The sequence below is a fragment of the Streptomyces sp. NPDC051243 genome (assembly GCF_044455405.1).
Classification (GTDB): Bacteria; Actinomycetota; Actinomycetes; order Streptomycetales; family Streptomycetaceae; genus Streptomyces.
Map to the genome: position 1 here is coordinate 1 of NZ_JBITES010000016.1, position 57,671 is coordinate 57,671.

Annotated in this window: 44 protein-coding genes and 1 pseudogene (1 of these 45 running past the window's edge); 28 read left to right on the forward strand and 17 right to left on the reverse strand. The window is 71.6% G+C overall.

The window, feature by feature from the left end; genetic code table 11:
* The 3 genes and pseudogenes from ACIBAG_RS34285 to ACIBAG_RS34295 form a co-directional block, all read left to right on the forward strand.
* Positions 1-3,735: pseudogene (locus tag ACIBAG_RS34285) on the forward strand (putative T7SS-secreted protein); the annotation flags it as partial.
* Between the two features lie 394 nt (positions 3,736-4,129).
* Entirely contained in the window at positions 4,130-4,600 is a 471-nt protein-coding gene (locus tag ACIBAG_RS34290) for a barstar family protein (protein WP_399110596.1), read from the forward strand.
* A gap of 563 nt (positions 4,601-5,163) precedes the next feature.
* Positions 5,164-5,361, forward strand: coding sequence for a DUF397 domain-containing protein (locus tag ACIBAG_RS34295; protein ID WP_399110598.1), 198 nt, complete (start codon positions 5,164-5,166; stop codon positions 5,359-5,361).
* A gap of 85 nt (positions 5,362-5,446) precedes the next feature.
* Here the strand turns inward: ACIBAG_RS34295 and ACIBAG_RS34300 are convergent, their stop codons facing one another.
* From ACIBAG_RS34300 to ACIBAG_RS34320, 5 genes are all read right to left on the reverse strand, one after another.
* Positions 5,447-8,581 carry an efflux RND transporter permease subunit gene (locus ACIBAG_RS34300; RefSeq protein WP_399110600.1) on the reverse strand — a complete coding sequence of 1,045 codons (3,135 nt, stop codon included), beginning with the start codon at positions 8,579-8,581 and terminating at the stop codon, positions 5,447-5,449.
* A 189-nt stretch (positions 8,582-8,770) separates the two neighbouring features.
* The gene (locus ACIBAG_RS34305) at positions 8,771-9,454 is read right to left on the reverse strand and encodes a response regulator (protein ID WP_399110602.1); all 684 of its coding nucleotides are present in this window, start codon (positions 9,452-9,454) and stop codon (positions 8,771-8,773) included.
* Between the two features lie 571 nt (positions 9,455-10,025).
* Entirely contained in the window at positions 10,026-11,198 is a 1,173-nt protein-coding gene (locus ACIBAG_RS34310) for a sensor histidine kinase (RefSeq protein ID WP_399110603.1), read from the reverse strand.
* A gap of 228 nt (positions 11,199-11,426) precedes the next feature.
* Entirely contained in the window at positions 11,427-11,705 is a 279-nt protein-coding gene (locus ACIBAG_RS34315; RefSeq protein WP_399110920.1) for a hypothetical protein, read from the reverse strand.
* Positions 11,706-11,755: 50 nt separating this feature from the next.
* Positions 11,756-12,532, reverse strand: coding sequence for a PspA/IM30 family protein (locus ACIBAG_RS34320; RefSeq protein WP_399110922.1), 777 nt, complete (start codon positions 12,530-12,532; stop codon positions 11,756-11,758).
* A gap of 307 nt (positions 12,533-12,839) precedes the next feature.
* Between ACIBAG_RS34320 and ACIBAG_RS34325 the strand changes: the two genes are divergently transcribed.
* The 3 genes from ACIBAG_RS34325 to ACIBAG_RS34335 all read left to right on the forward strand — a co-directional run bounded on the left by ACIBAG_RS34325 (position 12,840) and on the right by ACIBAG_RS34335 (position 15,429).
* Positions 12,840-13,478: a DUF3043 domain-containing protein gene (locus ACIBAG_RS34325; protein ID WP_399110923.1), complete on the forward strand. Its 639-nt coding sequence runs from the start codon at positions 12,840-12,842 to the stop codon at positions 13,476-13,478.
* An 83-nt stretch (positions 13,479-13,561) separates the two neighbouring features.
* Positions 13,562-14,263 (forward strand): class I SAM-dependent methyltransferase, encoded by a 702-nt coding sequence (locus ACIBAG_RS34330; RefSeq protein WP_399110605.1) that lies wholly within the window; start codon positions 13,562-13,564, stop codon positions 14,261-14,263.
* A gap of 68 nt (positions 14,264-14,331) precedes the next feature.
* On the forward strand, positions 14,332-15,429 hold the full coding sequence (locus ACIBAG_RS34335; RefSeq protein ID WP_399110606.1) for a S1C family serine protease: 1,098 nt from the start codon (positions 14,332-14,334) through the stop codon (positions 15,427-15,429).
* A 46-nt stretch (positions 15,430-15,475) separates the two neighbouring features.
* On the opposite strand, the gene ACIBAG_RS34340 is transcribed toward ACIBAG_RS34335, so the two are convergent.
* A complete protein-coding gene (locus tag ACIBAG_RS34340) occupies positions 15,476-15,685 on the reverse strand; it encodes a hypothetical protein (RefSeq protein ID WP_399110608.1) in 210 nt (69 codons plus the stop codon).
* Between the two features lie 113 nt (positions 15,686-15,798).
* Here ACIBAG_RS34340 and ACIBAG_RS34345 point away from each other — a divergent pair, with 113 nt between their 5' ends.
* Positions 15,799-17,001 (forward strand): bifunctional adenosylcobinamide kinase/adenosylcobinamide-phosphate guanylyltransferase, encoded by a 1,203-nt coding sequence (locus ACIBAG_RS34345; RefSeq protein WP_399110610.1) that lies wholly within the window; start codon positions 15,799-15,801, stop codon positions 16,999-17,001.
* Between the two features lie 42 nt (positions 17,002-17,043).
* Here ACIBAG_RS34345 and ACIBAG_RS34350 read toward each other — a convergent pair whose 3' ends face one another.
* Complete coding sequence (locus ACIBAG_RS34350; RefSeq protein ID WP_399110611.1) at positions 17,044-17,862, reverse strand: class I SAM-dependent methyltransferase; 819 nt, start codon at positions 17,860-17,862, stop codon at positions 17,044-17,046.
* A 215-nt stretch (positions 17,863-18,077) separates the two neighbouring features.
* Here ACIBAG_RS34350 and cobT point away from each other — a divergent pair, with 215 nt between their 5' ends.
* Together cobT and ACIBAG_RS34360 are read left to right on the forward strand one after the other, a co-directional pair.
* The gene (cobT, locus tag ACIBAG_RS34355) at positions 18,078-19,199 is read left to right on the forward strand and encodes a nicotinate-nucleotide--dimethylbenzimidazole phosphoribosyltransferase (protein WP_399110613.1); all 1,122 of its coding nucleotides are present in this window, start codon (positions 18,078-18,080) and stop codon (positions 19,197-19,199) included.
* Positions 19,200-19,263: 64 nt separating this feature from the next.
* The gene (locus ACIBAG_RS34360; RefSeq protein WP_399110614.1) at positions 19,264-20,016 is read left to right on the forward strand and encodes a hypothetical protein; all 753 of its coding nucleotides are present in this window, start codon (positions 19,264-19,266) and stop codon (positions 20,014-20,016) included.
* Here the strand turns inward: ACIBAG_RS34360 and ACIBAG_RS34365 are convergent.
* Positions 19,920-20,684, reverse strand: coding sequence for a hypothetical protein (locus tag ACIBAG_RS34365; protein ID WP_399110616.1), 765 nt, complete (start codon positions 20,682-20,684; stop codon positions 19,920-19,922). The genes ACIBAG_RS34360 and ACIBAG_RS34365 overlap by 97 nt on opposite strands.
* A 73-nt stretch (positions 20,685-20,757) precedes the next feature.
* Between ACIBAG_RS34365 and ACIBAG_RS34370 the strand changes: the two genes are divergently transcribed.
* Positions 20,758-21,537 carry an adenosylcobinamide-GDP ribazoletransferase gene (locus ACIBAG_RS34370; protein ID WP_399110925.1) on the forward strand — a complete coding sequence of 260 codons (780 nt, stop codon included), beginning with the start codon at positions 20,758-20,760 and terminating at the stop codon, positions 21,535-21,537.
* A 4-nt stretch (positions 21,538-21,541) separates the two neighbouring features.
* On the opposite strand, the gene ACIBAG_RS34375 is transcribed toward ACIBAG_RS34370, so the two are convergent.
* The 4 genes from ACIBAG_RS34375 to ACIBAG_RS34390 all read right to left on the reverse strand — a co-directional run bounded on the left by ACIBAG_RS34375 (position 21,542) and on the right by ACIBAG_RS34390 (position 27,395).
* Positions 21,542-22,216 (reverse strand): spherulation-specific family 4 protein, encoded by a 675-nt coding sequence (locus ACIBAG_RS34375; RefSeq protein WP_399110618.1) that lies wholly within the window; start codon positions 22,214-22,216, stop codon positions 21,542-21,544.
* Entirely contained in the window at positions 22,213-23,724 is a 1,512-nt protein-coding gene (locus ACIBAG_RS34380; RefSeq protein ID WP_399110619.1) for a hypothetical protein, read from the reverse strand. Before ACIBAG_RS34380 ends, ACIBAG_RS34375 begins: the two co-directional genes overlap by 4 nt.
* Complete coding sequence (pelF, locus tag ACIBAG_RS34385; protein ID WP_399110621.1) at positions 23,721-25,244, reverse strand: GT4 family glycosyltransferase PelF; 1,524 nt, start codon at positions 25,242-25,244, stop codon at positions 23,721-23,723. The genes ACIBAG_RS34380 and pelF overlap by 4 nt, the downstream gene beginning before the upstream one ends.
* A gap of 102 nt (positions 25,245-25,346) precedes the next feature.
* Positions 25,347-27,395 carry a hypothetical protein gene (locus tag ACIBAG_RS34390; protein ID WP_399110623.1) on the reverse strand — a complete coding sequence of 683 codons (2,049 nt, stop codon included), beginning with the start codon at positions 27,393-27,395 and terminating at the stop codon, positions 25,347-25,349.
* Positions 27,396-27,763: 368 nt separating this feature from the next.
* Here ACIBAG_RS34390 and ACIBAG_RS34395 point away from each other — a divergent pair, with 368 nt between their 5' ends.
* The 10 genes from ACIBAG_RS34395 (at position 27,764) to ACIBAG_RS34440 (ending at position 44,747) form a co-directional block, all read left to right on the forward strand.
* On the forward strand, positions 27,764-29,299 hold the full coding sequence (locus ACIBAG_RS34395; RefSeq protein WP_399110624.1) for a leucyl aminopeptidase: 1,536 nt from the start codon (positions 27,764-27,766) through the stop codon (positions 29,297-29,299).
* A gap of 243 nt (positions 29,300-29,542) precedes the next feature.
* Positions 29,543-30,931: a dihydrolipoyl dehydrogenase gene (gene lpdA / locus ACIBAG_RS34400; RefSeq protein ID WP_399110626.1), complete on the forward strand. Its 1,389-nt coding sequence runs from the start codon at positions 29,543-29,545 to the stop codon at positions 30,929-30,931.
* A gap of 59 nt (positions 30,932-30,990) precedes the next feature.
* On the forward strand, positions 30,991-32,823 hold the full coding sequence (gene sucB / locus ACIBAG_RS34405; protein ID WP_399110627.1) for a 2-oxoglutarate dehydrogenase, E2 component, dihydrolipoamide succinyltransferase: 1,833 nt from the start codon (positions 30,991-30,993) through the stop codon (positions 32,821-32,823).
* Positions 32,824-33,116: 293 nt separating this feature from the next.
* Entirely contained in the window at positions 33,117-33,749 is a 633-nt protein-coding gene (locus tag ACIBAG_RS34410; protein WP_399110629.1) for a GntR family transcriptional regulator, read from the forward strand.
* Positions 33,750-33,941: 192 nt separating this feature from the next.
* Positions 33,942-39,032 (forward strand): HAD-IC family P-type ATPase, encoded by a 5,091-nt coding sequence (locus ACIBAG_RS34415; RefSeq protein ID WP_399110631.1) that lies wholly within the window; start codon positions 33,942-33,944, stop codon positions 39,030-39,032.
* 57 nt (positions 39,033-39,089) lie between these two features.
* Positions 39,090-39,221 (forward strand): hypothetical protein, encoded by a 132-nt coding sequence (locus ACIBAG_RS34420; protein ID WP_399110632.1) that lies wholly within the window; start codon positions 39,090-39,092, stop codon positions 39,219-39,221.
* Between the two features lie 126 nt (positions 39,222-39,347).
* Complete coding sequence (locus ACIBAG_RS34425) at positions 39,348-39,839, forward strand: hypothetical protein (RefSeq protein ID WP_399110634.1); 492 nt, start codon at positions 39,348-39,350, stop codon at positions 39,837-39,839.
* 548 nt (positions 39,840-40,387) lie between these two features.
* Positions 40,388-43,093: a pyruvate dehydrogenase (acetyl-transferring), homodimeric type gene (gene aceE / locus ACIBAG_RS34430; RefSeq protein ID WP_399110635.1), complete on the forward strand. Its 2,706-nt coding sequence runs from the start codon at positions 40,388-40,390 to the stop codon at positions 43,091-43,093.
* Between the two features lie 75 nt (positions 43,094-43,168).
* Positions 43,169-44,143 (forward strand): helix-turn-helix transcriptional regulator, encoded by a 975-nt coding sequence (locus tag ACIBAG_RS34435; protein WP_399110637.1) that lies wholly within the window; start codon positions 43,169-43,171, stop codon positions 44,141-44,143.
* Positions 44,144-44,225: 82 nt separating this feature from the next.
* Positions 44,226-44,747 carry a DUF4240 domain-containing protein gene (locus tag ACIBAG_RS34440; RefSeq protein ID WP_399110927.1) on the forward strand — a complete coding sequence of 174 codons (522 nt, stop codon included), beginning with the start codon at positions 44,226-44,228 and terminating at the stop codon, positions 44,745-44,747.
* Between the two features lie 25 nt (positions 44,748-44,772).
* Here the strand turns inward: ACIBAG_RS34440 and ACIBAG_RS34445 are convergent, their stop codons facing one another.
* A complete protein-coding gene (locus tag ACIBAG_RS34445) occupies positions 44,773-44,979 on the reverse strand; it encodes a hypothetical protein (RefSeq protein WP_399110639.1) in 207 nt (68 codons plus the stop codon).
* 205 nt (positions 44,980-45,184) lie between these two features.
* Here ACIBAG_RS34445 and ACIBAG_RS34450 point away from each other — a divergent pair, with 205 nt between their 5' ends.
* Entirely contained in the window at positions 45,185-46,312 is a 1,128-nt protein-coding gene (locus ACIBAG_RS34450; protein ID WP_399110641.1) for a lipid II:glycine glycyltransferase FemX, read from the forward strand.
* Positions 46,313-46,596: 284 nt separating this feature from the next.
* Here the strand turns inward: ACIBAG_RS34450 and ACIBAG_RS34455 are convergent, their stop codons facing one another.
* The gene (locus ACIBAG_RS34455) at positions 46,597-47,337 is read right to left on the reverse strand and encodes a peptidoglycan recognition protein (protein ID WP_399110643.1); all 741 of its coding nucleotides are present in this window, start codon (positions 47,335-47,337) and stop codon (positions 46,597-46,599) included.
* Between the two features lie 961 nt (positions 47,338-48,298).
* Here ACIBAG_RS34455 and ACIBAG_RS34460 point away from each other — a divergent pair.
* The gene (locus ACIBAG_RS34460; protein ID WP_399110645.1) at positions 48,299-49,483 is read left to right on the forward strand and encodes a MarP family serine protease; all 1,185 of its coding nucleotides are present in this window, start codon (positions 48,299-48,301) and stop codon (positions 49,481-49,483) included.
* Between the two features lie 22 nt (positions 49,484-49,505).
* Here ACIBAG_RS34460 and ACIBAG_RS34465 read toward each other — a convergent pair whose 3' ends face one another.
* The gene (locus ACIBAG_RS34465) at positions 49,506-50,024 is read right to left on the reverse strand and encodes a GNAT family N-acetyltransferase (protein ID WP_399110646.1); all 519 of its coding nucleotides are present in this window, start codon (positions 50,022-50,024) and stop codon (positions 49,506-49,508) included.
* A gap of 70 nt (positions 50,025-50,094) precedes the next feature.
* On the opposite strand from ACIBAG_RS34465, the gene ACIBAG_RS34470 reads away from it, so the two are divergent.
* Both ACIBAG_RS34470 and ACIBAG_RS34475 read left to right on the forward strand, forming a co-directional pair.
* Positions 50,095-50,994 carry a TIGR01777 family oxidoreductase gene (locus ACIBAG_RS34470; protein ID WP_399110648.1) on the forward strand — a complete coding sequence of 300 codons (900 nt, stop codon included), beginning with the start codon at positions 50,095-50,097 and terminating at the stop codon, positions 50,992-50,994.
* Positions 50,995-51,162: 168 nt separating this feature from the next.
* On the forward strand, positions 51,163-52,545 hold the full coding sequence (locus ACIBAG_RS34475; protein ID WP_399110649.1) for an NAD(P)/FAD-dependent oxidoreductase: 1,383 nt from the start codon (positions 51,163-51,165) through the stop codon (positions 52,543-52,545).
* Between the two features lie 159 nt (positions 52,546-52,704).
* Here ACIBAG_RS34475 and ACIBAG_RS34480 read toward each other — a convergent pair whose 3' ends face one another.
* Positions 52,705-54,144, reverse strand: a complete 1,440-nt coding sequence (locus ACIBAG_RS34480) for a regulator (protein ID WP_399110651.1) — start codon at positions 54,142-54,144, stop codon at positions 52,705-52,707.
* A 281-nt stretch (positions 54,145-54,425) separates the two neighbouring features.
* Between ACIBAG_RS34480 and lipB the strand changes: the two genes are divergently transcribed.
* The 4 genes from lipB to ACIBAG_RS34500 all read left to right on the forward strand — a co-directional run bounded on the left by lipB (position 54,426) and on the right by ACIBAG_RS34500 (position 57,523).
* Positions 54,426-55,223: a lipoyl(octanoyl) transferase LipB gene (gene lipB / locus ACIBAG_RS34485; protein ID WP_399110653.1), complete on the forward strand. Its 798-nt coding sequence runs from the start codon at positions 54,426-54,428 to the stop codon at positions 55,221-55,223.
* 104 nt (positions 55,224-55,327) lie between these two features.
* On the forward strand, positions 55,328-56,317 hold the full coding sequence (gene lipA / locus ACIBAG_RS34490; protein ID WP_399110655.1) for a lipoyl synthase: 990 nt from the start codon (positions 55,328-55,330) through the stop codon (positions 56,315-56,317).
* A 256-nt stretch (positions 56,318-56,573) separates the two neighbouring features.
* Positions 56,574-56,774 (forward strand): hypothetical protein, encoded by a 201-nt coding sequence (locus tag ACIBAG_RS34495; protein ID WP_399110657.1) that lies wholly within the window; start codon positions 56,574-56,576, stop codon positions 56,772-56,774.
* A 47-nt stretch (positions 56,775-56,821) separates the two neighbouring features.
* The gene (locus ACIBAG_RS34500) at positions 56,822-57,523 is read left to right on the forward strand and encodes a DUF4191 domain-containing protein (RefSeq protein WP_031487372.1); all 702 of its coding nucleotides are present in this window, start codon (positions 56,822-56,824) and stop codon (positions 57,521-57,523) included.
* 111 nt (positions 57,524-57,634) lie between these two features.
* Here ACIBAG_RS34500 and ACIBAG_RS34505 read toward each other — a convergent pair whose 3' ends face one another.
* On the reverse strand, positions 57,635-57,671 hold the 3' end of the coding sequence (locus tag ACIBAG_RS34505) for an RDD family protein (RefSeq protein ID WP_399110658.1). It continues 431 nt past the right edge of the window; 37 of the gene's 468 nt are visible here — the last part of the coding sequence; its start codon lies beyond the right edge, outside the window; the stop codon is at positions 57,635-57,637.

Here is a 57,671-nt window from a genome sequence, read left to right on the forward strand (position 1 = left end):
AGCAGGCGCAGTTGGCGATCGACACCTATCGCCGCGCCCAGGAGACCTCTCAGAAGGCGACGGACGCGCACAACGCCCGGGTGAAGGCGTACAACCAGGCCGCTGACCAGTACAACGCCGCCGCTACGGCGGGACGCGACCCGGGACCGAAACCGACTGAGCCGGGCGCGTTCGTCGACCCGGGTGAGGCGGGCCGGCGGGACGCCGAGGAGATCCTGGCCGAGGCGCGCCGCCAGCGCACCGATGCCGCCCGCGACGCGCAGCGCAAGGTGGCCGACGCCCTGGAGACGGCCCCGCCGAAGCCGGAGTTCACCGAACGGCTGAAGGCCGACGTCGTGGACGCCGTCGTGAGCACCACGCTGAACCAAGCCCACGTCGTGGGTGGTTTCCTCAAGGGCGCCGCGGACGCGGTGCAGCTGGTCCGCATGGTCAACCCGTATGACCCGTACAACCTCACCCACCCCGGCGAGTACGAGAAGAACGCCAACATGGTGCTGGCCGGCCTGGTGAGCACCGCCGCCCATCCCGAACGCCTGCCCAAGGCCATCATCGGCACCGGCTGGGGCGACGACCCGGCCGACGCGATGGGCTACCTCGCCTCGAACCTGATCGGCGGCAAGGGCGCCACGGGTGCGGCGCGTGGTGCGGCGCGGGGGGCTGCCAAGGGCGCGGCGACGGGAGCGGCCCGCGATGGTGTGACCTCATCGATCCGCAACACCGCCAGGCAACTGTGGTGCAAGCTGTTCGGCGGCGATCCCATCGACATGGCCACCGGCCGGATGTCACTGCCGCAGACCGACGTGACTCTGCCTGGGCGTCATCTGCATCCGCGAGGACGGCTCGCTCCTGGCCTACCCGCACCCCGCACCCGGCGTCCCCACCCTGCCCCTGGCCGGCGCCCCCTACCCCCTGACCATCGACGCCTACGGCGACTACACCGTCACCGACCCCGCCTCCGGCCGCACCTGGTACTTCGCGGCCCCGGGCGGCGACGGCAACGGCATCGCCCTGCTGGAACAGATCACCGACCGCTCCGGCCAGTGGCTCACCTTCGAGTACGACCACGAGGGCGGCGCCCCGACGGCGATCGTGCACTCGGCGGGCTACCACCTCAGGATCGAGACGACCGGGGACCGAATAACCGCCCTGCGCCTGGCCGACACGGCTGGCGACGGGGCTGCCGCCGGCGGCGACATCGAACTGGTCCGCTTCGGCTACGACGACCAGGGCCACCTGGCGTCAGTGACCAACTCCTCCGGCCTCCCGACCCGCTTCACCAACGACGGTCTGGGCCGCATAACCGCCTGGACCGACACCAACAACTCGTCCTACCACTACGTCTACGACGACGAGGGCCGCTGCACCTCCCAGACGGGCGACGCAGGCCACCTGCGCAACACCTTCACCTACGGCGAGATCGACCCGGCCACCGGCCACCGCACGATCACCGCGACCAACTCCCTGGGCCACAGCACCCACTACCAGGTCAACAGCGACCTCCAGGTGATCGCCGAGACCGGCCCCGACGGCGCCACGACCCACACCACGTACGACCACTACGACCGGCCGCTGACGATCACGGACCCCCTGGGCCGCACGCTCAGCTACGCATACGACGAGGCAGGCCGCACAGTGCTGGCCGTCCGCCCCGACGGCCGCTACACCAGCATCGGCTACAACGACCAGGGCCTGCCCGTCTCGATAGCCGACCCCGACGGCACGCACGTCACCCAGCAGTTCGACGAGTTCGGCAACCGCACGGCCGTAACGGACGCATCCGGGACCACGACCCACTTCACGTACGACGACCGCGGCCACCTGGCGACGGTCACGGACGCGACAGGCGCAACAACCACGGTCCACTGCAACCCGGCAGGCCTCCCCCTGGAGATCACGGACCCGCTGGGCGCGGTGACCCGCTACGAACGAGACACTTTCGGCCGCCCTGTAACAATCACGGACCCGACAGGCGCGGTGACCCGCCTGGAATGGACGGTCGAGGGCCGCCCCTCCCGCCGCACGGCCCCCGACGGCACCACGGAATCCTGGACCTACGACGGCGAAGGCAACTGCACCAGCCACACCGACGCCATGGGCGCCGTCTCCCACTACGAATACACCCACTTCGACCTGATGTCGGCCCGCACGGGCCCGGACGGCGTCCGCTACGAGTTCGACCACGACACCGAACTAAACCTGACGAAGGTCACGAACCCGCAGGGCCTGACCTGGAGCTACGAGTACGACGCGGCCGGCCGCCTGATAGCGGAGACGGACTTCGACGACCGTCAACTGAAGTACGAACACGACACAGCAGGTCAACTGACCGCCAGCACCACGGCCTCCGGCCAGACGATCCGCTTCGAAAGGGACCTCCTGGGCCGCGTGGTGAGGAAGGACGCGGCCGGAGCGGTCACCACGTACTCGTACGACGCGATGGGCGGCCTGGCTCAGGCAACCAGCCCGGACGCGGTCCTGACGTCGCAGCGGGATGGGATGGGCCGCCTGGTATCCGAGACGGTCAACGGCCGCACGCTCACCTACGCGTACGACACGTTGGGCCGCCGCACCAGCCGAACCACACCGACCGGCGCGACCAGCACATGGGCGTACGACGCGGCCGGCAACCGCACCGAACTGACCACCTGCGGCCGCACCCTCGCCTTCACCCACGACGCCGTCGGCCGCGAAACCGCCCGCCGCATCGGCGACACCCTCACCCTCACCAACGCCTTCGACCCCCTGGGCCGCCTGACGAAACAGGAACTCACCGGCCCCGCAAACCAACTCCTCCAGCACCGCGCCTACACCTACCGCGCCGACGGCAACCTGACGGCCATCGACGACCACCTCAACGGCGCGCGCCGCTTCGACCTCGATACCGCAGGCCGGGTCACAGCGGTCCACGCCGCGAACTGGACGGAGTCCTACGCCTACGACACAGCAGGCAACCAGGTCCACGCCACCTGGCCGAGCTCCATGCCAGGCCAGGAAGCCACCGGCGACCGCACCTACGTCGGCACCCGCATCACCCGCGCGGGCAACGTCCGCTACGAACACGACGCAGCGGGCCGTATCATCCTGCGGCAGAAAACTCGCCTGTCCCGCAAACCGGACACCTGGCGCTACACCTGGGACGCCGAAGACCGCCTGACGTCCGTGATCACCCCCGACGGCACGACATGGCGCTACCGCTATGACCCTCTGGGCCGCCGCATCACCAAACAACGCATCGCCACCGACGGCGAAACGGTCGCGGAGCAAGTGGACTTCGCCTGGGACGGCACCACCCTCACCGAACAGACCACGCACACTCCCGGCACCCCCCAGCCCGCCGTCACCCTCACCTGGGACCACCAAGGCCTGCATCCCCTGACCCAGACCGAACGCAAGACACTGGCCGACGTGCCCCAGGACGAGATCGACCAGCGCTTCTACGTCATCGTCACTGACCTCGTCGGTACCCCCACCGAACTCGTCGACGAACACGGCCACATCGCCTGGCGCACCCACACCACCCTCTGGGGTAGCACCACCTGGAACCGCACCGCCACCGCCTACACACCCCTGCGCTTCCCCGGCCAGTACCACGACCCCGAAACCGGACTCCACCACAACTTCCACCGCCACTACGACCCCGAAAACGCCCGCTATATCAGCCCTGACCCACTTGGCCTGACCCCAGCGGACAACCCCACCACGTACGTCCAGAATCCTCACACCTGGACCGACCCCTCGGTCTTTCCCCATACTCTGCGGCCCCCAAGGCGGGAACTACGCTTGGCGATACGAGTAAGCTGAGTGGCTGGATTCCGACAAAAGTCCCGGATGAGACCTTGCAGGCCGTCGCTGATGTCAAGAAATATGGGCTTGATGCGACAGGTTGGGGCACACAATGGCATGGCCCGAACTGGAGCCTGGAACCTTTCAATAACAGTGGAAGGAACGGCGCTCACGTTCTCCCGACGCATGACCCGTCAGGAAATCCAATAACATATAAGGAGTATGGGACTCCCGCAGCAAAGGACAACCCAAAGCCGGGCGGGGAGAGAACCGTTTGGGGAAGCGACGGGTCCATCTACTACAGTCCGACACATTATCAGACCTATATTGTCGTGGAGGGTCCGAAGTGGTGATCAGAGAAGGGGCCTGGCATCCTGTAAAGCCCTGGCTTCACCTCGTGGAGTCAGACACTAGACTCCAAGCCGGAATCCTGCTCCCTATGCCGGGATTGACATTTACAGCCTGGCTGGACGGCAGCGAGATGAGGGATCTCGACGGACTATTTCAACAATTTTATGACGGCTTCAAGCTGCCCGACTATTTCGGATGGAACTTCCCAGCACTGAACGACTGCCTTCGCGACCTGAACTGGCTGCCAGCTAATCAGTATCTGCTTTTCATTGAAGGAGTCGACAAGATTCTACCGGAAGATCCTGACGGAGTCCGCGAACTCATCAGCATCCTCTCAAGAACTGGAGCGAAATGGCCCGCCAAGAGGTTTCCCGATGGCACAGAAAGGGCAAGATTCCAAACTATCCTCGCAAGCAGCAGGGAACAGTTTTCAAACATGAGCCAAGTCATCACAAATTCAACATGAACCCATTTTGCCAGTTCCAGAAACGTACCGGGATCCTTCCAAAGTCAATACGAATAAAAAGCGGCGGGAGTTTCAGTAATTCCGTGCTCCGACTCACCTCTCGCTGTGCCCTTGTTGCGGTACGCGTTGAAATCCGGCTCATGCTTGACGGAAGGTACTCCCGCTCACCCGCCCGGGCTTTGATGAGGCTTTAACGGAGCCGCCGCACCGCCAAACAGCATCTGACCCCTGACCCGCGAAACGGTCCGCGCATCGCCAATCATGGAAAGAACTAGACATGCAGTCAGGGCTACGGCATGGTGAAGGTCGTAGAAAAGTCCAGAGATGCTCTTCAGTTTCCTAAAACCTGATAGGTAAGTAGTGTCGTTCGGGCCGCCACCCGCATGTTTCGGGCCCTCCGTACCGTCTGCCTAGACGCCTCCCACCGAAGTCGAGCAGGCCTTACTCCAAGCCAAGTCCCGTGAGGACTGGTCGGCCTACTTCGAGACGATCCTCCGCGCCAAGGCCCTCCCGCCGGCCGCCTCGGCGGAGCTGATTCGACAGGCGATGGAGGACTACAAGCCATGCGACACACCCCCGAGCTGAGCTCCGCCCGGTGGCGCCGGAGCAGCTACAGCAACGCCAACGGGGGGGCCTGCGTCGAAATCACCGAGGATTTCCCCGGCGTCGTCCCCGTCCGAGACAGCAAGAACCCTCACGGCCCGGCACTCATCGTCCCGGCCGCGTCCTGGACCGCGTTCGTCACGGTTCTCAAGGGCTGATCCAGGTAACGGCCAAAGGGCCCGTCCCAGGTCTTCTCCTGGGACGGGCCCTTCGGCTCTACGGGTCTCGGTCATCCGGCAAAGGTCAGACCCCGGCCGGCTCCGGCTCGTCCGAAGCCGACGTCGGCCGGGCGGGGGTGCCCGCCTTCTTCGCCCGCTTCGCCGCCCGCTTCTTCGCCCGCCGCTCCTTACGAAGCTCCACCATCGCGTACAGCGTCGGCACGAGCAGCAGCGTCAGCAGCGTGGACGTGATCAATCCGCCGATCACCACCACCGCCAGCGGCTGGGCGATGAAGCCGCCCTCGCCGGTGACGCCCAGGGCCATGGGGAGGAGGGCGAAGATCGTCGCCAGTGCCGTCATCAGGATGGGGCGGAGGCGGTGGCGGCCGCCCTCGACGACCGCCTCCACGACGCCGTAACCCTGCTTCCGGTACTGGTTGATCAGGTCGATCAGCACGATCGCGTTCGTCACCACGATGCCGATCAGCATCAGCATGCCGATCATCGCGGGGACACCCATCGGGGTGCCGGTCGCCACCAGGAGGCCGATCGCGCCGGTCGCCGCGAACGGGATCGAGACGAGCAGGATCAGCGGCTGGACCAGCGAACGGAAGGTCGCCACCAGCAGCATGAAGACGATCGCGATCGCCGCCAGCATCGCCAGGCCCAGGTTGGCGAACGCCTCGTCCTGGTCCTGGGAGACGCCGCCGATCGAGGCGGTCGCGCCCGCCGGAAGCGTCAGCCCGTTGATCTTGGACTGGAGGTCCGCGCTCACCGCACCGGTGTTGTCGCCGGTCGGCTTGGCGGTGATCGTGGCGGCGCGCTGGCCGTCGATCCGGGTCATCGCGACGGGGCCGTCCACCAGCTTCACGTCCGCGATGTCACCCAGCTTCACCGGGCCGAGGCGCAGGTCCTGAAGCTGCTTCAGGGTCTTCGCCGGCTTGGCCGACTTGATGACGACGTCCCGCTCGGTGTCGTCGAGGATCGCCTGGGCGGCCGTGTTGCCGCGCACCGCCTGGGCCACCGCCATGCCGAGGGTCTGGTCGTCGAAGCCGGCCGCGGCCGCCTTGTCGTTGGCCTTGACCGAGATACGCGGCACGCTCTGGGACAGGTCGCTGGTGACGTCCGTGACGTCGTCCAGGCCCGCCACGGCCTCCCGTACCTGCTCCGCCGCCTTGCGCAGGACCTCGGCGTCGGCCGCCTTCACGACCACGCTCAGGTCCTGGGCGCCGAAGCCGTCACCGGCCGCGATGGTCGTCGTACCGATGCCGTCGAGGGTCTTCAGGCCCGCCTCGATGCGGTCCTGTACGTCCTCGAACGACGCCGAGTCCTCCAGCATCACCTGGTACGACGCCTGGTTGGTGTCGGTGCCGCCGCCGAAGGCCGCCATGAAGCCGGACGAGCCGACGGTGACCTGGTAGTCCTTGACGCCCTTGATGCCGGCGAGCAGCTTCTCGACCTTCTTCGCCTGCTCGTCGGTCGCCGCCAGGCTGGTGCCGGGCTTCAACTCCTGCTTGACGGTGAGGACTTCCTGCTCGCCCTGGTCGAAGAAGTTCGTCTTCAGCAGCGGGGCCATGCCGAACGTGCCGACGAGGACGACGATCGCGAGCAGCACGCTGGTCAGACGGCGGCGCGTCGCGAACCGCAGGACGGGGACGTAGAGGCGCTGGAGCCGGCTCCTGGCCTCCTTCTCCTCCGCCACCCGGCGCGCTTCCTCGGCGTCTGCCGGGGTGCCCTTCGGGGCGCGCAGGAACCAGTACGACAGGACCGGGACGACCGTCAGCGAGACCAGCAGCGACGCCAGGAGCGCGGCCGTCACGGTCAGGCTGAACGAGCCGAACAGCTCGCCCACCATGCCGCCGACCAGGCCGATCGGCAGGAACACGGCCACCGTGGTGAGCGTCGAGGAGGTCACCGCGCCGGCGACCTCGCGGACCGCCTTGAGGATGGCCTCCTGGCGCTCCTCGCCATAGCCGAGGTGCCGCTTGATGTTCTCCAGGACCACGATCGAGTCGTCGACGACCCGGCCGATGGCGATGGTGAGCGCGCCGAGCGTCAGCATGTTGAGGGACAGGTCCCTCGTCCACAGGACGATCAGGGCCAGCACGACGGAGAGCGGGATGCTCACCGCCGTCACCAGCGTCGAGCGGATCGACGCCAGGAAGACCAGGATGACGAGCACCGCGAAGAGGAGGCCGAGGGCGCCCTCGGTCGTCAGGCCGTCGATGGACTTCTTCACCGCCGGTCCCTGGTCGCTGACCACGGTGATGGTGGCGTCCGAGCCGAGGTCCTTGCGCATCTCCGGGAGCTTGTCCTCGACGGCGTCGGAGATGGCGACCGCGCTGCCGTCGCGGTCCATGGTGACCGCGACGGCGAGGGACGGCTTGCCGTCGGTGCGGGTGATGGAGTCGGCCGGGGCCTGCTCCTGCTTGACGTCGGCCACGTCACCGAGGCGGACCGGCTTCTTGCCGGACGTGGCCTCGCCGGTGACCATGAGGTCCTCGATCTGCTGGATCGAGGTGAAGCCGCCGCCCACCTGGACCGTGCGGTTGTCGCCGCCCTCGTCGAAGGAGCCCGCCGGGACGGTGGCGCCGCCCGCCTGCAGCGCCTGGGAGATGCCAGCCGAGGTCAGGCCCGCCTTCGCCAGCTTCGCGTCGTCGGGGGTCACGGTGACCTGGAGGTCCCGTACGCCGTCGACGGTGACCTGGCCGACGCCGTCGATGTCCTTCAGGTCCGGCACGACGGTCCGGTCGAGCCGGTCGGCCAGGGCCTGCTGGTCCTGACCGGAGGTGACGGCGAGGACGACGGTCGGGATGTCGTCCGTGGAACCGGCGATGACCTGCGGATCCACGTCGTTCGGCAGTTGCACGCGGGCCCGGTTGACGGCCTGCTGGACGTCGGCGACGAGCTGCTTGTTGTCGGGGCCGTACTCGAAGGACGCCATGATCAGGGCGTTGCCCTCGCTGGCCGTGGAGGTGACGCCGGTGATGCCGTCGACGGCTTCGAGGCTGTCCTCGATCGGCTCGACGACCTGCTTCTCGACCACGTCCGGCGACGCGCCCTGGTACGGGGCGAGCACGGAGACCATGGGCAGTTCGATGGAGGGCAGCAGCTGCTGCTTGAGCTGAGGTATCGCGATCGCGCCGAAGGCGAGCGCGATGATCGACATCAGGCCTATCAGGGCACGCTGGGCGAGGCTGAATCTGGACAGCCAGGACATGGGTCAGGGTCTCTCTTCTGTGAGCGGCAGAAGTGGGCAGCGGACGTGGCGGAGCGCCTCCGGCACGCGTGTGTGCAACAGATGAGCGCCCGCCCCTACACCCTGAGCCATCGGGGAGGCCGGTTTCGTAGGCCCCAGGTCCATTTCCTTATACGGCGCATACTCCGGCCGCAGTACGCGGTGTGGAGCTCACTCCACCCTTGGACGTACCAGCCCGGATTCGTACGCGATCACCACGAGCTGCGCCCGGTCGCGGGCGCCGAGCTTGGACATGGCCCGGTTGACGTGCGTCTTCACGGTCAGCGGGCTGACCTCGAGGCGTTCGGCGATCTCGTCGTTGGAGTGCCCGCCGGCGACCTGGACCAGGACCTCGCGTTCGCGGACGGTCAGCGCGTCGAGCCGCTCGGCGCGGGCGGGGTCGCGGTCGTCGTCCGCTCCGTCGCCCTGGGCGAGGAAACGGGCGATCAGGCCCTTGGTGGCGGCCGGGGAGAGCAGGGCCTCGCCACCGGCCGCGACGCGGATCGCGGCGAGGAGTTCGTCGGGTTCGGAGCCCTTGCCGAGGAAGCCGGAGGCGCCGGCGCGCAGCGACTGCACGACGTAGTCGTCGACCTCGAAGGTGGTCAGGATGACCACGCGGACGTGCGCGAGGGCCGGGTCGGCGCTGATCATGCGGGTGGCGGCGAGGCCGTCGGTGCCGGGCATCCGGATGTCCATCAGCACGACGTCCGCCCGCGCCTCCTTGGCCAGCCGAACCGCCTCCGCCCCGTCGGACGCCTCGGCGACGACCTCCATGTCGGCCTCGGAGTCGACGAGCACCCGGAAGGCGCTGCGGAGGAGGGCCTGGTCGTCGGCGAGCAGGACACGGATGGTCATGCGGGGTCCTCTACGGGGCAGGAGGCGGATGGCTTCGTGATACGGGAACTGCCGCGGGGTGCGGATGAGTTCCGGGGGCCGGTCATTGGAGCTCCTGCCGGGGGTGCGCGCGAGCTGCGGGGGCCGGTCATCTGAGCCCCTGCCCGGGGGTGCGCGCGAGTTGCGGGGGCCGGTCATTCGATCCCCCGCCCGGGGTGCGCGCGAGTTCCGGGGGGCCGGTCATCTGAACCCCCGCCCGGGGTGCGCGCGAGTTCCGGGGGCCGGTCATTCGATCCCCCGCCCGGGGTGCGCGCGAGTTCCGCGGGCCGGTCATCTGAACCCCCGCCCGGGGTGCGCGCGAGTTCCGCGGGCCGGTCATCTGAACCCCCGCCCGGGGGTACGCGCGAGCTGCGGGGGCCGGTCATTCGATCCCCCGCCCGGGGGTGCGCGCGAGTTCCGCGGCTTCGTCCTACGGGAACCCGCGCGGAGTGTCCGCGAGACCCCCAACCGGAACCCGCGCGGAGTGCCGACGACACCCCCAGCCGCGCCCTACCGAAACCCGCGCGCAGTGCCGGTGAGTTCCGCGGCTTCGTCATACGGCGTCTTCCGCGGCGCGCGTGCGGCTCTTGACCGGCAGGATCGCATGGACGCGGAAGCCGCCTCCGTAGCGGGGGCCGGTGGTGAGGGTGCCGCGCAGGGCGGTGACGCGCTCGCGCATGCCGAGCAGGCCGTGGCCGCCGCCGTCGGTCGTGTCGTCCTCGCCGGCGCCGTCGTCGAGGACGGTGATCTCGATGTTCGGGCCGACGCGGACCACGCTGACCTCGGCCTTGGCGTCCGGGCCCGCGTGCTTCTGCACATTGGTGAGGGCCTCCTGGATGACGCGGTAGGCGGCCAGGTCGACGGCGGCGGGGAGGGTGGTGCCCTGGTCGGCGCGGGCGACCTCGACGTGGAGGCCGGCACTGCGGAAGGTGCCCGCGAGTTCGTCGAGGCGCTCCAGGCCGGGGGCGGGTTCGGTGGGGGCCTCGGGGTCGCCGGACTGGCGGAGCAGGCCGACGGTGGCGCGGAGTTCGTTGAGCGCCGAGCGGCTGGCTTCGCGTACGTGGGCGAGGGCTTCCTTGGCCTGGTCGGGGCGCTTGTCCATGACGTGCGCGGCGACTCCGGCCTGGACGTTGACCAGCGCGATGTGGTGGGCGACGACGTCGTGCAGGTCGCGGGCGATACGCAGGCGCTCTTCGGCGACGCGGCGGCGGGCCTCCTCCTCACGGGTGCGCTCGGCTCGTTCGGCGCGCTCGCGGATGGCGGCGACCATGGCGCGGCGGCTGCGGACGGCGTCGCCGGCGGTGGCGCCGATGCCGGTCCAGGCGAAGATGGCCAGGTTCTCCTGGGCGTACCAGGGCAGGGGGCCGGCGAGCATGGCGGAGCCGGTCAGGACGGTCATGGTGAGCAGGCCGACGCGCCAGGTGGTGGGACGGTCGGTGGTCGAGGCGACGGTGTAGAGGGCGATGACCGCGGACATGGCGACGGGGGCCCGGGGGTCGCTGGTGACGGACTCGATGACGGAGGCGGTGCCGGTGAGGGCGAGGACCGTCACGGGGGCGCGGCGACGGAAGACCAGGGCCGCGGCGCCGACGGTGATGAGTACGAGGCTGAGCGCGTCCGGGGTGCGCAGGGCCCAGGTCACGCCGTTCTTTCCGTGCGGGTCCACGAACGAGCCGGCCACCATGCAGGCGAGTACGCCCAGGGCGAGCGCCGCGTCCAGCGCCATGGGGTGCGCTTGCAGATGCCGCCGGACGCGGTTCCCTGCGGGGCTTGGAACGGGGGCCAACTGGAGGTTCCTTGCGTTGTGTGCCCGGCGTTGCAGTGCGCGTGCCCTGGGGGCTGCCGCCCCCAGACCCCTGCTTCGGCCCTGAAGGGGCCTTGTCCTCAAACTCCCCAGAGGGGCACCCCCAGACAGGCTGGTTTTCGCGGGCCGGCGCCCAGAGGCTACCCCAGCTCAGCCCGGGATCAAGCCGTCGTCGCTCAGCAGCTCCCGTACCTCCTCCAACGTCGCGTCCGGCGACGGCAGGATCAGCTCCGACGGTTCCAGGGAGTCGTCGGGCAGGGGCTCGCCCAGTTCGCGGACCTTGGACAGGAGTGCGTCGAGGGTGCGGCGGAAGCCGGGGCCGTCGCCGTTCTCCATCTCCGCCAGGAGCTCGTCGTCGAGCTTGTTCAGCTCGGGCAGGTGGCTGTCGGACAGCTTCACCTGCCCTTCACCCATGATCCGGACGATCATGTCGCCCATCTCGGCCTCCTCGGCGTGAGCCCCGGCCGTCGGCTGCTGCTCTACTGCTTGTCGAAGCGCGGGGTGTCCTGCGGCTGCTGCTGGGACTGCGACTGGCCGCTGCCGCCCTCGATGGCCTGCTGTCCGCCGGACGAACCTCCCGCCAGCTCCGCCTTCATGCGCTGCAGTTCCAGCTCTACATCCGTACCACCGGAGAGCCGGTCCAGCTCGGCCTGGATGTCGTCCTTGTGCATGCCGGACTGGTCGTCGAGGGCGCCGGAGGCGAGCAGTTCGTCGATCGCGCCCGCGCGGGCCTGGAGCTGGGCCGTCTTGTCCTCGGCCCGCTGGATCGCCAGGCCGACGTCGCCCATCTCCTCGGAGATGCCGGAGAACGCCTCGCCGATCCGGGTCTGGGCCTGGGCCGCGGTGTACGTGGCCTTGATCGTCTCCTTCTTGGTGCGGAAGGCGTCGACCTTCGCCTGCAGGCGCTGGGCCGCGAGGGTGAGCTTCTCCTCCTCGCCCTGCAGGGTCGCGTGCTGGGTCTCCAGGTCCGTCACCTGCTGCTGGAGGGCGGCGCGGCGCGACAGCGCCTCGCGGGCCAGGTCCTCCCGGCCGAGCGCGAGCGCCTTGCGGCCCTGGTCCTCCAGCTTGGACGACTGCTGCTGGAGTTGGTTGAGCTGGAGCTCCAGGCGCTTGCGCGACGTGGCGACGTCGGCGACGCCACGGCGGACCTTCTGGAGCAGCTCCAGCTGCTTCTGGTACGAGTAATCGAGGGTCTCGCGCGGGTCCTCGGCCCGGTCAAGGGCCTTGTTCGCCTTCGCGCGGAAGATCATCCCCATACGCTTCATGACACCGCTCATGGGCTTCGCGCGCCCCCTTCTGACGTCCAGCTCCAGCTCTGCGACAGAACCCACAGTACGGGCCCTGCATCCATTGACGCACTGTTCGGGGACGGATGCGCTCATCCCCAAGGACGACTGCTCACGCTCCCGCTCCGGCGTAAGGAGTAGGTGACTCCCGGGTGGTCCCATGGGTGACCATCCGGTGCCGCCCGAGTGCCTCCCCCGTGGCCGCCGAACGAACCGTCTGCATCGTCCCCTCTGTCCCCGTACGACGACTGGTGTTGCCGGATCGTTCCCGGCCGGGCTGGGGTCCAACCCCCGGCACCCCGTACCCTTGGGTTTTGTGTTCCGTAGCCGTGCCAAGGATGAGAAGGCCCAGGCCGCCGACAAGGCGCCGGTGACCGACTCCAATGAGACCCGTCACCCCGAGGCCCCGAAGGGCCGCCCCACGCCCAAGCGCAGTGAGGCCCAGTCGCAGCGTCGGAGCGTGGCCAACACGTCGATGACGCGCAAGGACGCCGCCAAGCGGCAGCGCGAGGAGCGCCGGGCCGCCCTGGAGCGGCAGCGCCAGGCGCTGGCCGGGGGTGACGAGCGGTATCTGCCCGCCCGTGACAAGGGCCCGGTCCGCAAGTTCGCGCGCGACTTCGTCGACTCGCGGTTCAACATCGCGGAGTTCTTCCTGCCGATGGCCGTGGTCATCCTCGTGCTGAGCATGGTCCAGGTGCCGGCGCTGCAGAACATCGCGCTGCTGCTGTGGCTCGTCGTGATCGTGCTGATCGTGCTCGACTCGTTCGTCACCGGCTTCCGCCTGAAGAAGCGGCTGGCCGAGCGCCACCCCGACGAGAACAGGCGCGGCGCCGTCGCCTACGCGCTGATGCGCTCCCTCCAGATGCGCCGGCTCCGGCTGCCGAAGCCGCAGGTCAAGCGCGGAGAGCGGCCCTGAGCACTGCTGCTTTCTCCGGGGGTGCGGCCGACGCTTGGCTGAGCAGGCTGGGCGGGCTGCGTGATGTCGTACGACAGGAGCTGGTGGCCCGGCAGCTCGACGAGCAGATAGCCGGGCGGTTCCCGGTCGGGCAGCGGCTGCGGGTGCTCGACGTGGGGATGGGCCAGGGCACGCAGGCGCTGCGGCTGGCCCGCGCCGGGCACCAGGTGACCGGTGTGGAGCAGGACCCGAAGATGATCGCGGCGGCCCGCGAGGAGCTCGCCGGCGAGCCCGAGGGGATCCGGGAGCGGGTCCGCATCGTCCAGGGGGACGGACGCGACACGGGCGTCCACTTTCTGCCGGGCAGCTTCGACGTCGTGCTGTGCCACGGCGTGCTGATGTACATCGAGGAGCCCGACCCGCTGCTGGCCGGGCTGGCCAGGATGCTCGCCCCGGGCGGCCTGCTGTCGCTGCTCGTGCGCAACGGCGACGCGCTGGCCATGCGGCCGGGTCTTGCCGGGGACTGGACCGGGGCGCTGGCCGCCTTCGACACCACCCACTACCGCAACCGGCTGGGGCTCGACGTACGCGCGGACCGGCTGACCGACCTCACCTCGACGCTCGCGGGCATCGGGGCACCGCTGCACGCCTGGTACGGCGTGCGGGTGTTCACGGACACGGCGGCCGACGGGGCGGAGATCCCGGCGGACGTCGAGGCGTTGCTGGCGGTCGAGGAGCGGGCCGGGAAGACGGATCCGTATCGGAGCGTCGCGGCGCTGCTGCATCTGTGCGGGGTGCGCGGCTGAGCCCGTGCTGAGCTCGTTCGGGTGAGCAGCACAGGCCGGACCAGGGGCCGCGCGGCGAGACTCGGGGCATGGTTGCTCGCCGTTTCCGTGCCCAGCGGCCGGCCGTCGCGGTCGCCGTCCTCGTCTGCTGTCCCGGTGTCCTCGCGGGGTGTTCCGACTCCCCGTCCGCAGCCGGGCAGCGCGAGAAGGAAGCCTCGACCAGGCAGGCCGCGCAGGCCGCCGTACCGAAGGCGGTCACGGCGGTCGACGACCTCCAGAACGGCTACCTGGAGGTGATCAAGGACGTACTGCCGTCGGTCGTGCAGATCCAGGCCAGGAACGATCTGGGATCCGGCGTGGTCTACGACGACCAGGGCCATGTCGTCACCAACGCGCATGTCGTCGGCGACGAGCGGACCTTCCGGGTGACGACCGCCAACAGCGAGGACGCGCTCACCGCCAGGCTGGTGTCCTCGTATCCGCAGCAGGACCTCGCCGTCATCAAGCTGGACCGGATGCCGAAGGGGCTCAGGGCGGCGCAGTTCGGGGACTCGTCGAAGGTCGAGGTCGGTCAGATCGTGCTGGCCATGGGCTCACCGCTCGGGCTGTCGTCGAGCGTGACCCAGGGCATCGTCTCGGCGACCGGACGGACCGTCACCGAGGGCAGTACTCAGGGCGGTACGGGCGCGACGATCGCCAACATGGTGCAGACGTCGGCCGCCATCAATCCCGGCAACAGCGGCGGCGCCCTGGTGAACCTCGACAGCCGGGTCATCGGCATCCCGACCCTCGCCGCCACCGACCCCTCCGTCGGCGAAGGCGCGGCGCCCGGCATCGGGTTCGCGATCCCGGCGTCGACGGTGACGACGATCGCCGACCAGATCATCGAGGACGGCAGGGTCACCGAGTCGGGCCGGGCGGCGCTCGGCATCACGGGCCGTACGGTCGTGAACGACGACTACCAGGCCGCGGGCGTGGCCGTCGTGGAGGTGCAGTCGGGCGGGGCGGCTGACCAGGCCGGGCTGGAGCCGGGGGACGTCATCACCAAGCTCGGTGACACGGACATCACGACGATCACGTCACTCGCCGAGGCGCTGGCCGCGGAGAAGCCGGGTGACCGGACGACGGTGACCTTCCGGCGCGACGGCAGTGAGAAGACGGTGGATGTGACGCTGGGTGAGCACTGACGGCAGCGGGCGGGCGAGGGCCGAACGACCCTCGCCCGTACCGTTGCTACGCCTCGGCGTGCAGGCTCATCGGCCCGTAGATCTCCGTGGTGTCCTCGAAGAGCCGCACCTGGTCCGCGCCGCCCTCCAGCAGGGCCTTCCAGTGCTCGCCGATCCAGGACTCGGCGTCCCCCTGGGTGGTGAACTCCTCGGGCTGCACCGCGGGCTGGACCTCCGCCCCGTCGGTCTTCTCGAACCGCCACGTCCATGCCGCCATGTACGCCTCCAAGGTGTCAGCACGTGCAGAGCAGGAGCCGGATCTTGGTCCGGCTGCTGCTCTGAGCCTAGTCGGATGGGCGGCACCTGCGCAGACAGGCGAAAATCAGCACCGTGGAACTGACTCTCCTTGGCACCGGTGCCCCCGCGGGACTCCCCCGCCCCGACTGTCCGTGTGCCGCCTGTGCGGGCGCGCTCGGTGATGACGCGCGGGCTGCCACCGCCGTGCTCCTGGACGGGGCCCTGCTGCTCGATCTGACGCCCGGGGCGGCGTTCGCGGCGGCTCGGGCGGGGCGTTCGCTGGCGGGTGTGCGGCAGGTGTTGCTGTCGCATCCGCACGACGGGCCCGCCGTCGAGGTGCCCGCGGGGGTGCCGCAGCCCGGGCGGGTGCCGGACGGGCGGGAGTTGGCGCTGCTGACGGGGCATCGGGTGCGGGCGGTGGCGATGGACACACCGGGCACGGGGTACTCGGTGACCGGGCCGGACGGGCAGCGGCTGCTGTATCTGCCGCCGGGGGGTGCGCCGGCCGGGCTGGAGGAGGGGGCCGTCGGGATGTACGACATGGTCGTCGCCGATGTCGTGGGGCGGCCGGACGCCCTGGCCAAGTTGCGGGCGGTGGGCGCGGTCGGGCCGACGACCGATGTCATCGCCGTACACCTGGACCATGACGTTCCGCCGGGCGCCGAGTTGCGGCGGCGGCTGGCCGCGGCGGGGGCGCGGGCGGTGCCGGACGGGGCGACGCTGGTGGTGGGGGCGTACGAGGACGTGCCGGACGTGCCGCGGCGGACCCTGGTGCTGGGCGGGGCCCGGTCCGGGAAGTCGGTGGAGGCGGAGCGGCGGCTCGAGGCCTTTCCGGACGTGCTGTACGTGGCGACCGGGGGCGCCCGGGGCGGGGACACCGAGTGGGCGGAGCGGGTCGCCGCGCACCGGGAGCGGCGGCCGGGGTCATGGCGTACGGCCGAGACGTGCGATCTGGTGCCGGTTCTCTCCGAGGGCGGGGCACCCGTGCTGATCGACTGTCTGTCCTTGTGGCTGACGGACGCCATGGACTCGGTCGGGGCGTGGGATGACGCGGTGTGGGCGGATGGTGGGGAGCGGGCACTGCGGGATCGCGTGCGCGAGCTGACGGCGGCGGTGCGGGGGACCCGGCGGACCGTCGTCGCGGTATCCAATGAGGTGGGGTCGGGGATTGTGCCGGCTACGGCTTCGGGGCGGCGGTACCGGGACGAGTTGGGGCGGCTGAACGCGGCGTTCGCCTCGGAGTGCGAGCAGGTGGTGTTGGTGGTGGCGGGGCAAGCGGTCGTACTGCGCGGATGAGTGGCGGCCGAGGGCACCCGGAATCCACCGGCCGTTCAGGACTCAGGCCCCCGCGGTCGGCTCCTTGCGGGCGATGACCCGGTACCCGTTCGACAGGGGGGTGCGGCGCAGCACCGGGGCCAGGAGCAGGTCGATCGTCCAGGCCGCGGCCACCAACGGCGTGCCCAGCAGGGCCAGTACCGGGCCCAGGAGGAGGTTCAGGAACAGGGCTGTCGTGGCCGCGAGGTCGTACGGGACGTGTGGGGTGCGGCGGTCCGTCGTGATGATCGTGCAGCCCTGGGAGCGCAGTTCCTCGTGGAGGGTGCGCAGGGGCATCAGGTGCAGATGGCCGTGGCGGCTCTGCGGGATCCAGCAGCTGCCGAACAGCAGGGCGAACGCGCTGCGCGGGTTGGGGAGTTCGAGGATGAGGTGGCCGCCCGGGCGCAGGACCGCGAGGGCGGCGCGGATCTCCGCGCGGGGGTCGGGGGCGTGTTCCAGGTGGCGGAGCATGCTGACGATGTCGTAGCGGGTGCGCAGGCGGGCCGTGACACGGGGGTCGGTCAGACGGCCGACGTGGGCCTCCTCGATCCGTTCGGCCACACGCGCGTGCAGCACGCTGGAGGTGGGGTCCAGGCCGTCGAACGCCGTGTACGGGAAGAGCTCCTTCGCCACCTCCGGGAAGCGGGCGTCGCCCGTGCCGACGTCCAGCCAGCTCTCCGGCTCGGGGAAGGGCAGCGCCGCGCGGGCCGCCGCTCTGAGCCGGCCGGGCGACGCCCGCCGTACGACCTTCAGGAAACGGGGGGCGTAGCTGTGGTCCCGGCAGGCGGCGAGGGTGAACGGGCAGTCGGCGCGGCGTCGTTCGGTGGGTGCGGTCGCGGTCATGGCGGCTCCCGGGCGCGAAGGGCGTATGGCGGGGGCGTACGGCGGCGTACGGCGGAAGTGCCGCGAGCATGCCCCGACAATCCACTGCAAAACGGAACGTATGGGATGGCGATCTTGGGTGCAACGACGCCGTGCGGATGTGGCGGGGACGCGGCGGAGCCCGTGGTGGCCATGTGGCGCCGTTCTGTTCGACCGGTGCCGGTACTGTTCGGCGAATGAGCTCGCTTAATCTCGACGACTTCAGTGATCTGATCGAGCGCCCCGACGGTGGGGTGCGCCGTGACGCCGAGGCGCGCCGTGAACGTCAGATCGTGCCGCCCGGGGCACTGGGCCGCCTCGACGACCTGGGTGAGTGGCTGGCGGCGGCGCAGTCGGCCGTACCGGTACGGCCGATCGAGCAGCCGCGGGTCGTACTGTTCGCCGGCGACCACGGCGTCGCCGAACTGGGCGTGTCGGCGCGGCCGGCGGGCGGCGCCGGGGAGTTGGTGCGGGAGATCCTCGAGGGCGGCCGGCCCGTGTCCGTGCTCGCGCGGCGGCTCGGGGTTCCGGTGCGGGTCGTCGACATGGCGCTGGACTGCGATCCGGAGTCCCTGCCGGAGGCGGTCGTACGGCACCGGGTGCGGCGCGGCAGCGGCCGTATCGACATCGAGGACGCGGTGACGCCGGCCGAGGCGGAGGCCGCCTTCCGGGCCGGCGTCGCGGTGGCCGACGAGGAGGCCGACTCCGGTACGGATCTGGTGGTGCTCGGCGATGTGAGCGTCGGCGGGACGACCGCGGCCGGGGTGCTGGTCGCGGCGCTGTGCGGGACCGACGCCTCGGTGGTCACCGGGCGGGGCGGGCTGGCCATCGACGACCTCGCGTGGATGCGCAAGTGCGCGGCGATCCGGGACGCGCTGCGCCGGGCGCGGCCCGTGCTCGGGGACCAGTTGCAGTTGCTCGCGACGGTGGGCGGGGCCGACCTCGCCGCGATCACGGGGTTCCTGCTGCAGAGCGCGGTGCGGAAGATGCCGGTCGTGCTGGACGGCGTCGTGGTCGCCGCGTGTGCGCTGGTGGGGCAGCGGATCGCGTTCCGGGCGCCGGACTGGTGGCTGGCCGCGCACAGCAGCGGGGAGCCGGGGCAGGCGAAGGCACTGGACCGGATGGCACTGGAGCCCCTGCTCGACCACGGGGTGAAGGTCGGCGAGGGGGCCGGGGGCCTGCTGGCCCTGCCCATGGTGCAGGCCGCGGCGGCGCTGGCGGCGGAGCTGCCGGAGCGGCCGAAGGAGTCGGAGAAGCCGGAGGAGTCGGAGAAGCCGGAGGAGTCGGAGAAGCCGGAGGAACTGCCGGAGGCCGAGTAGCGAGTAGCGAGCACGGGGTTGAATCGGGCGGTTCATGGCAAATATGGGCATATGATCCGCACTCGTGAGAGCTGACACCCTCGGCCGCTGGGCCCGTGCGGAGTGGGGGGCGTTGTACGTCGCCGTGCGGGGGCCGTTGCTGGACCGCCGATGGCGGGCCGCCCCGATGACCCTCGCGGCCGTGTGTCTGACCGGGATCACGCAGGTCGTGCAGAACCAGTCCTGGGGGTATCGGCCGGTACAGAACCTCGGGGCCGTCCGCGCCGAGGACCCCCTCTGGCCGGCCCTCCTGCGCACCCCGCTGTCGCTGTTCGTGCCCGCCCTCGACCTGCCGGTCTGGGGCGCGCTGGCCCAGATCCTGGTCGTCTTCGGGATCGCCGAGCTGTGTCTGGGCTGGTGGCGGACCCTCGTCGTCGCGTACGTCGCCACCCTCGCCGGCACCCTGTACGCGCGCGTGGGCATCGCGCTCGGCCCGGACAACCCGATCGGGCTGCCCGCCTCGGACGCGCGGGTCGTGGACACGGGACCGTCGGCGGCCGTGGTGGGGCTGGCCGTGTTCCTCGGGTGGCGCTACGGCGCGTACGTCACGGCCGGTGCGGTGATCGTGGCGATGGTGGTCGAGGTGGCGCTGAAGGAGAACCTCGCCGGGAAGGAGCACCTGGCCGCGATCGCGGCGGTGCTGGTGCTGTGCGCCGTGGGCGAGCCGCGCCGACGCCGACGTCAGCGGCGGTCGACGCCGTTGCCGGCGCCCGCGTCGGGCTTGCCGCCCAGCCATTCCTCCAGGGCCCGGCGCGGGCGCACCCAGCGCCGGTCGTGACGGTAGGCCCGCAGGGCGGCCTTGGCGCGGGCGCGCGGGCGGCGGCCGTAGAAGCGCCGCGCCCACGGGGAGTTGGGGCGGGCCAGGCGGATGGCGCCGACCAGGGCGATCACCGGCACGATCACGCCGAAGATCGCGATCCGGGCCTTTCCCTTGCTGAGCGCGACGAGGGAGAACAGGAAGCTCACGGCGACGTTGAACAGGACGGTGCCGCGGCCCTGGGTCTCGTCCGGGTCGAGGTCGTTGACGCCCAGCGGCGAGAAGCCCACGAGCAGCAGGCCCCCCATGGCCGCCGTGAGGACGACCACCTCCACGCTCTTGCGGCCCTCCTCGCTCCAGTACACGTCGTCGAGGTGCAGGATCAGCGCGAACTCGTCGAGGACCAGCCCCGCGCCCATGCCGAAGATCACCGCGAAGACGGCGGCACCGAAGCCGTACCGGCTGCTGGACACCGCGCCGAAGCCGCCGAAGACGGTGAGGACGACACCGGGGACCACGTGGTGGACGTGGACGGCGCCGGTCTCGATGTTGCGGAAGGGGCCCTTGCCCGCGCGGATGAGGCGGGTGATGAGGCGGGTCACGAGGAAGGTGACGACGAAGGCGGTCAAGGCCAACAGAAGGGGAAGTTTGCCCGGTTCGATGACATTTCGTTCCAGCCAGTGGCCCATGGGGTCAGTGTCTGCGGGGCGGGGGTGGGTCGCCTCGCGGGTGAGGCGTCCGGGCTAGTCTGCGGGCGTGTCCATGACGTCACCGCCCCTGCACGGTCTCCGCTTCGCCTTCGGCACCCTGAGTGTGCTGCCCGTGAAGGTGAGCCGGTGGGACCGGGAGGCCGCGCGGGGCGGGATGCTCTGCGCGCCGCTCGTCGGGGTGGTGCTCGGCGGGTGCGCCGGACTTCTCGGGCTCGTACTCCTCCTCCTCGGCGCCGGTCCGCTCCTCGCCGCCGTCGCCGCGGCCGCGGTTCCCGCCGTACTGACCCGGGGACTGCATCTCGACGGGCTCGCCGACACCGCCGACGGGCTCGGCAGCGGCAAGCCCGCCGAGGACGCGTTGCGGATCATGAAGCAGTCGGACATCGGGCCGTTCGGCGTCATCACGCTGGTGTTCGTGCTGCTCGCGCAGGTGGCCGCCCTCGCCCGGATCTACGACGGCTCGTGGGCCCGGGGCGCCCTCGCCGCCGTCGTCTCGGCCGCCGCCGCCCGGCTCGCCCTCACCCTCGCCGCACGCACCGGCGTGCCCGCCGCGCGGCCGGACGGGCTCGGTGCCGCCGTGGCCGGGGTCGTGACGGTACGGGGCGCGGCGGCCGTCGCCCTGGCCGTGACCTGCGTCGCCGCAGCGGCAGGCGCGCTGTTCGGGACGCACGACATCGCCCGCACCGCCCTCGCGGTCCTCGCCGCACTGGCCGCCGCCGAGCTCCTTCTGAGGCACTGCATCCGCCGCTTCGGCGGCGTCACCGGCGACGTATTCGGCGGTCTCGCGGAGACAGCGGCGACGACCGCGCTCGTGGTGCTGTCACTGGGCTGAGCCGTCACGGGGCCGACCCGAGCCGCAGCGCGTGCGGCAACGTGCCCCACGGATGATCGCCCACGCCCGGCACCGCACAGTGCAGCGAGGCCCCGCGTGCGCGCGCCAGCTCCGCGAGGCCGGCGTCGGGCGGGACGCCGTACACCAGATGGCACAGGCGCACCCCACCGCCGCCGCGCCACTGCTGGGGGGCGAGGCGGGTGTACGTCGCCCAGGTGCCCTCGAAGGTGACCAGGACGTCCGCGATCCTGGCGTACGACGGGTGCGGTGTCGTGCCGTGGTTCAGGACGAGCGTGCCGCAGCCGGCGCCCCAGGCCGCCGTCGCGAGCCGCTGGTAGTAGGCGAACTCCTCAGGCCCCGAGGCGACCTGGTCGAGGAAGACGCCGTCCGCGCCGTACCAGTCGCGGTGCCGTGCGACGTCGCGTACGACGTCGGCGGTCGGCCTGCGGCCGTAGTCGGTGTCGGCGTAGCCGAGCACCCGCACTCCCCCAGAGGGGGGACCCCCAGCTCCGCGAAGCCTGGCCGCGACCTCCGTGAACGCCGGGTCGGGCGCCTCGCCGGGGCCGCTGGCCGGGTTCAGTACGACGCCGTAGAGGCGGGGCGCCGCCGCGATGATCGCGGCCCATTCGGCGGGGCGGACGGACGGGTGCTCGTAGTAGGGGATCAGCAGGTCGGTCATCGGTGGGCGGTCGCTCTCCCCAGCAGGGCGCAGACCAGGGCGGCTTGAGCCGCCGCGGCCGTCGCGTGGACGGTCAGGCCGATCCAGTGCGGGCTGCCCGAGTGGGTCACCAGGGCGACCGTCTGGGCGAGTGCCGCCGCGCAGCAGATCGCCGCCGCGCCGAGCACCGCGCCGAAGGACTGGAGCAGCAGGCCGGTCCACAGGACCACGCCCAGCAGGAGCAGTCCGGCGAGACGGACGCCCGCGATGCCCGGGGCGTGCGGCCACAGTGCGGAGGTGGCGAGGCTGAGGGCGAGCAGGGCGACGAGGTAGGCGGCGAGGCACTTCCCGACGGTGAGTACCGTCGTCCGCCAGAACGCTCGCGCTGTGCTGCTGGAGCGCAGGCCGGCCAGGCTGCCGCTGCGGAAGCGGTACAGCAGCCATTCGGCGGGGCCCATGCTGAGCGTCAGGGCCACTGCGGCCGGGGCGGCGACGGCGCTGTGCTGGTCGCCGGTGAGGACGTCTCCTAGGGCCGCGTAGAGGACGAGGACGCCGGTGGCCAAGCCGAAGAGGGCGTAGGGAAAGGACGCGGAGAGACGGGGGCCCATTGCCGTTTGACGGCTGCGGGTACGTTGTGGCTGGTCGCGCCCACGCGGCGGTAGCCGCATATCCAATACAGCCCCGCGCCCCTGAAGAGGCGCGACCTCACGCAGGCCCAGGATGGCGACCACCGCCAGTGAACCCAGCAGAAGAACGAGCCGTGCGGCGTCCGGCACCGGATGGACCAGCGCCAGCACCGCGCCCGCCGTCATCGGCAGCAACGCGGCGAGCAGGGCCCGTTCGCGGCCCATCACCAGTAGGGCGGTGGCCGCACCCAGATAGATCGACTGACCGGCCGCGAATGCTACGCCAACCGGGTGGGCAGCACCTGCGACGGCCAAGGCCACCAGGGCGCCGAGCAGTGCACCTATTGGTGCTCCCAGGAGCAGGGATCGGCGGGCGGCCGATCGATCGCCCAACCCCAGCCACGAGTACGCCCGATGGGCCAGCCCCTGGTTCCACGTCCAGCCGACCAGGGCGCCCGCCAGCAGCGGGACCGTGCCCGCCGGGAGGCCGAAATCGTCGCTCGGGCCCACCAGCAGCGGGGCGCCGAGGACATAGCCGAGGCCGGGGAGGGCGAAGACCACGCCGCGCAGGAGGCAACCCAGCAGGCCCACCTGCCAGGGGTCGTGGACCGGGCCGTCGGGCTCGGGGTAGCGGCGCTCTACCCGCTCGTAGAGCTCCTCGGCGAGGGCGAAGGAGTTCTTGACGCCGTAGCGCTCGCGTATCTGGTCGTCCGACAGGCCGTCGGACTCCAGCAGAGCGGCGATCTCGTCCGGGTGGACGGCGGCGGCTATGAAGTCGTCGAGACGTTCGGCGAGTTCGTCGATGGGCTCGGGCCGCGCCCAGCTGGGCTTGGTGCGCTGGCGCGGGATCGCGGGCAGGGTGTCGGGGCGGGAGCCGGGCGGCATCCAGATGCTTCCGCTCACCAGCCGGTTCCGTCCGTCGCGACCTTCTCGTACCAGGGGTCGCGCAGTTCGAGGGTCCAGTCGGCGACCGTTTCGAGCGTGGGCTCGTAGACCTCGGGGCTGCCCGCGAGCTCCTGGTAGATCGTCCGGAAATTGTCCACGGAGCGGCGGAGTGTGAAGCGGTCGATCACCCGCTGACGGGACAACTCGCCCAGGTTCCGGCGCCGTTCGTCGTCGCGGAGCAGGGTCAGGGCGGCGGCCGCCATCTTCTCCGGCTCGCGCGGAGGGACCACGAGTCCCGTGTCGCCGACTGCCTCGCGCACTCCCCCGACGTCCGTCGACACCGTCGTACGGCCGCAGGACATGGCCTCGATGATGGAGAACGGGAAGCCCTCGGAGATGGACGACAGCATGACGAGGTGGCCGGCGGCGTAGGCGCGCCAGACCTCGCTGATCCGGCCCTCGAAGGTCAGGCCGTCCGTCACGCCGAGCTCGGCGGCCAGCTTCTCCAGCTTGGTGCGGTAGGCCTCACCGCCCGGCGGGACCGGGCCGAACAGGCGCAGGCGGGTCTCCGGGAGTTCGGCGCGGACCATGGCGTACGCGCGCAGCAGGGTCTCCAGGTCCTTGATGGGGTCGACGCGGCCGCACCAGGTGAGGGTGGGGATCTCGGGCTCGGGGCCGGCGTGCGGGAAGGCGTGCGGGTCGACGCCGTTGTAGACGGTGCGGATCTTGTCGGCGTCGGCGCCGCCGCGCTCCTCCCAGCGGCGGTTGTACTGGTTGCAGGGTGTGATCAGGTCGGCTGTCCGGTAGCCGTGGGAGTTCAGTTCGCGGTAGAAGCCGAGCATGAACGCCTTCACGGGCCAGCGCTGGGCGTCGCTGCGGTAGCCGAGATAGCGCTCGCGCAGATAGATGCCGTGCTCGGTGAGGAGGAACGGCACGCCGTCCAGCCTGCGTGCGGCCAGCGCCGGGAGCGTGGCGAGGCCGCTGCTCACGGCGTGGGCGACCGAGTCCTCGGGGATGCGGACCCCGAGCGGGCGCAGGGCGTGTTCCAGCAGGTCGGTGGCGGTCAGGGCGTCGTGCACGGTCGGGCGGGCGGCCGCGGTGGGCAGATGCGGCATCGTCCAGATCCACATCAGCGACCGCAGCGCGGATTCCGTGCGCAGCGCCGCCGACAGGCGGCCGTCGCGGGCGAGTTCGGCCAGCTCGTCCAGGGCGTCACCGAAGTCGCAGTGCGCCTCCGGGTCGAGGAAGGAGAGCAGGAAACGCTCGTAGGAGTCGGTGAAACGGCGCCGGGCCCGGCCGTACGGCGCGCGGCCCCGCCCCGGACGCGGGCCCCAGGTCGGTACCGAGGTGTGCCGGTAGACGTTCGGCGGCAGCTCCCAGGTGACGGGTTCGCGGCCGGTTCCGGTGAGCGAGACGATGTGGAAGTCGACCTCCGGCATGCCCTTGACGAGCTGGTCGCACCAGGTGCTGACCCCGCCGTGGACGTGCGGGTAGGTGCCTTCGGTAAGCATGCTGACATGACGGCCAGTGCGCATCATGCGAGTTCCCCCCTGTGGAGCAAAGATGGTGCTGCGGCTCGGAGGCGCACCCCGGCGGGTCGGTCGTGTGGTGTGCCGGGGTGCACCTGCCGTCCGGCTGCGCTATGACGGCAGATTCAGCTTGAGAGCCGTCTGCAGCAGCCCCGGCGTGGTCCAGGCCGAGCGCTCTCCCGCGTACGGCGTGCCGAACGCGGTGGTGCCGATGAGGAGTTGCTTGGTGGTCCCTTCGGGTGCGGTCACCGGGATCTGGGTCCCGGACGGGGCGGTGACGGTGACGGCGTCGCCGATGCGGTACGCCGTGACGGAGCCGTTCGCGAGGGCGGTCTGCCAGGCGGCGCGGCGCTGCAGTTCGGTGCCGATGGCGCTCTGTGCGAGGTTCTGCACCGGGGTGTTGTCGGCGAAGAGCGACCGGTAGTCGGCGAGGACCTTCTCCAGGACGGGGTACAGCGTCCGGTCCTCGGCCAGGTTGGACTGGTGGGCGTAGTGCGGGCGCGGGTCGCCGGAGACGACGTGGCCGAGGGCGGTGCGGGCCTCTTGCGGGACGATGTGGGAGTCGTAGCCGGTGGCCGGGTCCAGCGGGTCGTCGAGGCAGGTGGAGGCCGGGTTGGTCTCGCAGACGCCGCTGCCGCCGTCGTCGGTGGACGTGTAGATCCAGTTGTACTCGTCGACCATCTCGGCCTCGGTGCCGACGTTGTAGTACACGTTCATCGGATGCCGGGGCACGGTCAGCGCGGCGCCGACCGAACGCTGGGCGGGCTCACGGGAGTTGTCCGAGGCGACCCACTTGACGCCGTTGTCGGCGAGGGCGCCGGCGAGGCCCGGGTTGTCGTCGGGCTGCTGCGGCAGGGTCTTCAGGCCCGAGTGCTCCCCGGTCACGAGTTCCGCGCGGTCGAGCGGGAGGCCCTTGGCGACGCCCCAGTCGTGGTTGTCGCGGATCTGGGCCGAGATGTCCGAGCGGCTCATGTACCGCGTCGAGCCGTCGGAGTTCTTCGCGCAGCTCCACGGGACGGTCGAGGTGTCCTGCACACAGCCGAGGAACGGGTGCGTGTAGGTGTGGTTGATCCAGCGGTACTGCGCCTTGTCCGCGAGCAGTCGGTCGGTGAGGGCGTCGGTGCCGCCGTTCTCGCTCTTCCACTCCTCGCCGGAACCGGCGTTGTAGACCATGTCGAGCGTGAACCCGTGCTCGCGCTGCCACTGGGCGGCGTACACCGCGTCCTGCGCCGTCATACGGATCGGCGTGGTCCCCTCGCCGTCACCGCCCGCGCAGTCGAAGTCGCCGGGCGTGCAGTTGCGCTCGGTGTCCCAGCGGCTGTCGGGCGCGAAGACGTCGTCGACATGCACGGCAAAATAGTTGCGCGCCTGGCCCAGGTGCACGCCCTGGGTCAGCCACTCGACGATGCCGCGGGCAAGGACCCGGAACTGCTGCTGGTACTGGTTGTAGGCGAAGGTCACCACCAGTTCGCGGCGCCCGTCGTGCCGGTACTCGCCGATCAGGCTGCCGCGGCCGGAGCCGGCGGGCACGGGGATGTCGACGTAGCTGGTGAAGCCGGTGCGGGGGCGGGCGACGTAGCCGTAGCTCTCCTGTACGGACGTGTCGTTGTCCTCGAAGGTGAAGGCGCCGTCGAGATAGCCGAAATACCCCGCCTTGCCGGCGTCGGTGACGGCGGCCGACCGCCCGTCGAGGGCGCCGGCCCAGCCGCCCTCGCTGGTGTAGTCGAGGCCGACGCCCGGGTGGGCCCAGGTGTAGGCGTCGACCTGGGGGATGCCGTAGGTGCGCTCGTAGGTCTCCAGCGCGGTCTGCTCGGCGGAACCCGCGCCGAAGGGGGCCTCGCCGGGCAGGACGACGCCCTGGTACTTGGCCCGGGGCGTGCCGTTCACCGTGTCGCTGAGGAACGCCTGCGTGATGGCCGGGCGGTTCGCGTCGTTCAGGTCGACGGTGGTGTACGGGATTCCGGTGCTCTTCAGCTGGGCGGTGATGGCCCGGACGGGGCTGTCGCCGTTGTCCACGACGAGCACCTTGAGATCGATGCGCGGCTCCTCGGCGGCCGCGGCGCCCGGGGCCGCCGTCAGGCCCACGGTCAGCAGGCTCGCGGCCGTCAAGCCGGCGACGCCGATTCTGCGGTTTCTCCATCTGCGCGCACTCTGCGCCATTGATCGCCCCTTCCCCCCAGAAGATCCCCTCGCGGCCCCGCGTGACAAATCAGCGGAGGATCCGTGGAAATCATGCAAAGCGGCAAGCCGACGGCTCACCGGAACCAGACGAGTGTGACTCAGCTCACCGAGGTCAGGGATCAAGAAATGGCCACGACGCCACTGCCAGGTGAACGCCCGTAGGAATGAGCGAACGCTCACACGAGCGTAGGCTCAGTCCGAGTGTTCGCCGCACCGGGGAAGGCCCCGCTGACACCGCACCCACTGACACCGCAGCCGCAGGTCGGAACTAGGGTCGGCCGTCGGGCCCGGTCGACCCACACCATTCGGCCATCGCAACTTCACATCGGAAGCGAGATTTCACCACCGTGACTGCTCTCACTCTCAGCACCGCCGCGGCGCCCGGCCTGCGGGCCGACGCAATCGTGATCGGTGTCGCCAAGGGCGCAGGGGGCCCCGTCGTCGCACCGGGCGCCGAGGCCGTGGACAAGGCGTACGACGGCAAGCTCGCCGGCGTCCTGGAGACCCTCGGTGCCTCCGGTGCCGAGGGCGAGGTGACGAAGCTCCCCGCCCCCGCCGGCTTCAAGGCCCCGCTCGTGGTGGCGGTGGGCCTGGGGGCGCAGCCCGAGGACGACAAGGACGGGGCGTACGAGGGGGAGGTACTGCGCAAGGCCGCCGGTGTCGCGGCCCGCGCCCTCGCCGGCTCCAGGAAGGCCGCGTTCGCGCTGCCGCTGGGCGACGCCGGTGACGTGGGCGCCGTCGCCGAGGGCGTGCTGCTCGGTGCGTACGCCTTCGACGCCTACAAGGCGAACGGCAAGAACGCGAAGGACAAGAAGAACGGCAAGGCCCCCCTCGCCGAGGCCGCGCTGCTCGGCGGCAAGCCGCGCGACAAGGAGCACAAGGCGGCGATCGAGCGCGCCACCGCCGTCTCCGAGGAGCTCAACCGCGCCCGCGACCTGATCAACACCCCGCCGAACGACCTCAACCCGGAGTCCTTCGCCGCGATCGCCTCGGCGGTGGCCAAGGAGCACGGCATCAAGGTGCAGGTGCTCGACGAGAAGGCGCTGACCAAGGGCGGCTACGGCGGCATCCTCGGCGTCGGCTCCGGGTCGGCCGCGGGCCCGCGCCTGGTGAAGCTGACGTACACGAACTCCAAGGCGGACAAGCACCTCGCCTTCGTCGGCAAGGGCATCACCTACGACTCGGGCGGCATCTCGCTGAAGCCGGCCGGGCACAACGAGACGATGAAGTGCGACATGAGCGGCGCGGCCGCCGTGTTCGCCGCCGTGGTCGCCGCCGCGCGGCTCGGCCTCGAGGTGAACGTCACCGGCTGGCTGGCGCTCGCCGAGAACATGCCGTCGGGGTCCGCGGTGCGTCCCGGTGACGTGCTGCGCATGTACAGCGGCAAGACCGTGGAGGTGCTGAACACCGACGCGGAGGGCCGGCTCGTGCTGGCGGACGCGCTGTGGGCGGCGTCGCAGGAGACGCCGGACGCGATCATCGACGTGGCGACGCTGACCGGCGCCATGGTGCTGGCGCTCGGCAACCGCACGTTCGGTGTGATGGCCAACGACGACGCGTTCCGCTCGGCGATCGTGGAGGCGGCCGAGGAGGTCGGGGAGGCGTCCTGGCCGATGCCGCTGCCGGAGCACCTGCGCAAGGGAATGGATTCTCCTACCGCCGACATCGCCAACATGGGCGAGCGGATGGGCGGCGGGCTGGTCGCCGGGCTCTTCCTGAAGGAGTTCGTGGGTGAGGGGATCACCTGGGCGCACCTGGACATCGCGGGGCCCGCGTTCAACGAGGGTGGTCCCTTCGGGTACACGCCGAAGGGCGGTACGGGGTCGGGTGTGCGGACCCTGGTCCGGCTCGCCGAGCTGACGGCCTCCGGCGACCTGGGCTGATGTCGTTCTGAGTGAAAGGGCTCCGCGCGCGGGTAGAGCGGAGCCCCTTCTTCCGTGCGCGCTCAGCTGAACGTGGGACGTCTCACACACCGGCCCGGCGTCTCGTTCGGTGTGGACAAGTGCGAAGATGGGGCTCGGCAGGACAGGGCCCCCACCACAGGGCCGAAGAAAGAGCGGCCGGACACCAGCCGCCGACCGGTCACTGGAGACCGGCGTACGGCGCACATGCATGGAGGACGTGACGTGGCGAACGACGCCAGCACCGTTTTCGACCTAGTGATCCTCGGCGGTGGTAGTGGCGGTTACGCCGCGGCCCTGCGCGGGGCGCAGCTGGGCCTGGACGTCGCCCTGATCGAGAAGGACAAGGTCGGCGGCACCTGCCTGCACCGGGGTTGCATCCCCACCAAGGCCCTGCTGCACGCGGGCGAGGTCGCCGACCAGGCCCGCGAGAGCGAGCAGTTCGGTGTGAAGGCCACTTTCGAGGGCATCGACATCGCCGGGGTCCACAAGTACAAGGACGGCGTGATCGCCGGCCTGTACAAGGGCCTGCAGGGTCTCGTCGCCTCCCGCAAGGTGACGTACATCGAGGGTGAGGGCCGGCTGTCCTCCCCCACCTCCGTCGACGTGAACGGTCAGCGCGTCCAGGGCCGCCACGTCCTGCTGGCGACCGGCTCCGTGCCGAAGTCGCTGCCGGGCCTGGAGATCGACGGCAACCGCATCATCTCCTCGGACCACGCCCTCGTCCTGGACCGCGTGCCGAAGTCCGCGATCATCCTGGGCGGCGGCGTCATCGGCGTCGAGTTCGCCTCCGCCTGGAAGTCCTTCGGTGCGGACGTCACGGTCATCGAGGGCCTGAAGCACCTCGTCCCGGTCGAGGACGAGAACAGCTCGAAGCTCCTCGAGCGCGCCTTCCGCAAGCGCGGGATCAAGTTCAACCTGGGCACCTTCTTCCAGAAGGCCGAGTACACCGCCGACGGCGTCAAGGTCACCCTCGCCGACGGCAAGGAGTTCGAGGCCGAGATCCTGCTCGTCGCCGTCGGCCGCGGCCCCGTCTCCGCCGGCCTCGGCTACGAGGAGCAGGGCGTCGCGATGGACCGCGGCTACGTCCTGGTCGACGAGTACATGCGCACCAACATCCCGACCGTCTCCGCCGTCGGTGACCTCGTCCCGACCCTCCAGCTCGCGCACGTCGGCTTCGCCGAGGGCATCCTGGTGGCGGAGCGTCTGGCCGGTCTGAAGACCGTTCCGATCGACTACGACGGTGTCCCGCGGGTGACGTACTGCCACCCGGAGGTCGCCTCCGTCGGTATCACCGAGGCCAAGGCCAAGGAGATCTACGGCGCGGACAAGGTCGTCGCTCTGAAGTACAACCTGGCGGGCAACGGCAAGAGCAAGATCCTGAACACCGCGGGCGAGATCAAGCTCGTCCAGGTCAAGGACGGCGCCGTGGTCGGCGTCCACATGGTCGGCGACCGCATGGGCGAGCAGGTCGGCGAGGCCCAGCTGATCTACAACTGGGAGGCCCTGCCGGCCGAGGTCGCCCAGCTCATCCACGCCCACCCGACGCAGAACGAGGCGCTCGGCGAGGCCCACCTGGCCCTGGCGGGCAAGCCGCTGCACTCGCACGACTGACCCTCGGTCGACGAAGCGACGACTCAGACTTCCGCAATTCGTAAGGAGCAACCGAAACCATGGCGGTTTCCGTAACCCTTCCGGCGCTCGGCGAGAGCGTCACCGAGGGCACTGTCACCCGCTGGCTGAAGGCCGAGGGTGAGCGCGTCGAGGCCGACGAGCCGCTGCTCGAGGTCTCCACCGACAAGGTCGACACCGAGATCCCCTCCCCCGCCGCCGGCGTCCTGGCCTCCATCAAGGTCGCCGAGGACGAGACGGTCGAGGTCGGCGCCGAGCTGGCCCTGATCGACGACGGCACCGGTGCGCCGGCTGCCGCTCCGGCCCCGGCCGCCGAGCCCGCGCCCGCCGCGGCTCCCGAGCCGGCTCCGCAGGCCACCCCGTCCACCGAGCAGGCCGCTCCCGCTCCGGCCCCGACCGCCGAGGCCGCTGCCGGCGCCGGTACGGCCGAGGGCACGGACGTGGTCCTGCCCGCGCTCGGCGAGTCCGTCACCGAGGGCACCGTCACCCGCTGGCTGAAGTCGGTCGGTGACAGCGTCGAGGCCGACGAGCCGCTGCTCGAGGTCTCCACCGACAAGGTCGACACCGAGATCCCGGCCCCCGCGTCCGGCACCCTGCTGGAGATCGTGGTCGGCGAGGACGAGACGGCCGAGGTCGGCGCCAAGCTGGCCGTCATCGGCGTCGCGGGTGCCGCTCCGGCGGCCGCCCCGGCCCCGGCGGCTCCGGCCCCCGCGGCCCCGGCCGCCCCCGCGGCTCCGGCCGCCCCTGCGGCTCCGGCCGCTCCGGCGCCCGCCCCCGCCGCTCCGGCCGCGCCCGCCGCTGCCGCCCCGGCTCCGGTCGCCCCGGCTCCGGTCGCCCCGGCGGCCCCGGCTCCCGCGCCGGCCGCTCCGGCCCCGGTCACCCCGGCTCCGGCCGCTCCGGCTCCGGCCGCCGCCCAGCCGACCGACGAGGGCGCCTACGTCACCCCGCTGGTGCGCAAGCTCGCCGCCGAGAACGGCGTCGACCTGGCCACCGTCAAGGGCACCGGCGTCGGCGGCCGTATCCGCAAGCAGGACGTCATCGCCGCCGCCGAGGCCGCGAAGGCCGCCGCCGCTGCTCCGGCCCCCGCCGCCTCAGCTGTGACTGCCGCAGGCCATGCCGCCGCCAAGAAGGCCCCGGCGCTGGAGGTCTCTCCCCTGCGCGGCCAGACCGTCAAGATGCCGCGCATCCGCAAGGTCATCGGCGACAACATGGTCAAGGCGCTGCACGAGCAGGCGCAGCTGTCCTCGGTCGTCGAGGTCGACGTCACCCGCCTGATGCGCCTGCGCGCCCAGGCCAAGGACTCCTTCGCCGCGCGCGAGGGCGTCAAGCTCTCCCCGATGCCGTTCTTCGTGAAGGCGGCGGCCCAGGCGCTGAAGGCCCACCCGGTCATCAACGCCAAGATCAACGAGGCCGAGGGCACGATCACCTACTTCGACTCCGAGAACATCGGTATCGCGGTGGACTCGGAGAAGGGCCTGATGACCCCGGTCATCAAGGGTGCGGGCGACCTGAACATCGCCGGCATCGCCAAGGCCACGGCCGACCTGGCCGGCAAGGTCCGTGCCAACAAGATCACCCCGGACGAGCTGTCCGGCGCGACCTTCACCATCTCCAACACCGGTTCGCGTGGCGCGCTGTTCGACACGATCATCGTGCCGCCGGGCCAGGTCGCGATCCTCGGCATCGGCGCCACGGTCAAGCGCCCGGCCGTCATCGAGACGGCGGAGGGCACGGTCATCGGCGTCCGCGACATGACCTACCTGACCCTCTCCTACGACCACCGCCTGGTGGACGGCGCCGACGCGGCCCGTTACCTGACGGCGGTCAAGGCGATCCTGGAGGCGGGCGAGTTCGAGGTCGAGCTCGGCCTGTAAGCAGCTGGGTTTCTTGCCTGTACGACGCCCCGTCCGGAGCTGATCCGGACGGGGCGTCGGCTATGTAGCCGGGGATAACTGCAATGCCCTCTCAGGGGCGCGGGGAACTGCGCGACCAGCCACAACCCACACGCAGTCGCCCGACAACAGTCCGAACCGAGCTCATAGGCGCACGGCCCCAGCCAAACGCCGTGTAAGTCTCGTCTCACCTGCACCAAAGCACGCTCGTCGGCTCACCCAGCGGAGCGCCCCGGCCGTATTGTCTAAACGTCAACGCGCCCTAAGGAGCCCTCATGACCGCCCCCGTCATCCACTCGCTGCGCGAACAGATCCGCGAGCACATCCTGGAGGGGATCATCAGCGGTCGCTGGCAGCCGGGCGAGCGAATCGTGGAGCGGCGGATCGCCACCGAGCTGGAGGTCAGCCAGACCCCCGTACGCGAGGCCCTGCGCGAGCTGGAGTCCCTGCGCCTCATCGAGTCCGCGCCCAACAAGGGTGTACGCGTGCGGAATCTGTCCGCCGCCGACCTGGAGGAGAGCTACCCGGTCCGGGCCGGCCTGGAGGCCATCGCCGCCGAACTCGCGGCCGACCGCCTCGCGGAGGACTGCTCCGCCCTGGAGCCCCACGTGACCGCCCTCTACGAGGCCGACCGCAACTCCGACGGCACCGCCCAGGTACGGCACACGGTCGCCTTCCACCGCGAGTTGGTGCGCGCGGCGGGCAACTCCGTGCTGCTGCACACCTGGGAGGGCCTCGGCATCGAGGTGTTCACGGCGCTGTCGATCCGCTGGCTGGGGACCGTGCAGCAGTCCTACGCGGAGGAGCACGAGGAGCTGGTGGCCGCGTTCCGGCGCCGGGATCCGAGGATCGCCGAGATCGTGAAGGCCCATGTGCTCGGGTGCGCGCCCCGGCACGAAGGCGAGTAAAGGCGAATAGGCGGGGCTGAGGGCGCTCGTCCGCCCGGCCCAGCCCGCGCCGTCGTAACGAGCGCGGCCGTGGTGACGTATCGATACTGGTGGGAGCCGTGTCTCCCGTGAGGCGGCGCCCACGACACCCTCGCCGATGGTGGAGGCCGCGTGATCCGGCCACAGCTCTCTTCCGTGCTTCCCAGATCCGTTTTGCCCGCATCCCTGCTGCCCGCATCCCTGCTGCCCGCATCCCTGCTGCCCGCGTCCGTCGTGCCCTCGACGCTGACCGCCGTGTCCGCGACGGTGTCGGCGGTGCGGTCCGTGGCGCACGGGCTGGGCGGCGCCGTGCCAGGGGCGCTGTCGGTGATCGGGGCGTTGCTGGGGCCCCGTACCCGCGGCGTCTGGCGGACGCCCGGTGGTGTGCAGGTCGGGCTCCGGCGGTTGGGACGGCCCGGTACGGTCGCCGCGGCCCGCGAACTGGAGGCGGCCCTGCGCCAGGTGCCGGGTGTGGGCCGGGCCGAGGTGAACGGCACGCTGGGCTGCGTGTACGTCGGCTGCGGGCCGAAGGCCGACCTCGACACCGTCACCGGCCTCGTCGCGGCCGCCGACGACGCTGCCGGGCAGAGGGCGGGGCGTGCGGACGTCCGGCGTGAGGGGGCGCAGGGCGGGGACACAGGACGCCGGGCGGCGCGGGAAGAGGACGCCGACCGCACACCGGCCGAGGACGACGGCACGTCCCCCGCGCCGGCGCCCACACCGGACCCGGACCCGACGCCGGATGACGGCACCCCGCGCACAGGGCCGCAAGGTGAGAGCGGGCAGCGCGAGGCGGGGGCGGATCGAGCGCGGTCCTCGGTCGGCTATCCAGGGGACTCGCGGGCGCAGGCCGGCGCGGCCGTCCGGCTCGGCGCGGGCCTGCTGGCGGTGGGCGTGGCGTCGGTGGGTGACCTGCTCAGGCTGCGGGGCCTGCATCCGCTGGTGATGTCGGTGGTCCAGTTCGCGGAGTCCACGCCGCCGCTGCGCGAGGGCGTCGCCCGCCGAATCGGCGAACCGGCGACGGAGCGCTGCTTCGCCGTGGCGAACCTGGTGCTGACGACGCTGACCTTCCGGCCGCTGGGCACCATGGTGAACGCCGCGCTGGCCGCCGCCCGGTACACCGAGGTACGGGCACGGCGCGAGGCGTGGGCGGGCTGGGCGCGCCGGCTGGCGGTGCACGAGGGGACGTACCGCCATGACGCGGTGCCGGCCTACGAGCGGCCCGCGCCGCTGCGGCCGGGCCCGGGTGACCGGTACGCGAACGTCGCGGCACCGGTGTCGCTCGCGGCGTACGGGCTGACGTCGGTCGGCACGCTCAGCCATGACCGGGGGCTGGCGCTGCTGATCGCGGGAACGCCGCGCGGTCCCCACAACGCCCGGGAGTCGTTCGCGTCCTCGGTGGGCCGGGCCCTGTCCGACCGTGGCGCGCTGGTGCTGCGTCCCGAGGTGCTGCGCCGGCTGGACCGGATCGACACCGTTGTCCTGGACGCCCGCGTCCTGGCCGGCGGCGACTGGACGGTCGAGGGTGTCCTGCGGCTGCCTCCGCCGGGGCAGGGCGGGCTGGACGGCTTCCCCGAGGACGCGCGAGGTCAGGGCACCTCGGCGAACGGAGGGCCTGAGGGGGCCTTGGGGGAGCGAGGGCCCGGGGACCGGCCGGAGGGCGGTGGGCCCCACGGCATCCCGGAGGCCAGGGGAACGGGCAGCGTCCAGGACGGGGCCGGGCTTGCGGCCGGCGTCCCTGCGAGCAGAGGTCCCGAGGGCGGTGCCGTTGCGGGCCGGCGGGAAGGGGGCGAGCCGGGGGCCGAGGGGCGCGAGTCGGGCCCCCGTAGCGGGGTTTCGGGGGACGGCGGGCCGGACGACGACGAGATCCACGTACGGATCCATGAGCTGATCGAGGCGGACGGCCCGCCCGGCGGTCGGCGCCGGCCCGGGGTCGCCCCCGCACCCGGGCGGCGGGACGGCTGGGAGCTGCGGCCGTACGGCGACACCGCCCCGGACGGCTCCCCGAACCACGGCGTCGTGCCCGAGGACACGGACGCGCAGGCGCGGCGGTGGGCCGAGCAGGGGGCGCGGGTCGTGCTCGTGCTGCGGGAGGGCACGCCGGTCGCCGTGGCCGCTATGGTTCCCCAACTGCACCCGCTGGCCCACCACTTGGTGCGCGCCGCGCAGGAGTGCGGCCGGGTACGGCTGGTGGGCGGCCCGCCCGGACTGCACCTGCGGTTCGGGCTGGAGGAGGCCGTGCCCACCGGGCACCGGCGCACCGCCGCTCTGGTCCGCTCGCTGCAGGCGCAGGGGCACGGGGTCGCCGTGGTCTCGGCACGGACCCGGCGCGCGCTGGTCCGCGCGGACCTGGGCATCGGGTCCATCTCGGACCCCCGGCACGTGCCGTGGGACGCGGATGTCGCCGCCCCGCCCGATGTCGTCCACCTGCTGCTGACGGCCCTTCCGGAGGCGCGGCGGATCGGCCGGCTGTGCGCCCGGCTGGAGGCGGTCGGCGCGGTGGCGGGCTCCGCTCTCGCGCTGCTCGTGCCCCGTCCCCGGGCCTGGGCGCGGGCCAGGCTGGTGGCCGACGGGGTGACCGTCGCCGGGGTCGCGGCGGGCTTCTGGGCGGGGTGGCGGCTGCACGGCCGACCGGCCCCGGCGGCCACCGAGCGCACGCCCTGGCACGCGATGGCGGTACGTCAGGTGATGTCGCGGCTCGCCACCTCCTCCCGTGGGCTGGACGCGGCCGAGGCCGCGCGGCGCCGGCAGTTCGAGGGCCGTGACCGGCACGACGGCGCCGTCACCCTGATCGGCCGGGTCGCGGAGGAGCTGGCCAATCCGCTCACACCGATCCTGGCGGTCGGCGGCGGTATCTCGGCGGCCCTCGGCTCGGTGCTGGACGCCGTGCTGATCGGCGGGGTGCTCGGCGTCGACGCGCTCGTGGGCGGGGTGCAGCAACAGCAGGCCGACAACGCGGCCGAACGGCTCGTGGAGGCCACCTCGGTACGGGTGCGGGTGCTCAGGCCGGGGCGGGCGGAGCCGGTGGAGGCGGCCGGCGAGCATCTGGTGCGCGGCGACGTGATCGAGCTGCGAGCCGGGGACTCGGTCCCGGCGGACTGCCGGGTGGTGCGGGCGCAGGGCCTGGAGATGGACGAGTCCAGCCTCACCGGAGAGTCGCTGCCCGTCGTGAAGAGCGCGGCGCCGACCGCGGCCCGGGCGGTCGCGGACCGTACCTCGATGCTGTACGGGGGCACGACGGTGGCGGCCGGTCATGCGCTCGGCGTGGTCGTCGCGACCGGAACCGCCACCGAGGCGGGCGGCGCGGGCGAGGCGGGCCCGGACGGGGCGCCGCCGGAGAGCGGGGTGGAGCGGCGGCTGAAGGCGCTGGGCCACTGGTTCCTGCCGCTGTCCGTCGCCGCGGGCGTCGTCCTGTTCGCCGTCGACGTGCTGCGCAGACGGCCGGTGGGCGGCGCCCTGGGGTCCGCGGTCAGCCTGTGTGTGGCGGCCGTACCGGAGGGGCTGCCGTTCGTGGCCACGGTGGCGGAGCTGGCGGCGGCCCGTCGGCTGTCCACGCGCGACACGCTGGTGCGCAGCGCCTCCACCATCGAGGCGCTGGGCCGCACCGACGTGCTGTGCTTCGACAAGACCGGCACGCTCACCGAGGGCCGGATCAGCCTCCAGCAGGTCTCCGACGGCCTGGAGCGCGGCGCGCCCGACCGGCTCACTCCGGCGCTGCGCCGGGTCGTCGCCACGGCCGCGCTCGCGGGTCCCCCCGGTACGGCGGCGGACCTCACCCATCCCACCGACCGGGCCATCGCGACCGGCGCCGAACTGCTCGGCGCCGCCCCGGCCCGGGCCGCCGGGCTCGGCACGGACACCTGGGAGCGGCTGGCCGAGCTGCCGTTCGAGCCGGGGCGCGGCTACCACGCCGTGCTGGGGCGGTCCGACAGCGAGACGCGGATCGTCGTCAAGGGGGCGCCGGAGGTCGTACTGGCCCGCTGTGACCGGGTCCGCCGGGCGGACGCCGCCGAGCCGTTCGACGAGCGGCTGCGTGCGGAGGCGGAGGCCGAGGTCGACCGGCTGGCCCGGCGTGGCCTCAGGGTGCTCGCGGTCGCCGAGCGCGTCCTGCCCGAGGGCGCGCCGCAGGACGACACCGGTCTCGACGACGGCGTCGACGGGCTGTGCCTGCTCGGCCTGCTGGGCCTCGCGGACCCGGTGCGGGCCACCGCCGCCGAGAGCGTGGACCGGTTGTCGCGGGCCGGGGTGCGCATCGTCATGGTCACCGGGGACCACCCGAGCACGGCCGCCGCGATCGCCCGGGAGCTGCGCCCCGAGGAGGAGCCGCGTCTGATGACGGGGGCGGAGCTGGACGCCCTCGATGACGCGGAGCTGGCCAGGACGCTGCCGGACATCACGGTGTTCGCCCGGACCACCCCGGCGCACAAGGTCCGTATCGTCACCGCGCTGCGCGCCGCCGGCCGGATCGTCGCCGTCACCGGCGACGGTGCCAACGACGCGCCCGCCATCCGGATCGCCGACGTCGGTATCGCCCTGGGTTCACGGGCCACGCCGGCCGCCCGCGCCGCCGCCGACGTGGTCGTCACCGACGACCGGATCGAGACCATCGTCGACGCGTTCGTCGAGGGCCGGGCCATGTGGGCGTCGGTGCGCAAGGCGCTGGGCATCCTGCTCGGCGGCAACCTCGGGGAGATCGCGTTCACCCTGGCGACCACGCTGCTCACCGGGCGCAGCGCGCTGAACGCCCGCCAACTGCTCCTGGTCAACCTGCTCACCGACATGCTGCCCGCCATGGCCATCGCCGCCCGGCCGCCCGCCGCGCACCGCGACCAGCTGCTCGCGGAGGGCCCGGAGGCCTCCCTGGGCAAGGCCCTGACCCGGCACATCCGGTTGCGTGCCACCGTTACGGCGGTGGCGGCGGCCCTCGCCTGGATCGCCGCCCGGGCGACCGGCACCCGGGCGCACGCCGACACCGTCTCGCTGGTCGCCCTGGTGACGTCCCAGTTGTTCCAGACGCTCCAGGACGCCGGCCGTGATCCGGTGGTGGCCGCCGCCGTGGTGGGCTCCCTGGGGGTGCTGGGCGTGGTCGTGACCGTGCCGGGACTCAGCCACTTCTTCGGCAGCCGGCCGCTCGGACCGGTGGGCTGGACGATCGCGCTGGCCACGGCGGCGGGGTCGGTCCTGGTGCCCGCGGCGGCCGGGGGCGCCGTCGACGCGCTGGGGAAAGTTCACCCGCAGTACACCCGGGTGCCGCCTGCCGGATGACATCGGCCCGGACAAAGGAGGCGTACACAGCACGACGCTCACGAAAGGCGGCTGATCATGCCGCACATCCTCACCACGATCCTGACGAACGTGGCGATCGCTCTGCTCGAGGCCCTCCTGGTCCGCCTGGCCATCCAGCTCTGGAAGGCGTTCGGCACGAGCATGCGTCCCGTGGCGGCCCACGCCTGAACCGTGCACTGAACCGACCTGGGCGAATTGCCCGTTCGGGTCGCGTTTATTCGCGGGCGCGGATGGAAGTCGGCTCGAAGGACCCACTACCCACCTACCCACGCTTTCCAGCAGGGGAGGACGGCCATGACTTCCCCAGAGCCACAGCGCCAGCAAGCACAGCAACCGATCCCACCGCAGGCGGAGACCCAGGCCGAGCAGACCCGCGCTCCGGACGCACAGCAGGCCTCCGAGGAGCACCACCGCGGCGGCAAGGTGATGCATCTGCACACCGCGCACCCGCAGGTCCCCATCCCCTACGTGACACCGGGCGACATGTTCTCGGGCGCCCGGCAGGCCACGTCCACGGCCATGTCGACCGCCGCGTCCCTGCTCCCCTCGCCCCGCAAGCTGGCCTTCTACGGCATCCTCGGCGGCATGACCGCCGCCGGCGCGATGGCCTGGCCGGTCGCGGTCGCCGTCGGCGCCGCCACCGAGGTGATCACCCGCGAGCAGGCCGCACAGCGCCGCGAGGAACGGGCACCCGCCGGGCGGGAGCAGGCGAGGTCCGAGCAGGACCGGCCGTCCAGCGCCGACTGGACGCCCGCCGCGAAGCCCGGCCAGACCGCGATGAGCTGAACCGAGCGCGATCACCTGGGACAGGCACGACGACCTGAGCAGACCGCATCCTGAACGCCGACGAGGTCCGAATCCGCGGACAGCGGCCGGATCCCACCGGCGTTCAGCGCGTGTCCGGATCTGGCGGCGTTCACGGATCCGGCAGGCGTCCGGATTCCCCGCCTTCCCCGGGTCCGGCGGCATCCAAATCGCCCGCCTTCCCTGCGTCCGGCGGCATCCGGACCCCACGACGCTCCAGGCGTTCCCTACTCACCAGTCACCCGGCAGCCGCCCAGGCTAGCCGCCCACAACTCATCTGAGCAGGGAAAACGCGGCACCGCGTGCCTGATTCCCCGGCACCGGATGCCAATTTTGCGGCTGCGACAGCTTTTCGCCTTCTACCCTTTGATCGATCATCGATCAGGGAGTTACAGTCGCCGACGGACCCGCGACGGGGTCGCATAACGACGCCGTCACCGAAGTCCGCCCGCCCTGTCCTGCCAAAGACCAAGGGCACACCCGAACCCTTACCGATGAGGGAACCCCCTTCGACTGAGGAAGGCGGCGACATGACCGACCCCAACGCCATCCAGCCGAGCGAGCTCGACCAGCTCCCGGACCGCGACCCCGAGGAGACCGCCGAATGGCAGGCCTCGCTGGACGCGGTCGCCAAGGCGGCGGGCCCGCACCGCGCCGCATACCTGATGCGCCGCACGCTGGAACGGGCCGAGGGCACCGGCATCGCGCTGCCCAAGCTCCTCGAGACCGACTACGTCAACACCATCCCGACCGCCGCCGAGCCGTCCGTGCCCGGTGACGAGGCGATGGAAGCCCGTATCACCGCGTGGAACCGCTGGAACGCGGCCGCCATGGTGACCCGGGGCAGCAAATACGGCGTCGGCGGCCACATCGCCACCTTCGCCTCCGCGGCCTGGCTCTACGAGACCGGCTTCAACCACTTCTTCCAGGGCAAGGAGCGGGACGGCTCCGGCGACCAGCTCTACATCCAGGGCCACGCCTCCCCCGGCATCTACGCCCGTGCCTTCCTCGACGGCCGTCTCAACGAGACGCACCTCGACAACTTCCGCCAGGAGTCCGGCGGCAACGGCCTCCCGTCGTATCCGCACCCTCGCCGCCTGCCCTGGCTGTGGGAGTTCCCGACGGTGTCCATGGGCCTCGGCCCGCTGTCGGCCATCTACCAGGCCCGCTTCAACCGCTACCTCACCAACCGCGGCATCAAGGACGTCTCGAACTCCCACGTCTGGGCGTTCCTCGGCGACGGCGAGATGGACGAGCCGGAGTCCACGGCGGCGCTCGCCCTGGCCTCCCGCGAGGGCCTGGACAACCTGACCTTCGTCATCAACTGCAACCTGCAGCGCCTCGACGGCCCGGTGCGCGCCAACTTCAAGATCGTGCAGGAGCTGGAGGCCCAGTTCCGCGGCGCCGGCTGGAACGTCGTCAAGACCCTGTGGGGCACGGCGTGGGACGAGCTGTTCCGGCTCGACACCACGGGCGCGCTGGTACGCCGCCTGCGCGAGGTACCCGACGCGCAGGTGCAGACGTACCAGACCCGCGACGCCGCCTACATCCGCCAGGACTTCTTCGGCAAGGACCCGGCGCTCGTCGAGATGGCGAAGCTGCTGAGCGACGACAAGATCCTGGAGTGCTTCCACCTCTCCCGCGGTGGCCACGAGTCCCGCAAGGTGTACGCCGCCTACAAGGCCGCCGTCGAGTTCAAGGGCGCGCCCACGGTCATCCTGGCGCAGACGGTCAAGGGCTTCACCCTCGGCGAGGGCTTCGCGTCGAAGAACGCCAACCACCAGATGAAGAAGCTGTCGGTGGACGAGTTCAAGGCGATGCGCGACCTGCTCGACCTGCCGATCAAGGACAGCGACTTCGCCGACGGCGTGGTCCCCTACGGCCACCCCGGCGCCGACTCCCCCGAGGTCCGCTACCTCCAGGAGCGCCGCGCGGCCCTCGGCGGTCCGGCCCCGGCCCGCCGCGTGCACCCGGTCGCCCCGCTTCCCGCCCCCGCCGAGAAGGCGTTCGCCTCCTTCGACAAGGGCTCGGGCAGCCAGAACGTGGCCACCACCATGGCCTTCGTCCGCCTCATCAAGGACCTGGTCCGCGACAAGGAGACGGGCAAGCGCTGGGTGCCGATCGTGCCCGACGAGGCACGCACGTTCGGCATGGAGTCGCTGTTCCCGTCCCTCGGGATCTACTCCCCCAAGGGCCAGACGTACGAGCCGGTCGACCGCGACCAGCTCATGTACTACAAGGAGGCCAAGAACGGCCAGATCCTCAACGAGGGGATCACCGAGGCCGGTTCGATGGCCGACTTCATCGCCGCGTCCACCGCGTACTCCACGCACGGCGAAGCGATGATCCCGTTCTACATCTTCTACTCGATGTTCGGCTGGCAGCGCACGGCCGACCAGATGTGGCAGCTCGGCGACCAGCTCGGCCGCGGCTTCCTCATCGGCGCCACGGCCGGCCGTACGACGCTGACGGGCGAGGGCCTGCAGCACGCGGACGGTCACTCGCCGGTGATCGCGGCGACGAACCCGGCGGCGCTGACGTACGACCCGGCGTTCGCGTACGAGGTCGCGGCGATCGTCAAGGACGGCCTCCGTCGCATGTACGGCGAGGCGGCGCCGGGTGAGGACCCGAACGTCTTCTACTACCTCACCGTCTACAACGAGCCGCTCCCGCAGCCCGCGAAGCCGGCCGTGGACGGCATCGACGAGGGCATCGTCAAGGGCCTGTACCGCTTCAACACGGCGGAGTCGGCGGGCGTGACCGTGGCCGCGGCGAACGCCCCGCGCATCCAGCTGCTCGGCTCCGGCACCGCGATCCACTGGACGCTGGAGGCGCAGAAGCTGCTCGCCGAGGAGTGGGGTGTCGCTGCCGACGTCTGGTCGGCGACGTCCTGGACGGAGCTGCGCCGGGACGCCCTGGAGGCGGACGCGGCGCTGCTGCGGGGCGAGGAGCGGGTGCCGTACGTCCGTCAGGCGCTGCAGGGTGCCGAGGGCCCGGTGCTGGCGGTCTCCGACTACATGCGCCAGGTCCCGGACCAGATCGCCCAGTGGGTCGAGCAGGACTACTCCTCCCTCGGCGCCGACGGCTTCGGCCTCTCCGACACCCGCGAGGCGGCCCGTCGCCACTTCGGCGTCGACGCGCAGTCGATCGTCGTCGCGGCCCTGGCCCAGCTCGCGAAGCGGGGCGAGGTCAAGGCGACGGCGGTGAAGGAGGCCCGGGAGAAGTACGGGCTGTAAGGGCTGACGCTCGGTGAAGGGGTACGGCGACCGCCGTACCCCTTCGTTGTCAGTGGGCCCCGGCATGATGGCCGTATGCGTGCTGCCCGGCTGATCAAGATGGTGCTGTTGCTTCAGTCCCGGCCCTCCATGACCGCCGCCGAGTTGGCTCGGGAGCTGGAGGTGTCCGAGCGGACTGTCACGCGGGACGCGCAGGCGCTGTCGGAGGCCGGGGTTCCGGTGTACGCCGACCGGGGGCGGGCCGGCGGGTACCGGCTCATCGGGGGGTACCGGACCCGGCTGACGGGGCTCGGGCGCAGTGAGGCCGAGGCCTTGTTCCTCAGCGGTGTTCCGGGGGCGCTGCGGGAGATGGGCCTGGAGGACGCCGCCTCCGCCGCCCGGCTGAAGGTGTCGGCGGCCCTGACGCCCTCCCTGCGCGACGCCTCCCGTACGGCGGCCCAGCGGTTCCATCTCGACGCCCCGAACTGGTTCAAGGAACCGAAGACCCCCGAGCTGCTGCCGGCCGTCGCGGACGCGGTGTGGGACGACCGGCGGATCGTGGCCCGGTACCGGCGCGGGGAGGGCGAGGTCGAGCGGGAGCTGGAGCCGTACGGGCTCGTGCTGAAGGCGGGGGTCTGGTACCTCTGCGCCCGTGTGGCGGGGCACGACTCGTACCGGGTGTACCGGATCGACCGGTTCACCGCCGTGACCGCCGGTGACGAGCGGTTCGAGCGGGACGAGGAGTTCGATCTGCCCGGCTTCTGGGACGAGCGGGCGGAGCAGTTCGCGCGGTCCATCCTGCGGGCCGAGGTGGTGGTGCGGGTGTCCCCGGACGGGGCGCGCAGACTGCCGTACGCCGTCGATCCGCAGTCCGCGCGGGATGCGCTGGAGGCGTCGGACGCGCCGGACGGGGACGGCTGGGTCACGCTGACCCTCCCCGTGGAGTCCGAGGAGGTCGCCCACACCCAGCTCTCGATGCTCGGGCCGGAAGCGGAGGTACTGGCGCCGGAGGCGCTGAGGGCCCGTTTCGCGAGCGACGCGAGACGACTGGCGGCGCTGTATCGCGCGTGAGTGACGACGGCGGCGTAAGCAGATAACAATCCGCCACACTCCACGTGCGCCCCACCCGCCCAGGGCCGATGCTTGACCCGTGATGGACGAGACGGAGTTCTGGGAGCTGATCGACGGAACCAGGGAGGCCGCCGAGGGCGACCCCGAGGAGCAGGCGGACCTGCTGGTGGACCGGCTCCTGGCGCTGGACGACCCGGAGATGGTCCTGGACTTCGCCCGTCACTTCGAGGCCCGCTACAGCCGCGCGTACACCTGGGACCTCTGGGCCGCCGCGTGGATCCTGCTGGACGGGGCCAGCGACGACGCGTTCGACTTCTTCCGGTGCTGGCTGATCGGCCAGGGCCGCGAGGTGTACGAGGGCGGTGTGCACGACCCCGACTCGCTCGCCGACCTGCTGGACGACTTCGACGAGGAGTTCGACGGCGACGGCGAGGAACTCGGCTACGCGGCCGACGAGGCCTACGAACAGCTCACCGGCACGGTCGCCCCCGACCTCGGCATCCCGCCCGCGCCCCCGGAACCGGCGGGCACGCCGGTCGACCTCGAGAACGAACGTGCGCTGGCGGAACGGCTGCCCAGGCTCTGGGAGCGTTTCAAGGACTGAGCCACGGGCCCCGACCGGGCGGGTTTCAGGCCAGGGCCCGCCTACGGCTCGGCTCCGACGGGATGTACGCCTGTATCTGGTCGGCCTTCACCGCGTGGTACATCGGGGCCTTGTTGGCCTGGTCGAGCGCGGACGCCGTGACGGCGGCCGGGCCCAGGACGACGGTCGCGACCGCGCAGACCACCGTCCAGACCCGCTTGTTACTGCCGTTGCTGTTGCTGTTGCCGCTCATGATCCCCACCTCCGGTCAGTGCGTGTGCATGACGATAGGGAGGCTGTCTCGGGGTGATCCTTGAGTCGGCTACGAGAAACCTGTGAGGCGTTTTCCCCTGGTGACCGACGTCACCGGACCCGTCCGGAAGGTTCACGCCCCGTCTCTTGACCCGTTCCGTGATCTCCGGCTTACCGTGGCCGCCCCGACCAGGAGCACCCTGCCCATGACCAGCCTCTTCGTGCGGGAGATACCGCGCGCGGAACACCTCGCCCATCTGCGGCGGTATCCCGACGCGAGCCATCTCCAGATCCCCGAGTGGGGCGACGTGAAGCCCGACTGGCTGCCGGAGAGCGTCGGCTGGTTCGACGGCGAGACGATGATCGCGACGGCGCTGGTGCTGTACCGGCCGCTGCCCGGTACCAGGCGCTATCTCGCCTACATCCCCGACGGACCCGCGATCGACTGGCGTGCCCCGCGCCTGGAGCGGTGGCTGGACCCGCTCGTCGCCCACCTGAAGCGGATCGGCGCGTTCTCGGTCCGGATCGGCCCGCCCCTCGTCGTACGCCACTGGGACGCGGCCACCGTGGCGGCGGGCATCGCCGACCCCGCCGTACGGCATCTGCGCGATCTGCCCGCGGCCGGCATCGACGGGTACGCGCTCGACGTCGCGGAGCGCCTGAGACGCCTCGGCTGGCGGCGGTGCGAGGAGGACGAGGGCAGCGGTTTCGGCCTCGGTCAGCCGCGCTACGGCTGTGAGATCCCGTTGGCGGGGCGCTCGGTGGACGACCTGCGCGGTGCCCTCGCCCCGCACTGGGAACAGTCCCTGCGCACTGCCGAGGAGGCGGGCGTCCGGGTCTCCTGGGGCTCGGCCGCCGACCTGCCCGAGTTCTACCGCCTGTACACCGCTACCGCCGCCCACGACGGTTTCAAGGCGCGCCCACTGGAGTACTTCGGGCGCATGTGGAAGGCCCTGAACGCGGAGGACGACGACCGGTTGCGGCTGTATCTCGCCGAGTACGACGGTGAGGTGCTTTCCGCGGCCCTCATGATCAACGTCGGCTCCCGCGGCTGGCACTCCTACGCCGCGTCCGGCCGCCGGGGCCGGCAACTGCGCCCCAGCAGCGCGCTGTTGTGGCGCATGCTGGGCGACGCGCGGGCGGCGGGCGCCGAGACCTACGACCTGCGCTCCATCACCCCCACCCTCACCGAGGACCGCCTGCTCGGACGCCTCCGCTTCAAGACGGGGACGGGCGGCCGGGCGGTGGAGTACCTCGGGGAGTGGGAGCTGCCGGTGGGGAGCCAGGGGAAGGTGTTGCAGCGGGCGTTGGGGGTTTATCTCGGGCGGAGGTGAGGGCCGAGCCGGGTGTGGTGCTTTGCTCAGGCATCGTGGGGCTGGGCAGCCGGCCGGTGGGGGGGCCGGGGCAGCGGTCATGCGCGGCCAGGGCCTGGGCCGGGTTGACGCGCGGCAGGGACAGGGGGTTGGCGGGCGGCTCGGGCAGTGGTCACGCGCGGCCGGCGGCAGTGGTCACGCACGGCCGGCGCAGCGGTCAGGCCGCGACAGCCGGGGGTATCCGCGGCAGCAGGGAGATGTGTGCACCCCAGCCGCGAAGGGCTCCGCCGTGGTGCCGCCGCCGGTCAGGTGGTTCTGCCCTGGAGGTGTGCCGCCAGCTGTCTGATCTCGGGGAGGCGGGCGGAGAGGGCGGCGCCCGGGCAGCTGGTCATGTAGCCGTCGTCGTGGCCGGCGAGGGCGGGGAGCGTGGCGGTCGTGCCGGAGGCGTAGCGGCTGTGGCTGTTGCTGGAGGTCAGGCGGACCTTCGCACGCGGGTCGGTGTCGGACAGCCCCAGCTTCCACGCGGCCAGCGCGGCGATCGACTCGGCCATGGGCTTCGGTACGTCGACGCCGGCCATGAAGGTGCCGAGGGCGGCGATGCCGGTGGTGCGGTGGTTGAAGCCCTGGGTGTGGGCGCCGGTGACGGCCCGGTCGACGCCTCCCGCACGGCCCTCGTAGATGGTGCCGCAGCGGTCGACGAGGAAGTTGTAGCCGATGTCGTCCCAGTCGCGGGAGCCGGTCTGGCCGGCGTACAGGTAGCGGATGATGCGGGGCACGTCGGCGCAGTCGTAGCTGTTGGGCGAGTCGGTGTGGTGGACGAAGACGGCGACGACGCTGTCGTCGTAGCGCGGGGGCGGCTGGGCGCGTCGGCTGCCCTGATCCAGCCATGCCGACCTCGGCACGATGTCCGGCCGGGGCGCCTGGTGAGAGGCGGCCGGCCGTGCCTCCACCGCCCGCCCGGCCGCCGCGACCGTCCGCTCGACCCCGCTCGCGCAGAGCACCAGCGCGAGGGCGGCGGCGAGACCGGGGAGACAGGCGAGGAGCATGAGAAGGGCCGCGGGGACGGGGCGGCCGGTGGGTGGTTGGGGACGGGTTCGCAGGCGTCGGACGCTGGGAGGCTGGAGACGGGTCCGCAGGCGCCGGACGCTGGGAGGCTGGAGGCGGGTCCGCAGGCGCCGGACGCTGGGAGGCTGGAGGCGGGTTCGCAGGCGCCGGACGCTGGGACGTTGGAGACGGGTCCGCAGGCGCCGGACGGTGGATGACTGGAGGCGGGTCCGCAGGCGCCGGACAGTGGCCGGCTGGGGACGGCTTCGGAGACGCCCGCCGGTGGACGGCCGGGGGCGGAGGCGTCGGCCTGTGGGGTGCTGTGGCCCGGTCCGCAAGTGCCGACCGGCAGGAGGTTGCCGCCGGTTTCGGCGGTGCCGGGCGGTGGAGAGCCGGGGGCGGCTTCGCAGTCGTCGGCCGGTGGAGGGCTCCCCGCCCACGCGCCCCCCGCCTCGCGCACCACCCGGCCCGGGTCCGGCCTCGCCCATCCGCCCGTCACCCGATCCCGGCCCGGGCCAGGCCTCGCCCACCCCGCCGTCGCCCGGCCCGATCGCAACCTCCGCCGCGCCCTCAGCCGCCGACGGCCGCGCCGTCCCGGCCCGGTGGGCCCCTGAAGGCCGCTCAGTCCCGACCCCCTCGGCCCCCGACGGCCGCGCAGTCCCCAGCCCCTCAGGCCCCGATGCCCGCGCAGCCCAAGGTATTCGTACGGCACGTGGTCTTCGTCTCCCCCGCGTTCTCCGGAAGACCCGTCGGGTGACCCGTCGGAAGGCACGCATGGTCCTACTGTCCGACGGATCCGGTCCGCCCGCGATGTGTGCTGTGCCACCCGGTGGAACCATCGTCCCGGTCCAGGGCGTTTCTCCAGGTGCACGCTGCGTGGCCGGTTCCCTGCGGCACGCGTGTGTGCGGTGATCAACGGGCGCTTTCCGCGCGTACTAGGGGGTCCGAGAGAAAGGCGGCTCCGTGGACCTGCTCGACATCCTGCTGTTGCTGGTGATCCTGGCCTACGCGGCGTCCGGCTACCGGCGCGGACTGGTCGCCGGCTGCGTCTCGCTGGCCGGCTTCGTCGGCGGCGCGGTGATCGGCGTGTGGATCCTGCCGTGGATGATGGACCTGGTCGAAGCGGGCACGACCCAGGCGACCGTGACCGCGGTGCTCACGGTGCTGGTCCCGGCGGTGCTCGTGCACGAGTTCGCGGGGCGGCTGGCGCTGCGGCTGCGCCGGGAGCTGGACCGGGGACCGCTCAGAGTGGCCGACGGGGTCGGCGGGGCCGTGGCCAACTCGGTGGCCGTGCTGATCGTGGCCTGGGTGGCGGCCAGTGTGCTCGCCGCGTCCTCCTCACCGCTGCTCACCTCCGCCATCCGGGACTCCCGGCTGCTCGGCACCGTGCAGGACGCGATGCCCGACACCACCCCGGCCTGGTTCTCGCGAGCCACCTCCGCGCTCACCGAGGCCGGCTTCCCGCAGGTCTTCAACCCCTTCGAGAACGAGTCGACGGCCGAGGTCGCGAAGCCCACCGGCGACAGCGTCACGGCGGCCGCGACGAACGCCGCCAAGCTCAGCACCGTCAAGATCGAGGGCGTCTCGGGCAACCAGGGCCGCGAGGGCAGCGGCTTCGTCTACGCGCCGCGGCACGTGATGACCAACGCCCACGTGGTGGCCGGCATCGACGAGCCCAGCGTGCGGATAGGCGGCGTCGGGCGGTCGTACGAGTCCCGGGTGGTGCTCTTCGACCCGGACCGGGACGTGGCCGTGCTGTACGTGCCCGACCTGCGCGCCCCCGTCCTGCCGTTCGACGACGACGCCGACCGCGGCGACTCGGCCGTCGTCGCGGGCTACCCGGAGGACGGCGACCTGAACCTGCAGGCGGCGACGGTCGCGAACCGCGTACGGGCGACCGGCCAGAACATCTACAACGACGACACCGTCACCCGCGAGATCTACTCGATCCGCTCCACCGTCCGCCCCGGCAACTCCGGCGGCCCGCTGCTCACCACCGACGGCAAGGTGTTCGGCGTCGTCTTCGCCCGCTCCACCTCCGACGCCGAGACCGGCTACGTCCTGACGGCGGCGGAGGTCGCGGGCGACGCGAGGCGCGCGGCGAACGCGACAGCGGCGGTGGACACGGGGGATCTCGTCACGTCCTGACCCACCTGCCGGGGTGTACGGCTCAGATCCTGCGCCCCATGATCACGTCGTCCACGTACTCCCCGCCCAGGAAGAACTCCTCCGGCAGCACCCCCTCCACGACAAACCCCTCGGACTCGTACAGCTTGCGCGCCGGTGCGTTGTGGCCGAGGACGCGCAGGGTCATGCGCCGGGCGCCCCTGCGCCGGGCCTCCTCGACGGCCGCGCGGATCAGAGCCCGCCCGACGCCACGGCCCCGCGCCTCGTCGGCGACGGCGAGACCCTGGATCTGCCGCACATGCGCGTTGGACGCGAGCGGGGTGGGCAAGGCGAGGCGGATGTAGCCGACGATGCGGCGGTCGAGCTCGGCGACCAGATAGTCGTCGGGGACGTGGCGTTCGTCGAAGAACGGCCGGTAGGGCGGCTGGGGCTTCGGCATGACCGCGTGCAGCTGCGACCACGTGCTGCGGTCGAGGACGGAGAGCTCCTCCTCGTCGTCCGGCAGGGCGATGCGTATGTACGGCGACGGCGACGGCAGCGGCGACTGGTGGGGCTCGGGCATGAGCGCCACCCTATGACCCGGGACCGGGAACCCGACCGGGGTTTTACGCGGTGAGAGGCAGGATGCAGTCATGGAACTTTCAAGGATTGCCGTGGCCGGCTCCTCGGGACTCATCGGCAGCGCCCTGGTGCGCTCCCTGCTCGCCGACGGTCACCAGGTCGTACGGCTCGTACGCCGCGCCCCCAGGTCCAGGGATGAAGTGCGGTGGGACCCGGAGGGCGGGTCCGTGGACGCGGCGGGGCTCGCCGGATGTGACGCGGTGGTCAATCTGGCGGGGGCGAACGTGGGTTCGCGCCGCTGGACCGAGTCGTACAAGGCGAAGCTGCGGTCCGGCCGGGTGCTGGGCACGGCGGCGCTGGCGCAGGCCATGGCCTCACTGAAGCCGGAGGAGCGGCCGCGGGTCTTCGTCAACGGCAGCGCGATCGGCTACTACGGCGAGACCGGCGAGCGGACCGTCGACGAGAGCGCGCCGCCCGGGGAGGGCTTCCTGCCCTCGCTGGTCGTCGACTGGGAGGGCGCGGCGGCGCCCGCGCGGGAGGCAGGCGTGCGGACGGTGTTCCCGCGCACGGGACTCGTGGTGGCGCGGCAGGGCGGGGCCTGGGGACGGCTGTTCCCGCTGTTCAAGGCGGGCCTCGGCGGGCGGATGGGGAACGGGCGGCAGTACTGGTCCTTCGTCTCGCTGCACGACGAGGTGGCCGCCATCCGGCATCTGATCGACCGGGACGACCTGTCGGGACCGTTCAATGTGACCGCCCCGCATCCGCTGACGAACCGTGAGATCACCGAGGCGATGGGCCGGGTGCTGCACCGGCCGACACTCTTCACGGTTCCCGCGCCGGTGCTGCGGACCGTGCTCGGCGAAATGGCCGGGGACGTGCTCGGCAGCCAACGGGTGGTGCCCACCAGGCTGTTGGAGTCGGGGTTCACCTTCGCGTTCCCGGAGATCGAGGGGGCGATCCGGGCGGCGTAACGGAAGAGCCCACTCCTGCCCGCATGCGACCACCGTGCGACCGTGCTCTGCTCGTGCGCGACTGTTCCTGACCGATCACGGCCCTAACCTCGTGCCGAACTCGGGTATCCCCGGAGCCTGTTGGGGGCATGACGTCTCCACCGGCCGCGCAACCTCGAGGAGGGGCACGTGCTTGAGCCCGCGTACCAGGCGGACGTCGTCATCGTGGGAGCCGGGGTCGCCGGACTCTCCGCGGCACATCGGCTGACCAGCGCAGGAGTAACGACCGCGGTCCTGGAGGCCGCCCCTTGCGCGGGCGGCCGAATGTCGACCGAGAAGATCGACGGGTTCCGGCTCGACCGGATCGGCCAGCTGCTGTCGACGGCGTATCCCGAACTACGCCTGACGCCCGGACTCGACGCACTCGCGCTGCGCCCCTTCGCACCGGGTGTCCTGCTGCACAGCGACGGACGCCGGCACCGCGCGGGCGTGGTGCCGAGCACCATGAGCGCACGGCGCGCGAGGGGCGCACTTCACGCGGTGCGCGCCCTCGCGAGCGCCCCTCGGCCGGGGTCCGGTCGGGGCGTCCCGGGGCAGGCATCCCTGCCGAGGGGACGCGCGAGCGCCCCGCTCGGTACCGCCGTGGACCAGGCCCGGCTCGGCGCCGCGCTGGCCCGCCTCGCCTCCGCGCCCGTCGAGCGGCTGCTGGCCCGCCCGGAGTCACCGGCCGCGCAGGCCCTCGCCGAGCGGGGCGTGCCCGCGCGGACGATCGACGGCTTCCTGCGACCGCTGCTGGCCGCGCTGTTGTGCGACCCGGAGCTGACGACGTCCAGCCGGTGCGCGGATCTCGCCCTGCGCGCCTTCGCGAGCGGGCGCCTGTGCCTGCCCGAGGGCGGCGCCGAGGCACTGCCGGAGCTGCTGGCCCGGGCGCTGCCGCCCGGGACCGTGCACACCGGCGTGCGGGTCACATCGGTCGCCACGACGTCGGTGACCACTGCGGAGCACGGCGAGATACGGTGCCGGGCCGTCCTCCTGGCGACGGACGCGCGAACCGCCGCCGAACTCCTGCCGGGCCTGCGCGTACCGGACTTCCACCCGGTGACGGTCGTCCACCACACCACCGACGAACCGCCCGCGACCGGCGCCTCGCTCCTGCTCGACGCCGACCGGAGCGGTCCGGTCGCCCATACGGCGGTGATCAGCCAGGTCGACCCGAGCCGCGCCCCGGCCGGCCGGGCCCTGGTCTCCTCGACGGTCCTGGGCACCCCGCCACCCGACATCGACACGGCCGTACGCATGCACCTGTCCCGCCTCTACGGCACCTCCACGGCACGCTGGGAAACACTCGCGGTGCAGCACACCCCGGAGGCCGTCCCGGCCATGCGCCCACCCCACGACCTGCGCCGCCCGGTGCGCCTGCTGGCGGGCCTGTACGTGTGCGGCGACCACCGCGACACCAGCACGGTCCAGGGAGCCCTGCACTCGGCCCACCGGGCCGCCTCGGCGATCCTGACGGATCTGGGGGCGGCGGGCTCGCTGCACCGGGCGGAACCATTACGCGCGGCTGCCTGAAACGCCCCCAGGGGCGCGGAGCTGTTTCGATATGCGGCTCCCCCGCGATGGGGGTCCCCCCTGTTCGAGCGAAGTCGACGAACTTGGGGGAGCGACCAGCCACAACGAACCCGCACACGGCACACAACCTGCCGGAGTTACGGCGATGCTTCCTCCGGCCTACCCAAACGCCGCGACCTTGTCCCGATACCCCCGCACCGGCGCCGCATCCCGATACGGCTCCAACCTCCGCTCGAAGTCCTTGACGTACTCGACCGCCCGCACCGACCGCATCTCCGCGGCCTGCCCGGCGGCCTCCGCACCCAACGCACACGCCTGGTCGAGTTCGCCGAGACCCAGCCGCGCGGAGGCGAGCACAACGCGGCAGAAGAGGCGGCTACGGGCATACGCGGGGGCCCGGAGCTGCAGAGCGCGCTCGGCATGCTGGGCCGCCGCGCGGAACTGCTGCAGATCCCGGTGGCAGTGCCCGAACTCGTCCGCGAGCTGCGCCTCGTCGAAGAACCGCGCCCAGTACGGAACGTCGTCACCGGGCCGGGCCGCCTCGAGCGCGCGCTCGGCCCGCACGAGGGAGGCCGTACAGGCGCGCACCTCACCCAGTACGCCGTGTCCGCGCGCCTCGCACGCGTGCAGCAGGGCTTGCACAACCGGGGGCGCGCTGGTCCCCACGCCCTGCTGGGCCACCCGCGCGAGCTGGACGGCCTCGCGGCCGTGCCCGAGGTAGACGGCCTGGCGGCTCATGGTGACGAGGACGTAGGAGCCGTACGACCGGTCCCCGGCCGCCTGTGCGAGGCGCAGCGACTGCACGAAGTAGCGCTGGGCGAGCCCGTGCGCCGCGATGTCGAACGACGTCCAGCCCGCGAGCCTGGTCAGGTCCGCGGCGGCCGCGAACAGCTTGCGGCCGGTCTGCTCGCCGTAGGTGCCGCGCAGCATCGGCTCGCACTCGTGCTCCAGATAGCGCACGAGGGCCTGCCGGGCGTGGCCGCCGCCGTACATGTCGTCGAGGGAGCGGAACAGTTCACCGACCGAGCGCAGTGCGGCGATGTCGCCGCCGGTGACCTTCTGGCCGGGGCCGCGCTCGGCCTGGCCCCGCTGGCGGGGTACGGCGCCCGGGCGGCCCTGCGCCGGGATGCGCGTGAGCGGTTCGCCGCGGGCGACCTTCTCGTCGGCCCGGCCGATCAGCCAGTCCCGGCTGGGCACGACGAGCCCCGCCGGAGTGAAGGCGATCTTGCGCAGCTCGGCATGGCTGCCGGAGTCCTTGCGCCACAGGCCGCTGACGATGTCGACGGCCTCCTCGGGGGTCGCGGCGAACTCCAGTCCCGCGTACACCGGGGCGCAGGCGTCGAGGCCCAGGTCCTGGGCGGAGAGCCGGCGGCCGAGGCGGCGGGTGAAGACCTCGGCGATGAGGGCCGGGGTGGTGCCGCGCGGCTGCTGCCCGCGCAGCCAGCGGGTGACCGATGTCTTGTCGTATCTCAGATCAAGCCCGTGTTCCAGTCCGAGCTGGTCCACACGGCGGGCGAGACCCGCGTTGGAGAATCCCGCTTCTGCGATGAGCGCGGCGAGCTGTCGGTTGGGAGTGCGCTGCGCGGGTCGTTCCGTCATCTGCGGTGCGGTCTCCTGCCTTTCGGGCCTCGCATGGCCATACGGCCGCCGAGCGCCCGGATTGCCGGTGAGCAGCCCTTTTGGCCTGCCCGAACGGCGCGAATGTAGCGGAGAGTAAACAGTCGATCGCACATTTCGCCGCCTATTCATCCGATCGTGTGAGGATTGCCCTACTGAGCTGACGCGGGCCGACCGGCCTCACTCGAACGAGCCGGTCGTACAGTGGCGTAGGCACGCTTTGTGCCTTACGACTTTCCGGTGCTTCGAGGGAGGCGCTTGCCGTGAGTGAGTTGCGGTTCGTCCGCATGGGATTCGGCGCGGACGCGGTCGAGTACCAGGAGGCGTGGGACGAACAGCGCCGGGTGCACGCGGCGCGGTTCGAGGACCGGATCCCCGACACGGTCCTGCTGCTCGAACACCCTCCGGTGTACACGGCGGGCCGGCGCACGGCGGACAACGAGCGGCCCCTGGACGGCACCCCGGTCGTCGACGTGGACCGCGGCGGCAAGATCACCTGGCACGGCCCGGGCCAGCTGGTCGGCTACCCGATCCAGAAGCTCCCGCGCCCGGTGGACGTCGTGGCGCACGTACGGCGCCTGGAGGAGGCCCTGATCCGCACCTGCGCGGAGTTCGGGCTGCAGACCACGCGCGTCGAGGGACGCAGCGGCGTATGGGTCCTCGGCGATCCGGTGGAGCAGCGCCCGGCGCTCGGCGGGCTCGCGCTGGACTTCGACCCCCGCCTCGCCGACGAGGAGTTCGACCCGCGCCTGAACGGCCCCGAGTATGCCCCGTCCAACGCCGGCCAGCGGCGCGAGGACCGCAAGATCGCGGCGATCGGCATCCGGGTCGCCAAGGGCGTGACCATGCACGGCTTCGCACTGAACGTGAACCCGGACAACAAGTGGTTCGACAAGATCATCCCGTGCGGCATCCGCGACGCGGGGGTCGCCTCGCTGGCCGCCGAGCTCGGCCGTGACGTCACGATCGACGAGGTGCTGCCGGTCGTCGAGGGGCACCTGAAGGACGTACTGGAGAACGCGGAACTCAAGCCGCGGGAGATCGAGAAGGCGACCGCCTGACCCGGGAATCAGCCCGGGAGTCATGGGGTTGGCCTGACGGCAGGGCTCAGTAAACACGGGCGTACCCTGGTGTACGCCGACGAATCGAAGCACAGGGAGCCGACGTGTCCGCAGTCACACCCGACGGACGCAAGATGCTGCGCCTGGAGGTCCGCAACAGCCAGACCCCCATCGAGCGCAAGCCCGAGTGGATCAAGACCCGGGCGAAAATGGGCCCCGAGTACACGAAGATGCAGAACCTCGTGAAGAGCGAGGGCCTGCACACGGTCTGCCAGGAAGCCGGCTGCCCGAACATCTACGAGTGCTGGGAGGACCGCGAGGCGACCTTCCTCATCGGCGGCGACCAGTGCACCCGGCGTTGCGACTTCTGCCAGATCGACACCGGCAAGCCCGAGGCGCTCGACCGTGACGAGCCGCGCCGCGTCGGCGAGTCCGTGGTCACCATGGACCTGAACTACGCCACCATCACCGGCGTCGCCCGCGACGACCTCCCGGACGGCGGCGCCTGGCTGTACGCCGAGACGGTCCGCCAGATCCACCAGCAGACCGCCGAACGCGAGGGCGGCCGCACCAAGGTCGAGCTCCTGGCCCCCGACTTCAACGCCGTCCCGGAGCTGCTCCAGGAGGTTTTCGCCTCGCGCCCCGAGGTCTTCGCGCACAACGTCGAGACGGTCCCCCGGATCTTCAAGCGCATCCGCCCCGGCTTCCGCTACGAGCGCTCGCTCAAGGTCATCACCGAGGCCCGTGACTACGGCCTGGTGACCAAGTCCAACCTGATCCTCGGCATGGGCGAGACCCGCGAGGAGGTCAGCGAGGCGCTCAAGCAGCTGCACGACGCGGGCTGCGAGCTGATCACCATCACGCAGTACCTGCGCCCGAGCGTCCGCCACCACCCCGTGGAGCGCTGGGTCAAGCCGCAGGAGTTCGTGGAGCTGAAGGAGGAGGCCGAGCAGATCGGCTTCTCGGGTGTGATGTCCGGGCCGCTGGTGCGGTCCTCCTACCGGGCCGGGCGGCTGTACCAGATGGCCGTCGAGCAGCGTCAATTCACTGCTCCGCAGCGGGGTGGCTCGTACGTCGCCTCGCAGGCCGTCTGATGGCACGGAGTGCCACTGCGCGCGTGTGAATCCGCGCACAAGCAACTACCTACCAGTAGAAGCCGAATGACGCGGTCCTGAACGTCCTCGCAGCTAGAGACGCCATCAGGGCCGCGTCAAGCTTTTCCGGCGGCGCATTAAGGCTTCATTGGTGTTTGACCGGTCGGTCACGCCCTGGTAACACCAATCAGTGACCCTGGTTGTACACCCCGTGCACCACTCACCATCGCCGCCATCCCGAGGGGGGACCTCCACCATGCAGGCCGCGCCGGTTCGCGCCACCGCCATCCCGTCGTTCACCACTGCACTGCGTGCCGTCGAGTCGCTGCTCATGAGCAGCGGGCAGCGCACCGCCCGCCGCAACGCCTGGACGTCCGTCCTGGAGGACCGCCGTCGGGCCAAGGACCGGGTCGAGGCGCAGCGCGTCCTGGACCAGGCCGTGGTTCCCGGCCCCTGAAGCGTCCCCCGTCGTCGGCGCTCGCGGGGCCACGTAGACTTCGTGGCATGGCGAGGAAGGACACGGCAGCGGACGCTGCGAACCCCGGGCGACTCAAGCAGATCGCTCTGACCTACAAGATGACCCGCAGGGCCGACAAGAAGATCGGTCTTGTACTCGCGGCTGTCGGAATCGTCACCTTCGGTGTCTTCCTCGCGATCGGTTTCTTGATCGGTCACCCCATCTATCTCGGCATCCTGGGCCTGCTCCTCGCCTTCCTCGCGACGGCGATCGTGTTCGGGCGCCGGGCCGAGCGGGCCGCCTTCGGGCAGATGGAGGGCCAGCCGGGCGCCGCCGCGGCCGTGCTGGACAACATCGGCCGGGGCTGGACGACGACGCCGGCGGTGGCGATGAACCGCAGCCAGGACGTGGTCCACCGGGCCGTCGGAAAGGCCGGCATCGTGCTGGTCGCCGAGGGCAACCCGAACCGGGTGAAGAGCCTGCTGGCCGCCGAGAAGAAGAAGATGAACCGCATCGTCGCGGACGTGCCGGTGCACGACCTGATCGTGGGCACGGGCGACGGCCAGGTCCCGCTGAAGAAGGTGCGGACCACCATGCTGAAGCTGCCGCGCGTGCTGACCGGCCCCCAGGTGACCGCCACCAACGACCGACTGAAGGCCATGGGCGACCTGATGAGCAACATGCCGTTGCCGAAGGGGCCCATGCCGAAGGGCATGAAGCTGCCGAAGGGCGGGCCGAAGGCTCGCTGATCTCCCGCGTAGACCTCCCTCGTACGCGAAACTCGTACGAGAAAGGGGGCGCCCGGTGTGAACCGGGCGCCCCCTTCGTCGTATGCGAGGAGCTGTGCGAGGAGTCGCGCGTCAGATCCGGACCTCGACCGTGCGGGCCAGCCGGTCG

What these genes read in the sequence shown, in the direction of transcription:
- ACIBAG_RS34425 (WP_399110634.1), top strand. Translation starts at nt 39,348, where the DNA reads ATGACTTCCCCAGAGCCACAGCGCCAGCAAGCACAGCAACCGATCCCA.
- ACIBAG_RS34440 (WP_399110927.1), top strand. Translation starts at nt 44,226, where the DNA reads ATGGACGAGACGGAGTTCTGGGAGCTGATCGACGGAACCAGGGAGGCC.
- ACIBAG_RS34350 (WP_399110611.1), bottom strand. Translation starts at nt 17,862, where the DNA reads ATGACCGCGACCGCACCCACCGAACGACGCCGCGCCGACTGCCCGTTC.
- aceE (WP_399110635.1), top strand. Translation starts at nt 40,388, where the DNA reads ATGACCGACCCCAACGCCATCCAGCCGAGCGAGCTCGACCAGCTCCCG.
- ACIBAG_RS34435 (WP_399110637.1), top strand. Translation starts at nt 43,169, where the DNA reads ATGCGTGCTGCCCGGCTGATCAAGATGGTGCTGTTGCTTCAGTCCCGG.
- ACIBAG_RS34455 (WP_399110643.1), bottom strand. Translation starts at nt 47,337, where the DNA reads ATGCTCCTCGCCTGTCTCCCCGGTCTCGCCGCCGCCCTCGCGCTGGTG.
- ACIBAG_RS34300 (WP_399110600.1), bottom strand. Translation starts at nt 8,581, where the DNA reads ATGTCCTGGCTGTCCAGATTCAGCCTCGCCCAGCGTGCCCTGATAGGC.
- ACIBAG_RS34390 (WP_399110623.1), bottom strand. Translation starts at nt 27,395, where the DNA reads ATGGCGCAGAGTGCGCGCAGATGGAGAAACCGCAGAATCGGCGTCGCC.
- ACIBAG_RS34310 (WP_399110603.1), bottom strand. Translation starts at nt 11,198, where the DNA reads ATGGCGCTGGACGCGGCGCTCGCCCTGGGCGTACTCGCCTGCATGGTG.
- ACIBAG_RS34470 (WP_399110648.1), top strand. Translation starts at nt 50,095, where the DNA reads ATGGAACTTTCAAGGATTGCCGTGGCCGGCTCCTCGGGACTCATCGGC.
- ACIBAG_RS34410 (WP_399110629.1), top strand. Translation starts at nt 33,117, where the DNA reads ATGACCGCCCCCGTCATCCACTCGCTGCGCGAACAGATCCGCGAGCAC.
- ACIBAG_RS34465 (WP_399110646.1), bottom strand. Translation starts at nt 50,024, where the DNA reads ATGCCCGAGCCCCACCAGTCGCCGCTGCCGTCGCCGTCGCCGTACATA.
- ACIBAG_RS34365 (WP_399110616.1), bottom strand. Translation starts at nt 20,684, where the DNA reads ATGGGCCACTGGCTGGAACGAAATGTCATCGAACCGGGCAAACTTCCC.
- ACIBAG_RS34335 (WP_399110606.1), top strand. Translation starts at nt 14,332, where the DNA reads ATGGTTGCTCGCCGTTTCCGTGCCCAGCGGCCGGCCGTCGCGGTCGCC.
- ACIBAG_RS34450 (WP_399110641.1), top strand. Translation starts at nt 45,185, where the DNA reads ATGACCAGCCTCTTCGTGCGGGAGATACCGCGCGCGGAACACCTCGCC.
- ACIBAG_RS34480 (WP_399110651.1), bottom strand. Translation starts at nt 54,144, where the DNA reads ATGACGGAACGACCCGCGCAGCGCACTCCCAACCGACAGCTCGCCGCG.
- ACIBAG_RS34420 (WP_399110632.1), top strand. Translation starts at nt 39,090, where the DNA reads ATGCCGCACATCCTCACCACGATCCTGACGAACGTGGCGATCGCTCTG.
- sucB (WP_399110627.1), top strand. Translation starts at nt 30,991, where the DNA reads ATGGCGGTTTCCGTAACCCTTCCGGCGCTCGGCGAGAGCGTCACCGAG.
- ACIBAG_RS34500 (WP_031487372.1), top strand. Translation starts at nt 56,822, where the DNA reads ATGGCGAGGAAGGACACGGCAGCGGACGCTGCGAACCCCGGGCGACTC.
- ACIBAG_RS34320 (WP_399110922.1), bottom strand. Translation starts at nt 12,532, where the DNA reads ATGGGGATGATCTTCCGCGCGAAGGCGAACAAGGCCCTTGACCGGGCC.
- ACIBAG_RS34340 (WP_399110608.1), bottom strand. Translation starts at nt 15,685, where the DNA reads ATGGCGGCATGGACGTGGCGGTTCGAGAAGACCGACGGGGCGGAGGTC.
- ACIBAG_RS34315 (WP_399110920.1), bottom strand. Translation starts at nt 11,705, where the DNA reads ATGATCGTCCGGATCATGGGTGAAGGGCAGGTGAAGCTGTCCGACAGC.
- ACIBAG_RS34305 (WP_399110602.1), bottom strand. Translation starts at nt 9,454, where the DNA reads ATGACCATCCGTGTCCTGCTCGCCGACGACCAGGCCCTCCTCCGCAGC.
- ACIBAG_RS34295 (WP_399110598.1), top strand. Translation starts at nt 5,164, where the DNA reads ATGCGACACACCCCCGAGCTGAGCTCCGCCCGGTGGCGCCGGAGCAGC.
- cobT (WP_399110613.1), top strand. Translation starts at nt 18,078, where the DNA reads ATGAGCTCGCTTAATCTCGACGACTTCAGTGATCTGATCGAGCGCCCC.
- ACIBAG_RS34445 (WP_399110639.1), bottom strand. Translation starts at nt 44,979, where the DNA reads ATGAGCGGCAACAGCAACAGCAACGGCAGTAACAAGCGGGTCTGGACG.
- ACIBAG_RS34375 (WP_399110618.1), bottom strand. Translation starts at nt 22,216, where the DNA reads ATGACCGACCTGCTGATCCCCTACTACGAGCACCCGTCCGTCCGCCCC.
- pelF (WP_399110621.1), bottom strand. Translation starts at nt 25,244, where the DNA reads ATGATGCGCACTGGCCGTCATGTCAGCATGCTTACCGAAGGCACCTAC.
- ACIBAG_RS34495 (WP_399110657.1), top strand. Translation starts at nt 56,574, where the DNA reads ATGCAGGCCGCGCCGGTTCGCGCCACCGCCATCCCGTCGTTCACCACT.
- ACIBAG_RS34370 (WP_399110925.1), top strand. Translation starts at nt 20,758, where the DNA reads ATGACGTCACCGCCCCTGCACGGTCTCCGCTTCGCCTTCGGCACCCTG.